The sequence below is a fragment of the Pyrococcus kukulkanii genome (assembly GCF_041647995.1).
Lineage (GTDB): Archaea > Methanobacteriota_B > Thermococci > Thermococcales > Thermococcaceae > Pyrococcus.
Map to the genome: position 1 here is coordinate 1 of NZ_JARRIB010000003.1, position 57671 is coordinate 57671.

General features: G+C 44.8%; 57 protein-coding genes, 1 tRNA gene and 1 pseudogene (1 of these 59 running past the window's edge). 15 read left to right on the plus strand and 44 right to left on the minus strand.

Annotation, left to right across the window (positions count from 1 at the left end; genetic code table 11):
- On the minus strand, positions 1 to 2500 hold a 2500-nt coding region (locus P8X24_RS06325), incomplete at its 3' end, for a hypothetical protein (protein ID WP_372914621.1).
- Between the two features lie 178 nt (positions 2501 to 2678).
- Between P8X24_RS06325 and P8X24_RS06330 the strand changes: the two genes are divergently transcribed.
- Genes P8X24_RS06330 through alaS form a run of 3 tightly spaced genes read left to right on the plus strand, consistent with a single transcriptional unit; the run spans position 2679 to position 5918 of the window.
- Positions 2679 to 2825, plus strand: a complete 147-nt coding sequence (locus tag P8X24_RS06330; protein ID WP_372914623.1) for a hypothetical protein — start codon at positions 2679 to 2681, stop codon at positions 2823 to 2825.
- A 42-nt stretch (positions 2826 to 2867) separates the two neighbouring features.
- Entirely contained in the window at positions 2868 to 3146 is a 279-nt protein-coding gene (locus P8X24_RS06335; protein ID WP_372914625.1) for a hypothetical protein, read from the plus strand.
- 33 nt (positions 3147 to 3179) lie between these two features.
- On the plus strand, positions 3180 to 5918 hold the full coding sequence (alaS, locus tag P8X24_RS06340) for an alanine--tRNA ligase (RefSeq protein WP_372914627.1): 2739 nt from the start codon (positions 3180 to 3182) through the stop codon (positions 5916 to 5918).
- A gap of 883 nt (positions 5919 to 6801) precedes the next feature.
- Here alaS and P8X24_RS06345 read toward each other — a convergent pair.
- The 19 genes from P8X24_RS06345 to P8X24_RS06435 all read right to left on the minus strand — a co-directional run bounded on the left by P8X24_RS06345 (position 6802) and on the right by P8X24_RS06435 (position 19592).
- Positions 6802 to 7368: a hypothetical protein gene (locus P8X24_RS06345; protein ID WP_372914629.1), complete on the minus strand. Its 567-nt coding sequence runs from the start codon at positions 7366 to 7368 to the stop codon at positions 6802 to 6804.
- Between the two features lie 139 nt (positions 7369 to 7507).
- Positions 7508 to 8014 (minus strand): hypothetical protein, encoded by a 507-nt coding sequence (locus P8X24_RS06350; RefSeq protein ID WP_372914631.1) that lies wholly within the window; start codon positions 8012 to 8014, stop codon positions 7508 to 7510.
- 214 nt (positions 8015 to 8228) lie between these two features.
- The gene (locus P8X24_RS06355; RefSeq protein WP_372914633.1) at positions 8229 to 8672 is read right to left on the minus strand and encodes a hypothetical protein; all 444 of its coding nucleotides are present in this window, start codon (positions 8670 to 8672) and stop codon (positions 8229 to 8231) included.
- 153 nt (positions 8673 to 8825) lie between these two features.
- On the minus strand, positions 8826 to 9452 hold the full coding sequence (locus P8X24_RS06360) for a hypothetical protein (RefSeq protein WP_372914635.1): 627 nt from the start codon (positions 9450 to 9452) through the stop codon (positions 8826 to 8828).
- Between the two features lie 4 nt (positions 9453 to 9456).
- Complete coding sequence (locus P8X24_RS06365; RefSeq protein ID WP_372914637.1) at positions 9457 to 9759, minus strand: hypothetical protein; 303 nt, start codon at positions 9757 to 9759, stop codon at positions 9457 to 9459.
- Positions 9747 to 10109 (minus strand): hypothetical protein, encoded by a 363-nt coding sequence (locus tag P8X24_RS06370; RefSeq protein ID WP_372914638.1) that lies wholly within the window; start codon positions 10107 to 10109, stop codon positions 9747 to 9749. Before P8X24_RS06370 ends, P8X24_RS06365 begins: the two co-directional genes overlap by 13 nt.
- A 24-nt stretch (positions 10110 to 10133) precedes the next feature.
- Positions 10134 to 10664, minus strand: coding sequence for a hypothetical protein (locus P8X24_RS06375; RefSeq protein WP_372914640.1), 531 nt, complete (start codon positions 10662 to 10664; stop codon positions 10134 to 10136).
- Between the two features lie 16 nt (positions 10665 to 10680).
- Positions 10681 to 10851 carry a glycine zipper domain-containing protein gene (locus P8X24_RS06380; RefSeq protein ID WP_372914642.1) on the minus strand — a complete coding sequence of 57 codons (171 nt, stop codon included), beginning with the start codon at positions 10849 to 10851 and terminating at the stop codon, positions 10681 to 10683.
- Positions 10835 to 11320, minus strand: coding sequence for a hypothetical protein (locus tag P8X24_RS06385; RefSeq protein ID WP_372914644.1), 486 nt, complete (start codon positions 11318 to 11320; stop codon positions 10835 to 10837). Before P8X24_RS06385 ends, P8X24_RS06380 begins: the two co-directional genes overlap by 17 nt.
- Positions 11321 to 11791: 471 nt before the next feature.
- Positions 11792 to 12433 carry a hypothetical protein gene (locus tag P8X24_RS06390; protein WP_372914646.1) on the minus strand — a complete coding sequence of 214 codons (642 nt, stop codon included), beginning with the start codon at positions 12431 to 12433 and terminating at the stop codon, positions 11792 to 11794.
- Between the two features lie 92 nt (positions 12434 to 12525).
- Positions 12526 to 13026 carry a hypothetical protein gene (locus P8X24_RS06395; RefSeq protein ID WP_372914648.1) on the minus strand — a complete coding sequence of 167 codons (501 nt, stop codon included), beginning with the start codon at positions 13024 to 13026 and terminating at the stop codon, positions 12526 to 12528.
- A 5-nt stretch (positions 13027 to 13031) separates the two neighbouring features.
- Positions 13032 to 13334, minus strand: a complete 303-nt coding sequence (locus P8X24_RS06400; protein WP_372914650.1) for a hypothetical protein — start codon at positions 13332 to 13334, stop codon at positions 13032 to 13034.
- Positions 13334 to 13756, minus strand: a complete 423-nt coding sequence (locus tag P8X24_RS06405; protein WP_372914652.1) for a hypothetical protein — start codon at positions 13754 to 13756, stop codon at positions 13334 to 13336. Before P8X24_RS06405 ends, P8X24_RS06400 begins: the two co-directional genes overlap by 1 nt.
- 198 nt (positions 13757 to 13954) lie before the next feature.
- Positions 13955 to 14314: a hypothetical protein gene (locus P8X24_RS06410; RefSeq protein ID WP_372914654.1), complete on the minus strand. Its 360-nt coding sequence runs from the start codon at positions 14312 to 14314 to the stop codon at positions 13955 to 13957.
- A gap of 71 nt (positions 14315 to 14385) precedes the next feature.
- Positions 14386 to 14799 (minus strand): hypothetical protein, encoded by a 414-nt coding sequence (locus P8X24_RS06415; protein ID WP_372914656.1) that lies wholly within the window; start codon positions 14797 to 14799, stop codon positions 14386 to 14388.
- Complete coding sequence (locus tag P8X24_RS06420) at positions 14796 to 15098, minus strand: hypothetical protein (RefSeq protein ID WP_372914658.1); 303 nt, start codon at positions 15096 to 15098, stop codon at positions 14796 to 14798. The genes P8X24_RS06415 and P8X24_RS06420 overlap by 4 nt, the downstream gene beginning before the upstream one ends.
- 204 nt (positions 15099 to 15302) lie before the next feature.
- Complete coding sequence (locus P8X24_RS06425; RefSeq protein WP_372914660.1) at positions 15303 to 15722, minus strand: hypothetical protein; 420 nt, start codon at positions 15720 to 15722, stop codon at positions 15303 to 15305.
- 12 nt (positions 15723 to 15734) lie between these two features.
- Positions 15735 to 18908, minus strand: a complete 3174-nt coding sequence (locus tag P8X24_RS06430) for a COG1470 family protein (RefSeq protein WP_372914662.1) — start codon at positions 18906 to 18908, stop codon at positions 15735 to 15737.
- 225 nt (positions 18909 to 19133) lie between these two features.
- Entirely contained in the window at positions 19134 to 19592 is a 459-nt protein-coding gene (locus P8X24_RS06435) for a hypothetical protein (protein ID WP_372914664.1), read from the minus strand.
- Positions 19593 to 19754: 162 nt separating this feature from the next.
- On the opposite strand from P8X24_RS06435, the gene P8X24_RS06440 reads away from it, so the two are divergent.
- Positions 19755 to 21683: an alpha-amylase/4-alpha-glucanotransferase domain-containing protein gene (locus P8X24_RS06440; protein WP_372914666.1), complete on the plus strand. Its 1929-nt coding sequence runs from the start codon at positions 19755 to 19757 to the stop codon at positions 21681 to 21683.
- Positions 21684 to 21706: 23 nt separating this feature from the next.
- Here the strand turns inward: P8X24_RS06440 and P8X24_RS06445 are convergent, their stop codons facing one another.
- Both P8X24_RS06445 and P8X24_RS06450 read right to left on the minus strand, forming a co-directional pair.
- Positions 21707 to 23989: a 6-pyruvoyl-tetrahydropterin synthase-related protein gene (locus tag P8X24_RS06445; protein ID WP_372914668.1), complete on the minus strand. Its 2283-nt coding sequence runs from the start codon at positions 23987 to 23989 to the stop codon at positions 21707 to 21709.
- Entirely contained in the window at positions 23911 to 24339 is a 429-nt protein-coding gene (locus P8X24_RS06450) for a hypothetical protein (RefSeq protein WP_372914670.1), read from the minus strand. The genes P8X24_RS06445 and P8X24_RS06450 overlap by 79 nt, the downstream gene beginning before the upstream one ends.
- A 45-nt stretch (positions 24340 to 24384) precedes the next feature.
- On the opposite strand from P8X24_RS06450, the gene P8X24_RS06455 reads away from it, so the two are divergent.
- Positions 24385 to 25722: a glycosyltransferase family 2 protein gene (locus P8X24_RS06455; RefSeq protein WP_372914672.1), complete on the plus strand. Its 1338-nt coding sequence runs from the start codon at positions 24385 to 24387 to the stop codon at positions 25720 to 25722.
- On the opposite strand, the gene P8X24_RS06460 is transcribed toward P8X24_RS06455, so the two are convergent.
- From P8X24_RS06460 to P8X24_RS06475, 4 genes are all read right to left on the minus strand, one after another.
- Positions 25715 to 26212 (minus strand): hypothetical protein, encoded by a 498-nt coding sequence (locus tag P8X24_RS06460; RefSeq protein ID WP_372914674.1) that lies wholly within the window; start codon positions 26210 to 26212, stop codon positions 25715 to 25717. The genes P8X24_RS06455 and P8X24_RS06460 overlap by 8 nt on opposite strands.
- Positions 26196 to 27119: a tRNA-5-methyluridine(54) 2-sulfurtransferase gene (ttuA, locus tag P8X24_RS06465; RefSeq protein ID WP_372914676.1), complete on the minus strand. Its 924-nt coding sequence runs from the start codon at positions 27117 to 27119 to the stop codon at positions 26196 to 26198. The genes P8X24_RS06460 and ttuA overlap by 17 nt, the downstream gene beginning before the upstream one ends.
- Positions 27120 to 27712: 593 nt before the next feature.
- Entirely contained in the window at positions 27713 to 29164 is a 1452-nt protein-coding gene (locus P8X24_RS06470; RefSeq protein WP_372915309.1) for an NAD(P)/FAD-dependent oxidoreductase, read from the minus strand.
- Positions 29165 to 29257: 93 nt separating this feature from the next.
- The gene (locus tag P8X24_RS06475) at positions 29258 to 29584 is read right to left on the minus strand and encodes a hypothetical protein (RefSeq protein WP_372914678.1); all 327 of its coding nucleotides are present in this window, start codon (positions 29582 to 29584) and stop codon (positions 29258 to 29260) included.
- Positions 29585 to 29663: 79 nt separating this feature from the next.
- On the opposite strand from P8X24_RS06475, the gene P8X24_RS06480 reads away from it, so the two are divergent.
- Together P8X24_RS06480 and P8X24_RS06485 are read left to right on the plus strand one after the other, a co-directional pair.
- Positions 29664 to 30302: a metallophosphoesterase gene (locus P8X24_RS06480; protein ID WP_372914680.1), complete on the plus strand. Its 639-nt coding sequence runs from the start codon at positions 29664 to 29666 to the stop codon at positions 30300 to 30302.
- A 32-nt stretch (positions 30303 to 30334) separates the two neighbouring features.
- Positions 30335 to 30610, plus strand: a complete 276-nt coding sequence (locus tag P8X24_RS06485; RefSeq protein ID WP_372914682.1) for an acylphosphatase — start codon at positions 30335 to 30337, stop codon at positions 30608 to 30610.
- Here P8X24_RS06485 and P8X24_RS06490 read toward each other — a convergent pair.
- Entirely contained in the window at positions 30594 to 31178 is a 585-nt protein-coding gene (locus P8X24_RS06490) for a regulator of amino acid metabolism, contains ACT domain protein (protein ID WP_372914683.1), read from the minus strand. The genes P8X24_RS06485 and P8X24_RS06490 overlap by 17 nt on opposite strands.
- 112 nt (positions 31179 to 31290) lie before the next feature.
- On the opposite strand from P8X24_RS06490, the gene guaB reads away from it, so the two are divergent.
- From guaB to P8X24_RS06505, 3 genes are all read left to right on the plus strand, one after another.
- Complete coding sequence (guaB, locus tag P8X24_RS06495) at positions 31291 to 32748, plus strand: IMP dehydrogenase (protein WP_372915311.1); 1458 nt, start codon at positions 31291 to 31293, stop codon at positions 32746 to 32748.
- Positions 32749 to 32831: 83 nt separating this feature from the next.
- Positions 32832 to 34019, plus strand: a complete 1188-nt coding sequence (locus P8X24_RS06500; protein ID WP_372914685.1) for a flippase — start codon at positions 32832 to 32834, stop codon at positions 34017 to 34019.
- A gap of 24 nt (positions 34020 to 34043) precedes the next feature.
- A complete protein-coding gene (locus tag P8X24_RS06505; protein WP_372914687.1) occupies positions 34044 to 34901 on the plus strand; it encodes an LAGLIDADG family homing endonuclease in 858 nt (285 codons plus the stop codon).
- A gap of 5 nt (positions 34902 to 34906) precedes the next feature.
- Here the strand turns inward: P8X24_RS06505 and P8X24_RS06510 are convergent.
- Positions 34907 to 34981 (minus strand) — tRNA-Met (locus P8X24_RS06510).
- A 134-nt stretch (positions 34982 to 35115) separates the two neighbouring features.
- Here P8X24_RS06510 and P8X24_RS06515 point away from each other — a divergent pair.
- A complete protein-coding gene (locus P8X24_RS06515; RefSeq protein WP_372915313.1) occupies positions 35116 to 36558 on the plus strand; it encodes an NAD(P)H-hydrate dehydratase in 1443 nt (480 codons plus the stop codon).
- On the opposite strand, the gene purL is transcribed toward P8X24_RS06515, so the two are convergent.
- The 10 genes and pseudogenes from purL to P8X24_RS06565 form a co-directional block, all read right to left on the minus strand.
- On the minus strand, positions 36555 to 38669 hold the full coding sequence (purL, locus tag P8X24_RS06520) for a phosphoribosylformylglycinamidine synthase subunit PurL (RefSeq protein ID WP_372914689.1): 2115 nt from the start codon (positions 38667 to 38669) through the stop codon (positions 36555 to 36557). The two genes, P8X24_RS06515 and purL, sit on opposite strands and share 4 nt — an antisense overlap.
- A 5-nt stretch (positions 38670 to 38674) precedes the next feature.
- On the minus strand, positions 38675 to 39346 hold the full coding sequence (gene purQ / locus P8X24_RS06525) for a phosphoribosylformylglycinamidine synthase I (RefSeq protein ID WP_372914691.1): 672 nt from the start codon (positions 39344 to 39346) through the stop codon (positions 38675 to 38677).
- 1 nt (position 39347) lies between these two features.
- Positions 39348 to 39590 (minus strand): phosphoribosylformylglycinamidine synthase subunit PurS, encoded by a 243-nt coding sequence (purS, locus tag P8X24_RS06530; protein WP_372823491.1) that lies wholly within the window; start codon positions 39588 to 39590, stop codon positions 39348 to 39350.
- Between the two features lie 133 nt (positions 39591 to 39723).
- Positions 39724 to 40293 carry a glucose-6-phosphate isomerase gene (pgiA, locus tag P8X24_RS06535; protein ID WP_372914693.1) on the minus strand — a complete coding sequence of 190 codons (570 nt, stop codon included), beginning with the start codon at positions 40291 to 40293 and terminating at the stop codon, positions 39724 to 39726.
- Positions 40256 to 40789 (minus strand): hypothetical protein, encoded by a 534-nt coding sequence (locus tag P8X24_RS06540; protein ID WP_372914695.1) that lies wholly within the window; start codon positions 40787 to 40789, stop codon positions 40256 to 40258. The genes pgiA and P8X24_RS06540 overlap by 38 nt, the downstream gene beginning before the upstream one ends.
- Before the next feature lie 10 nt (positions 40790 to 40799).
- Positions 40800 to 41807 (minus strand): ABC transporter ATP-binding protein, encoded by a 1008-nt coding sequence (locus tag P8X24_RS06545; protein ID WP_372914697.1) that lies wholly within the window; start codon positions 41805 to 41807, stop codon positions 40800 to 40802.
- A 9-nt stretch (positions 41808 to 41816) separates the two neighbouring features.
- On the minus strand, positions 41817 to 42776 hold the full coding sequence (locus P8X24_RS06550; RefSeq protein WP_372914699.1) for an ABC transporter ATP-binding protein: 960 nt from the start codon (positions 42774 to 42776) through the stop codon (positions 41817 to 41819).
- A 2-nt stretch (positions 42777 to 42778) separates the two neighbouring features.
- On the minus strand, positions 42779 to 44209 hold the full coding sequence (locus tag P8X24_RS06555) for an ABC transporter permease (RefSeq protein WP_372914701.1): 1431 nt from the start codon (positions 44207 to 44209) through the stop codon (positions 42779 to 42781).
- 10 nt (positions 44210 to 44219) lie between these two features.
- Positions 44220 to 45269 (minus strand): ABC transporter permease, encoded by a 1050-nt coding sequence (locus P8X24_RS06560; protein ID WP_372914703.1) that lies wholly within the window; start codon positions 45267 to 45269, stop codon positions 44220 to 44222.
- Between the two features lie 207 nt (positions 45270 to 45476).
- Positions 45477 to 47662, minus strand: a pseudogene (locus P8X24_RS06565) (ABC transporter substrate-binding protein).
- Between the two features lie 308 nt (positions 47663 to 47970).
- Here P8X24_RS06565 and P8X24_RS06570 point away from each other — a divergent pair.
- Genes P8X24_RS06570 through P8X24_RS06585 form a run of 4 tightly spaced genes read left to right on the plus strand, consistent with a single transcriptional unit; the run spans position 47971 to position 51642 of the window.
- Positions 47971 to 49215 carry a dihydroorotase gene (locus P8X24_RS06570; RefSeq protein WP_372914704.1) on the plus strand — a complete coding sequence of 415 codons (1245 nt, stop codon included), beginning with the start codon at positions 47971 to 47973 and terminating at the stop codon, positions 49213 to 49215.
- Positions 49163 to 49903: a dihydroorotate dehydrogenase electron transfer subunit gene (locus P8X24_RS06575; RefSeq protein ID WP_372914706.1), complete on the plus strand. Its 741-nt coding sequence runs from the start codon at positions 49163 to 49165 to the stop codon at positions 49901 to 49903. The genes P8X24_RS06570 and P8X24_RS06575 overlap by 53 nt, the downstream gene beginning before the upstream one ends.
- On the plus strand, positions 49900 to 50808 hold the full coding sequence (locus tag P8X24_RS06580) for a radical SAM protein (RefSeq protein ID WP_372914707.1): 909 nt from the start codon (positions 49900 to 49902) through the stop codon (positions 50806 to 50808). The genes P8X24_RS06575 and P8X24_RS06580 overlap by 4 nt, the downstream gene beginning before the upstream one ends.
- Before the next feature lie 9 nt (positions 50809 to 50817).
- Positions 50818 to 51642, plus strand: coding sequence for a 7-cyano-7-deazaguanine synthase (locus tag P8X24_RS06585; RefSeq protein WP_372914709.1), 825 nt, complete (start codon positions 50818 to 50820; stop codon positions 51640 to 51642).
- Here the strand turns inward: P8X24_RS06585 and P8X24_RS06590 are convergent.
- The 6 genes from P8X24_RS06590 to P8X24_RS06615 form a co-directional block, all read right to left on the minus strand.
- A complete protein-coding gene (locus P8X24_RS06590; protein ID WP_372914711.1) occupies positions 51619 to 52833 on the minus strand; it encodes an alanyl-tRNA editing protein in 1215 nt (404 codons plus the stop codon). The genes P8X24_RS06585 and P8X24_RS06590 overlap by 24 nt on opposite strands.
- The gene (locus P8X24_RS06595) at positions 52830 to 53594 is read right to left on the minus strand and encodes a methyl-accepting chemotaxis protein (protein ID WP_372914713.1); all 765 of its coding nucleotides are present in this window, start codon (positions 53592 to 53594) and stop codon (positions 52830 to 52832) included. The genes P8X24_RS06590 and P8X24_RS06595 overlap by 4 nt, the downstream gene beginning before the upstream one ends.
- 5 nt (positions 53595 to 53599) lie before the next feature.
- Positions 53600 to 54367, minus strand: coding sequence for an MBL fold metallo-hydrolase (locus tag P8X24_RS06600; RefSeq protein WP_372914715.1), 768 nt, complete (start codon positions 54365 to 54367; stop codon positions 53600 to 53602).
- Between the two features lie 72 nt (positions 54368 to 54439).
- The gene (locus P8X24_RS06605; protein ID WP_372914717.1) at positions 54440 to 55084 is read right to left on the minus strand and encodes a V-type ATP synthase subunit D; all 645 of its coding nucleotides are present in this window, start codon (positions 55082 to 55084) and stop codon (positions 54440 to 54442) included.
- Positions 55085 to 55106: 22 nt separating this feature from the next.
- A complete protein-coding gene (locus P8X24_RS06610; RefSeq protein ID WP_068324647.1) occupies positions 55107 to 56495 on the minus strand; it encodes an ATP synthase subunit B in 1389 nt (462 codons plus the stop codon).
- A gap of 5 nt (positions 56496 to 56500) precedes the next feature.
- Positions 56501 to 57671: the 3' portion of a V-type ATP synthase subunit A gene (locus tag P8X24_RS06615; RefSeq protein ID WP_372914719.1), read on the minus strand. Its footprint extends 1883 nt past the window's final position; the window shows 1171 of its 3054 coding nt (coding positions 1884-3054); its start codon lies off the right edge, out of view; it ends in the stop codon at positions 56501 to 56503.

Genomic DNA, 57671 nt, shown 5'->3' on the forward strand with positions numbered 1-57671 from the left:
CTGTCCCATTCATAGGCCTCACTTCCACCCTCACCTCGTCCCAGTGCTCCTCCCCTTTTCCGTTTGGCTGCCCATCGTAATTGTCGAGGAATAACTTGTACTTGTGTTCTCCTACTCCATAAACTGTTAGGGTGAATGTTGTCACCGTATAGTTTTGAGCGTTCCCTGGAACTCCAGTCCAGTCAATGTTCTTGACTATCGCCCCATCCCCATCACTCACAAAACCCTTAAGACTAATCCTATCATTGTTATAATTCCAAACCTTAACCAGGAACGTCACTTCCCCACCACCCTCAAGCTCAGTAGGATAGGCGTATAACCTTACGGAGAAAGGTGAGTTTATTCTCGTCACCTCAATCCTTCCGCTCTTACTATCTTTCTTTAAATATACATTGTTGGCAGATTTTTCATAAAGATAAACGACCCACCCATACTCTCCAGCCCCAGTTGGTGTCCAAGAAAGGATGAACTCCCTCTCTTTCCCTCCACTAACAACTCCATCCACTTGATTTACCGTTTTCCCATCAACCACAAGCTCTACCTTAACTGTCTTCTTGCTTGAGTAAGAGTTGCTTACCTTTACCCTAACTTTCACGTTATCCTGGACTTTCGGCAATGATGGTTCAAAGTTTACCTGCTTAATCTTCAAGCTCCCCGAGGATCCAGAGCTATCCTGGGAAACGGTAACGCTACCAGAAGCACTAACCTCAAACTGTCCAAACTTAAAGACACCACTGTACCCGTAAGTTCCGGGCTTACCGTAGCGAACCTCTGCTATTTCGAATGTTTTGGAGCTGCTGGCAGGTACAATCACGTCCTTCGAATACCTCCCAGTACCCTCCGGCAAAGCTATGTAGACGGTGCACTTACCGGAGATCTCTTTGTCGTTATCGTTAGTTATCGTGACGTAAAACGTGACATCTTGGAACGTTTTTGGATGCTCTGGAGAAGGATATATAGAGAGCTTAATTTTATCCGTATCTATCTCCTGTCTCTTGACTTCTACCTCTTTGGAATAATCACTAATGATAATTTTCTCTTTGTCGCAGGTAAGGGCAGGGAGAGTTAGATTGAAGTTGGACTTTATTACATCCCCACACAGGGATACATAGCTTATCTCCACTTTACCCTTCACCTTAACAATTCCATCATGGTTATCATCGTAAATGGCTTCGCTTATACCAGTCTCAACGATCTCACTACCATCTTCAGGATGAAGTATATCTACTGTCTCCGAATACTTTAAGCCATCCCCACTTACCTTAATCTTTAGATCCCTTACGGCATTATCCTTGGCCTTCAGCTTTATCTTGAGCTTGTATTTAACGTAAGACTCGGTAATTTTTACAGGGACTACCTCTACCGTGACGAGCAATTTGCCCTCGTTTTCCTCCAGCGCAAGAGTCTGGGAAAGTATTTGATTAATATCTAAACTCTGTATTCCCGTTTTTGTTGTTTCTGTTAAAGGCCACCTAAGCCCCTTGTACACAATATATTTTTTGCTCTCGCCCAATTTATAAACGACGAGTGAAGAGCGCAACTCGGAAACTTTTTCATTCAGAATTCCCTCAAGTCTCCTATCCCTATTACCCAAGCTCATTGCTAAGAGAATAGTTCTAATGTTACCGGCAAGCTCATAGGCTTTGAGGGCATTAGGCCAGTAGTAGAATTTTGTTACAATTGCTGTACGGGAGGATGACATTAACATAAAATTAACGCCACCTCCCTCTCTGTACACGGTACTTCTATTAAGGGGACCTAGGCCAACGGACATGCCTGTGATTATCTCCAGTATCTTATCCCTAAGCTTCGTTATCCAAGAAAGTTGGGTCTGTATATCTCCTTCAGCGTAGGCAGAGTAGAAGTTAACCCATTCAAAAGCAAGCGCTGGATTTATCTCTTTGTGCTTGGTAGGCTTAAGGGGTTCCCCCTTTACTTTCCATAGCCACTTCTCAAGAGCCCAACGCTCGTACTCATTGTACTTGAATCCCACGTCCACAAAGGCCCTGCTCATGTTCACCAAGAACTCTTCCATGTCAAAGTCTCCATTAATTTTATCAGCATTCTTGGCGATGTACGCTTCAAGCGCCTTAATATCAGCGTCGCTCCATCCTTGTTCTTTCAACGCCTTTACAGTTTCTTGGGGCAGGCCATTCTCTTTGATATCATAGGCCATTTTTCTAAGTTCTTCTTCCGTATAGTACAGTTTCACTCCCGACTTCTTAAGCTCTTGAATGCTTGTCCATATCAAAGCCGAAATATTGGCAGCGTTATCTGCCCCTAACCTAGAGTTCTCTACCAATTGCCTAGCTATTTTGCTATTCCCCGTTTTATTTAGCTCAACAACCAACTTTGCCTCCCTATCTAATATCTTCCAGAACTCATCGTAGGGAGTAGTGTACTCTGCCAAGATTAAGCTTTCACTAATCGCCTGATTTACACTCAATGTTAGTATTAACACTACAATATATATACATGCAAATTTCTTCACTCTAATCACCACTTTTTATAATGCCATTTAGTATTTATAATTTTCTTATGGATTTTTGTCTAATTGGAGAACTATATATAACATGAATTGACCACTGTTCAAAGCAAAATTCTACTTGGTGGAGTTTACTGATCTATAAGTTCGCAGATTTAACCACTCAAGTCAGACACAATATAGCTGACCCCCCATGAGAATCATAGAAACTTCTTACGACTTCAAGCTTTCTGGCAACCTGTTCAAACTTGACAGCTCTCTGGCTTTGAGCAACAGCTTCAAGGAGTTTTCAGGGGACCTCTCAACAATGAAAAATCTGAAAGCCAGAACAAAGACATAAGAGTGTTGAGGACGTAATGCTAAGTACACAAAGGGGATGTTTATGATTAAGGAAAGATTCTGCAGAGAGTACATAGCAGAGATAGAAAGACTCGAAAAGTCAATAGCCGAGTTAGAAGAAACTATAATCGAACTAAAGACTCAACTTAGAATGAAGAGTGAAGAGGCAACTTCCCTTGCAATTGAAAACAGAAATCTAAGGTATAAGCTCGAAAAGCTTGAGAAAAGATACAACCAACTGATTGAGCTCCTGAAGAAGATGAAAATCCCCTTCATAATAATTGATGAAGAGAATTTCGAGGAAGATCAAGAAAATATTTAACCCCTCCCTGCCTTGAAGTTTCAGGGGTGTGAAATGGAGTTCGTCATGAAAACAAAAATGTTCGAGGAAGAGGGATGGATAAGGAAGAAGTGCAAGGTCTGTGGAAAGCCCTTCTGGACCCTTGATCCCGACAGAGAGACCTGTGGTGATCCTCCCTGTGACGAGTATCAGTTCATAGGAAAGCCAGGAATACCCAAGAAGTACACGCTCGATGAGATGAGAGAAAAGTTCCTGAGCTTCTTCGAAAAGAAAGGCCATGGGAGAGTAAAGCGCTATCCAGTATTGCCGAGGTGGAGAGACGACGTTTTATTAGTCGGAGCCTCAATCATGGACTTCCAGCCCTGGGTTATTAGTGGAGAAGCAGACCCACCAGCTAATCCGCTAGCGATAAGCCAACCCTCAATACGTTTTACGGACATAGACAACGTTGGAATAACCGGTAGGCACTTCACGATCTTCGAGATGATGGCCCACCACGCATTCAACTACCCAGGAAAGCCAATTTACTGGATGGACGAGACGGTTGAACTAGCTTTCGAGTTCTTCACTAAGGAACTCAAGATGAAGCCCGAGGACATAACCTTCAAGGAGAACCCTTGGGCCGGCGGGGGAAACGCTGGACCTGCATTTGAAGTCCTCTACCGTGGCCTTGAGGTTGCTACCCTAGTTTTCATGCAGTACAAGAAAGCCCCTGAAAACGCTCCGCCTGAGCAGGTGGTGGAGATAAAGGGTGAGAAGTACGTTCCAATGGAAACCAAGGTCGTTGACACTGGTTATGGCCTTGAGAGGCTTGTCTGGATGAGCCAAGGAACTCCAACAGCGTACGATGCAGTCCTGGGTTACGTAGTAGAACCCCTAAAGAGGATGGCTGGCGTGGAAAAAATAGATGAGAGAATTCTTATGGAAAACTCCAGATTAGCAGGAATGTTTGACATTGAAGATATGGGTGACCTCAGGTACCTGAGAGAACAGGTCGCAAAGAGAGTTGACATAAGCGTTGAAGAGCTTGAGAAAATGATAAGACCATACGAGCTAATTTACGCAATAGCAGACCACACAAAAGCTCTAACCTTCATGCTTGCAGACGGAGTAATCCCCTCCAACGTAAAGGCTGGATACTTGGCGAGGCTTCTAATTAGAAAGAGCATAAGACACCTGAGAGAGCTCGGTCTTGAGATTCCTCTATCCGAAGTTGTTGCCATGCACATAAAGGAACTGCACAAAACGTTCCCTGAATTCAAGGAGATGGAAGATATAATCCTAGAAATGATAGACCTAGAAGAGAAGAAGTACGCTGAGACACTAAGAAGAGGATCAGACCTCGTAAAGAGGGAGATAAGCAAGTTGAAGAAGAGGGGAATAAATGAGCTTCCATTAGAGAGACTCATAACGTTCTATGAGAGTCACGGCTTAACGCCAGAGATAGTAAGGGAAATTGCAGAAAAAGAAGGGGTCAAGGTTAAGGTTCCGGACAATTTCTACAGTCTTGTAGCTAAGGAAGCAGAAAAAACTGTAGAGGAGAAGGGAGAAAGCATTGTGGACTTCGAGCTTGTCAAAGACCTCCCGGACACTAGGACGCTCTATTATGAGGATCCTTTCATGAAGGAGTTTGAAGCTGAAGTTCTAAAAGTGATAGACAACTGGGTAGTTTTGGATCAAACAGCGTTCTATCCAGAGGGAGGAGGTCAGCCCTACGACACAGGTATTTTCATAGTTGAGGGCGAGGAAGTTAAGGTAACTAACGTCCAAAAGGTTGGAAAAGTTATTCTCCACAGGGTAGAGAAGCCTGAAAAGTTCAGGGAAGGGATGAAGGTCAGGGGAAGAATAGACTGGGACAGAAGAATACAGCACATGCGCCACCACACAGGAACCCACGTCCTCATGGGGGCCTTGGTCAGGGTTCTAGGGAGGCACGTCTGGCAGGCTGGAAGCCAGCTAACCACGGATTGGGCTAGACTCGACATAAGCCACTACAAGAGAATAAGTGATGAAGAGCTGAAGAAGATTGAAGAGCTTGCGAACAGGATAGTCATGGAAAACAGGAAGGTCACCTGGGAATGGTTGCCAAGGACTGAGGCTGAACAAAAGTACGGGTTTAGGCTCTACCAAGGTGGCGTGGTTCCGGGGAGGGAGATTAGAATTGTAAAGATAGAAGACTGGGATGTTCAGGCCTGTGGTGGTACTCACTTACCCTACACAGGACTAGTTGGTCCGATAAAAATCCTCAGAACAGAGAGAATTCAAGATGGAGTTGAGAGAATAATATTTGCCTGTGGTGAGGCTGCAGTAAAAGAGTGGCAGAAAGAGAGAGACCTGCTCAAGAAAGCCAGCCAAGTCCTCAGAGTCCCACCTGAAAAGGTTCCCGAAACGGCTGAAAGGTTCTTCAACGAGTGGAAAGAGGCTAGGAAAGAAGTTGAGAAGCTTAGGAAGGAGCTAGCGAAGTTGATAGTTTATGAGCTTGAAGGTAAGGTTGAAAGAATCGGCGACTTTGAATTCATCGGAGAAATCGTAGAAGGAACAATGGACGACCTTAGAGAGGCTGCCAACAAGCTCAGGAAAGACAATAGAGTTGTCATGTTGATTAACAAAGAGGGCCACTTTGTAGTTGCAGTGGGAGATTCTGTTAACTTGAAGGCAGGAGATCTTGCAAAACTCATTACCTCAGTTGCAGGCGGTGGCGGTGGAGGAAGAAAGGAGCTAGCCCAGGGAAGAATTAAAGATATCAACAAGTCCAAGAAGGCAATAGAGAGGGTAAAAGAGGAGATAAAGTAACTTTACCTTTTTCTAGTGTTTGTTTAATCTCTTTTCCTTGATTTTTGGTAAATTATTAAGCAAGATATATCAACGCCCGGAGGTATACGAGGAGTGTAGTTACTGCGAAGGAGTGAGAAGAGCCTGACCTAACAGTTCCCCAAGTCTGTAATGAGATAAAACCAAAAGACATAGCAGAATGAAAACTAATTATTTCCATCCCACACTGTTTCCCCTCCAAACTTGATTTTTACTAGCTTTACATAATATGTCGAAATCCTTCAAGTTTTTTACATGAATATTACTTTGTATAATTCTACGGCATCCTCGCATTCCATCCATGCCTCTATGTTGCTGTCTGACTTCACGGTTATGGTTCTCTCGTCCCCGAGCTCTCCATTAACGTAGAGCGCAAAGTAATATTCCCTGGGATTTGCAAAGGTTATGATGAACCATTCTGTTTTAACATCAAGACTGTCAATCTGGCAAATACTAAAATTGTATCACTTAAGTCTCCGTCTGGATTTATATAATATAGAAGGCCCTAATGGGAACATTATAAGCTGGGTAATTGTTCTTGTTTCCACAACCACGTCAAAGTGAACTTCAGTGCCCGAAACTACTGTACTGGTAGCATTCGGCATGAGCCTGCCGATAAGATTGTCACTAGAAACTTTCAAGCTCCCACTCCTCGATGCCTCCAGCTGGTTATCTCCCCACACTTCAACCCTCCACGAATGACCTCCAGCCTGAGCACTCCACGTTAAACTCACCACTCCAGTATCCCCGGCACTAACGTTGATGCTTCTGCAATCCTTTATCAAGATCGAAATTCTTTTGTTGTTTCATCCATATAACAATATTTTCACGATCCCTGGAAGTATGAAGAGGGAATAATGAAAACCTAAACTTTATTATTTCTTCCACCTCCCGGTAACCAGTTTAATTCGAATATTACCAAAAATAAAACCAAATCCAAGACAAGAAACTGCCATCTCGCTCCACCAGCAAAAAACGCAATTACTAGAGCGTGGTACACCACTGGGGAAAGGAACCCAGCAACTGACGTTCTCATTGCTTTTCTTCGCATTGTTATTGCATCCTCATCGAAAAGTTCCTTTAGAAGTCCATAGAGAACTCCTCCGACTCCAACCGCAAAGGAAAGCCAGGTCCAGCCTCCAAACCTCAGCGTTAGCCCAAGCATGAACAGCAGTGCCGCTGTCATGTTGATAAACACTGTATATCCCCTGTATGATGAACAAGCAACCGTAAATAGACTGGTGTACAACAGCAGATAACCAAGGACAATTATTCCTACCTCCTTAGAGCCTCCAGTCCAGGGGGTAAGGGCCAAGAGAGGAGCTAAACTGATATAGCTGGAGAGTATTCTGAGCTTTAATATTTCAGACGGATATGAACGCTTGAAGAGGAGAGCCGCTAAAAGTGAGGGCACGAGCAATGCAAATGACATAATATAGCTCCTGATGTCCCAATAAATCTGCTCCTGGTAGTTATCCGCATATACAAAAATCCTGCTGATGTAACAAACAAGTAGCCTAAAATATAAAAAAGCATGGAAAAAGTATAATGATCACGATTTCCCATTTGTCTCACCCTCCTGTTACGTCGTTTCCGTCAGATCCATTGTCGGGTATCACACCTTCGCCATCTATGAATATCTTCTCAAACACTAGTTTGATCCAATTTAGAAACCCAGAGTCCACCAAAGTCTGTCCTGCAACGCCACTTGCTCCTCCGATGGCACCAGCAATGATTCCTCCACCCCCAAAGGTAGCAATGGCTGCTCCAATTAACGCTCCTGAGGTAAATGCAGTTCCATAATTATATACCGTCTGAACAATGGAATTTGCCTCGGTTATTTCCACTATATCACTTGCTGGTGGTAGGTTTGTGAAGTACACTTTAACCAGGTATGGGGAGTGCTCTGGAAGCTTGTAGTTAAAAAATGGATCCCCAAATAATAGAGTTGCTATCCCATTCACGGTAAAAGTCAGCGATACATTGTTAACCCCATGAGGAGGCACTGTTATTGAAACTTGGTCAATTGTTGCAACTACTGTACCTGTGCCATTCCAAATGACATTGTTTCCAAACACAACTTTTGTTATTCTCGTGGAAAAGGCGCTGTTTCCAGTATTCCAGACTCTTATTTTACACTGGGTCGGTCTTTCATCATTTGTGGCACACTTGAGGGATAATTTAATGTTGCATATGCTAAGGTTGTAGGTTTCACTTCCACGGTCACCCCGCTCCAGTGTTCTTCGCCCTTCCCGTTCGGCTTTCCATCGTAGTTGTCGAGGAAGAGCTATTTCATTGCTTCATGTTTGCCCCCCTGAGATCCAGCAGTTTTTTGATATCTCCATCAAGCCACCACAGCAAGACTCCATATGGGAGTGCTAGGAATGTGCGAAAGAGCATTGCCATCAATAGTGCGGGAAGATACATAAGAGCCATACGTGTTTTCTCATGCTCACATACATATTGCGTACGAAAGCCGTACCACATGGGGAACCATAATAGTACATCCATCAGGGCTATTATCCCATACTTCAAGAGTAGCACAGCAAATACGGGCAGGTAACCTAAAGATGCAAAGGAACACGCCGCTTCAACTTCCCTCCTGATTATCCCTCTCAGAGACCATGCGACGCTTAACAGCGATAGAGACAGCCAAAGCAGGAATATTGCCATGAAAGCCATGAGGTCATTGTTTGTTTGGCTCATCTTAAGGTACAGAAAAGATGCCAAGAGCACCCCCGCCCCTACCAATGCCCTGCGCTCTGAGATAAGAGCTCCTATGCCGATAATAATCCACAAAAAGATGGAAATAGCAAGGAAAACGTCCAACATTCATCCCCTACTACACAATTGTTGTCGTTTTCTTCGGAAAACCATGTTTCAACCTTTTCAATATCGCTCCCACCCATTCTCACCTAATCTTTTCTCTGTGAGGTGCATTAGGAGGAACATGCTAACTCCAAAAACAATTCCCATGCCCATTATGACGGGATCTGCCCTCTTCCAGTTTATCAGCCCCCATAGAATCACGTACGAAATCAGGAACAACGCTTTTGTTTTAAGCTTCACGTTTCTCTTCACAACGTAGTGCATCAACAGCAGCGACGCTAGACCTACTGCAGAGAGAGTCTTTGTTGGCAGTCCAAGACACACAATAACTGAAAGTGCCAGAATAGTGGCATCAACGTTGCCTTTTTGCATCTTAAGGTTCCTCACTGATAATGCAGGAATTAAAAGCACCAAACCTGCCAAAATCCACGAGGAGGGACTTTTCGTGGCGTATGCGAATGGATAGAATCCTAAGACAGGTAACACTGCATGCACGAACATTAAATCCTCCTTTTCTTTTGCAAAGAGGTAGCCAATGAAAAGGAACGGTAGAGATATCATCGCAAACAGAGCTCCAGCAGCTATCCCTTCTTCTCTACCGGAGACCGCTACTATTATCTGAAGCGTGGAGACCATTAAAAGTCCTGGAAAAATAAGAGGAAGGGAGACACGTATGCTTACTCTCATATCCTCACCCCCCAGCTACAGAGTTATTATCATTTTCTCCCGCCCCAGGATTACTGATTCCCCAAGCAATATTCCCCCATAAATCCCATATGAACGTGCCTAGTGGTTTTATTACATATTCCGTTGTTGCTGCTCCAGCAAGAAACGTTGCTACAAATGAGAGTGATATTGGATTTGTGCCTGCAATTACCGCAACTACTGCACCTCCTGCGAAGTCCGCAGCTAGACCAACCGCTACATCCTTCCAGTCCTTTTCATCTTCCACAATTGTTATAACATCGGAGATGGGGAACGTTAAGCCGGCCAAATGAACTTCAATTCAATCAGATATGAGGGAGTTTCAAGTAATCTGTGAGTATAACCCCAGTGGCCGAAGTAGTAGTTCGCCAGCTCGTCGTTTATGGTTATCGTTATTGTTAAGTCTTCTTGCATGTTTGTCGGAGTTAGAGTTACAGTTTGCTTGTTAACTGTGACACTACTCGGACCGTTAGGCCATACCTTCTTACCACCAAAGTCAACTTCTTGAAGACTCAGCGTAACCGTATCAGACCTCTTCAGCTCAAGGTGAACAGTACAAGTAGTTGAATCATCCAAAGGAACAACTGCAGGCTCACACTTCATGCTTGCAATCACGTTGCCCACAGACCCCACTTCCACCCCCACCTCGCTCCAGTCTATCACTCATTTAAATGGTTTCGAGATTTTAAGCTCGGCAGTTCCTGAGAAGACTAAGTACCCTCCAAGGAGTACTGGGATCAGTAGGAGTACTATGTCCTTGCCTACTTGAACAATAACATAGTAGTTGAGAGCCCACTGAATCAGCCAGAATACCTTCATGTCCCTGGGATCATATTTTACTTTTTTCCCAGTTCTCTCTATGGTGATTTTTAGATATGTCAATATCAAAGCAAACATCACGAGAGTTATGAATAGGAATATAAAGCCCACGGTTAAATTCCAGTCCCTGTACAGCACCCCCAGAAAGAGTGCAGAGAGGAGAGGTAACACTGAGGTTGCACCCAGTAATAGGTTAGCAGTCCTCTTAGGGGGCTTACCGTACCCACTAAGGGTAAGAACCAGCCACGGAAAAAGTACTGTTGAGTTTAATGCAAGGACATACAACCCTCTAACTGGGGAATAAGTAATGGACACTAAGAGGAATGTTATTAAATAAAGCAAAAATCCAATTGAAATTTTCAGCCTGTTATCCACTAGACTCACCTCCCACTCAGGGTATCCCTAAGTATTCATGGAGGATATAGCTAAGGATTATTCCTACTACTGCTCCACCAACAGCCCCAACTACAGCACCAACAGGCCCTCCTACCAAACCTCCAATTACGGCGCCAACTGCAGTAGTTGTAGCGACTATTGCTAACTCACTAGAGATCCATGACAATTTTATTCTCCTCAATAGAAATCTCTACCATTTTAATTGCCCTGTATTTTAGGCTCCATGTGTTTCCTTGGGAGTCTACAACGTACGTCTTACCATTGACTTCAAGTGTTAAGTCAACTTCAACTGGAACTGAAACCCCAGCCAAATCTCCTATCTTAACGCTTTTTCCAAGGAATCCGCTTGCTGGGAGAGTATCATGGAAGTTTACTTGTAGTCTTCCTGTTCCCTTCGCGGGGACTGTAGGAGTAAGTAGAGTGTCACTAAATTCTGGCGTGATTTCTTGAGTATACTGACCCTTAAGTATGCGCGCTTCAGTGACCACATCAGTGATCCTCCACTCAACATCGGTAGGATTCGTGAAGTATACTTCACAGGACATATCTAGTATAAGGTTCCCCCTCTCTGCGGATAACACTAAGTCGCTACAGTCCATGAATGCAGTCTGAACACTTGGAGGCTTCACTTCCATCGTCACCTCGCTCCAATGTTCTTCCCACTGTTCATTTTTAATCACAATATTAGGACGTTTCTTGACAATTTCTTACCATCCACTGGCGTGTAATCCCTGTCAGACCTATGGTCAGTAGAAATAGCGTTAGGAGAAATTTAGAGGATTCATCAACTAAAGGTAGGCTAAGTAAACCACTAATGGAAAAGTACAGTACAAAAAGGGAGAATGTCTGTCTGGTCCTGCCCTTTGCTCCAGAGATGTATGGATATCCCAGTAAATGCAATATTAGCCAATGCTTACAATTACGATGGTTCAAGCTCTTTCCAATTAGACAGATTCCAACTACAAACAGGAATGCCACTAAAGAACCAATTATAGTTTTAATGGCACTCCAGACTCCAAAATACCAAGCTTGATAAAATAAAGAAGAAAGAACCAAAAAATACACATGAAGCTGAGAACATTCCTTCCCACCATCTCCAATCCCTCTTATGTATGTTCTAGAATCCAAGGCTTAGCTAGGGTATTCCAAAATATGGCAAACGGATCCAGGCTTAACTTGAGACTAACACTCTTTTCAAAAATGTTAATACTTCCAATATTGAAGCTTATGACAGTATTAGGATCCAAGATTGCCGCTGCTCCGGTAAGTATATAGTCAGTTGTGATTGTTTTTGTGTCCATTTTTACTTGAATTGTATCATAGATTTCTCCGGAAAAGTGTGTCCAGGAGTTTCCATCGTAACTATATCCAAGCGTATAAGTAAACTTAACTGTTGTATATTCTCCGTTCTTCAACACGACTTCCGTAGCATCGACTCCACTTATCGGAAGCCACGAACCTATTTCTATTGGAAGGCTGAAGAGGATGCTTTGAGTTCCTTGGGATGAAATGGTGAATGTTTCTGGTTGGATGTTCCACTTACCCGTACTCAGACTGCCTACTAGAACATCCTCCAGATCACCCAGAGAGTAGTTATCTAGAACTCCAACATCCTTGACCATCACCTCCTCTCCATTAGGATTGTAGAGATAGACCCTGCATGATAGAGTTGCTCTGTAAGCATAGTCTCTGAAGTCAAAGTATAGATCATCACACTCAAAGCCCACCTGCTCTAGCGTCCCGTTCAACGGCTTCACCTTTACCCTCACCTCACCAAGCGCTCTCCCCCACTCCATCCAATTTCAGTCCGGTCTTTGAGAGGAACTTAACATTGAGCCTTTCATCCGGCATGGGCCACCAAACCGTGTTTCAGGGCCAAGTACGTCCACAAACCAAGGAGCGCAAATATCCCGGGTTCTAGAATGCCATGTGTGATTATAAAGATTGCAAGTGAAGATCCAAGGGACAATACCAGCACTCCCGATAATCTGTTGACCATTCTGGAAATCGGCACGTACATGAGAAATGCCACGACAATGTAAATCAGGAAGTTTCTGATAAAGGTCTCCTTCGTTGAATAGGCGAGGAGAGTGGGTAGCAGAAAGCCCAACGCAAACAGGTCATAAATCAAAAGAATCCTGACGAACCCTGGATCTCTATGCGCGCTCCATTTGTGGGTGTAGTGGTGAATTTCAAGTCTAATTGCCAGATAGGCTATCAAATACGCCGAGACATAAACCAGCGCCTTGGAGTTCCTGTTCAGGAACTCATAAACGAAACCGGCCAAAATCAAAAAGGGAAGGTAAAAGGTCAGGATGTTGTGAACTCTCATCTCGTCCATGACCATCACCCCACAAAACCGTCGTTGTCAAAATCCCTCGGTCGCTTCCATCCATAGAAATAAATCTCCTCAGCGATGTCAGTCAGGAGGAGCAGTAGCCCTACATATCCGAATAGCTTGGATCCAACAACTGCCACTTTTCCAAGCCCCGATGCTTCAGTTGTTATGTAGCCGGCCCTCTCAAGAATTTCTGTTGCGACAAAGGTTCCCGAGCCCCCGTATTCGACTACATCTTCCGGGTTAACGGCACCGTTCTTTAGAATCCTGAAAGTTGCGCTTATTGGAGGTGCGTTTTTAAAGTGCAGCACTATCTCCCACGGCCTGTCCGTGGCGAGTTTGTCGACATAGGAATGCCACGGAAAGAGCGGGTCAATCCCAAAGTAGAATTCCGCAAATTTTCATCTATTGTAAGTTCAATGTGCGTTTCATCGTCTGGATCATAGGGAGTCACTTTGAGAACTTCTTTAGACAGTGTGATTCCGTCAAAGTTACTTGGCCACACCTTTGCCCCTCCCACATATATTTTTGATATTTTGACCTGCACAGAGTCTTCTGGATTGGTTCTTAGCAAGTATAAAGTGCAGTCAAGGTCGTCAGCGTCATCTTCACTAAGTATGATTTTGTCATCGCACTCAAGTTTCAAACTTGCTTTCCAAGACTTCACCCTCACCCTCACCTCGTCCCAGTGCTCCTCCCCTTTTCCGTTCGGCTTTCCATCGTAGTTGTTCAAGGAGGGGCTTGGTAGTTAAGTCCCGCCATTACACTCACTTTTTTTACTTTTTATTTTTAGCATTTCTGGGTTTATTAAACTCTGGAAGAATAGCATAAACAACGTATATTGCCAACAGGGCAACTGCTTGTATTCCAAAAATTAGGTGGTACCACACCACAATGAGCAATGGCGGAACTAGTACTACCAGTAATACCTTTATTGGATTTTCTCGCAGTTTAGATCCTCCGTTAATTCCTTTAAGAAGCTAAGCACACTGTCAATCTTGAAGAGTGGTAGGAATAGCCATGCCAACCATAAAATTGCTGCAAGACCTTCCAAGAACTCCATTCCAGCCAATAATGCCGCTATTGACAACCATAGGGGAGCAAAGACCTTCATTTCAAATCCAAAACTCTCATCCTCAAACCATGGAAGCATTATGACCAGTGCCGTTAAATACAGATTCAGCTGAAGCAACGGATAGGCAGTCTCAGAGTAATTGTCTCCAATGGAAAATAAATAAACCAAAGAAAGCAGGCCGATAATAGCTGGAGTATATCTAAGTGGTCTTTTCACACATTATCCCCCACAATGTCGTTGTTATCATCCCCTTTGTCCGGATTCGACCCGAGGTACAATTTATAATCCTACCATGTAAGTACGTTTACAGGCCTTCCCCACCCATGGAAGCGTAATCCCAATGAACCCAACCGTAAGGAGAAACATCGAGAGGAAAACTCAACGGATCTATGGGCAAGGGAATAATTAGTGATTATACCAAAGCTAAAGTACCAGACGAACAGATCGAACAGCTGTCTAACAATCCCCTTAGCACCCGATGTGTAGTAATAACCCGTTACATGTAAAATAAGCCAGTGAGCACGGTTTTCAGGCCTCAACCTCCTCCCCACCGTGCATATAACCCATACCATCAGCACTCCCAAAGAGACCCCTATCACGGATTTAACAGCAGAAAGCACTCCAAAATAAATGCCCTGATACAGTAAAGGAAAGAATATCAAAAAGCCAAAGGGGAGTTTAAGACAGTATTTGCCTTTCATTTTTCTCCCCTCTTTGACCATGGTGCACAAGTTATCGCATACATTATCGCTAATGTTGTGGTAATATCAACTGGAATAACAACTCGCCAGAAGAACTCATTGGAAGAATGTGGATTAAACGCAAAGAGGGGAAGTAAAATCAGCATGAAAATTGAGACGAACTGCCTGACACTTCCACGCCTCTCCTTTAAAAAGTCGTACACGAGATCAAGACCAAGTCTCCAGTAGATGCCCTCGTAAACCCTGTCTGCAATTTTATCCAGGGATATCCACACCAGATAGACAATTAACACTCCCACTAAATCACCAATAACTGTTAACACTGCACTTTGAGGGCTGTAATATAAAGCACCAACGGAAATAAAAAGGAAAATCGTCGAGAGGGAAACCACGTACCCAAATTTCCTGCAAGTCATCACTCAGCCCTCACGTGTGTTCCTGTATATAGGGTTTTAGGAACCCCATTCAAAACTAAAAACCAGAGGAAATGCCATTCACCTCATTTACCCTGCTCTCCCACTGTCACGGCACTCCCTCTCCACCCATGGAAGCGTAATCCCGATTAATCCAATCGTGAGAGGAAACATCGTTAAGAAAAATCCAGTAGAGTCAGACATCAGCGGAAGATTAAAGATTCCGCCTATGCCAAAATACGCCACAAAAAGAGCGAAAAGCTGTTTGGATTTTCCCCGGGCACCTAAGAGGGCAGTGTAGCCGATGACGTACTGTATTACCCTATCCCCGAACCTCCCAGAATTCAGGCGCCTACCAGCCCAGCAAATAGCTGCTATGACCATAAACGCCACTGCAGAGCCCACTATCGTCCTGGTTGCAACCCATGTTCCAAAATACCCGAGTTGGAAGGATAAAGAAAAGAGAATCAGGGCCCCATAGAGGGTTTTGAGACTACGTGCATTTCCCATTTCCCTGCCCCCTTACGTGTGTTCCAAGATGTATGGTTTAATGAGGGTGTTCCATATTATTGCCCATATATCTACACTTACTCGGACATTGATGCTTTTGCCAAAGACTGTTACTGTTCCAATTTTATAGCTCACTGTGGTTCCAGGATCTATAACCGCCATTGCCCCGCTCAGCACGTAGTCTGCTGCAACGGTCTTTGTGTCCATTTTTACTTGAATTGTGTCGTGGATTTTGCCTGAAAAGTGAGTCCAAGTGTTCCCGTCGTAGCTGTACCCGAGGGTGTAGGGTATTTCGACAGTGATGAATTCTCCATCCTTAAGTACTATTTCGGTAGCATCTGCGCCGCTTATTGGAATCTTCGAGTTAATCTCTAATGGGAGACTGAACTGGACAATTTTAGTAGTTTGTGCTGGAATAGTGAATGAACTCGGGTTGATGCTCCATTCCCCCGTGTTCAGACTGCCCGCGGGCACACTCTCCAAATCACCTAAGGAGTAGCTGTTTAGCACTGCAATATCTCTGATTCTAACTTCATCCCTAGAATTGGAATTGTGTAAATAAACCCTGCATGACAACGTGGCCCTATATGCATGATCCTTAAAGTCAAAGTAAACATCATCACACTCAGAACTAATTTGCTTTAATCCTGTCCCATTCATAGGCCTCACTTCCACCCTCACCTCGTCCCAGTGCTCCTCCCCTTTTCCGTTTGGCTGCCCATCGTAATTGTCGAGGAATAACTTGTACTTGTGTTCTCCTACTCCATAAACTGTTAGGGTGAATGTTGTCACCGTATAGTTTTGAGCGTTCCCTGGAACTCCAGTCCAGTCAATGTTCTTGACTATCGCCCCATCCCCATCACTCACAAAACCCTTAAGACTAATCCTATCATTGTTATAATTCCAAACCTTAACCAGGAACGTCACTTCCCCACCACCCTCAAGCTCAGTAGGATAGGGAATTAACCTAGCATCAAACAATGTGGTTGGAGTCCCAGAAACTTCTAGGCTTCCACTTTTCGCTGCTTCCAACCTTCCATCCTCCCGAACCTCAATCCTCCACGAATGATCCCCTGCCTGAGCTGTCCATGGTAGGGATACTTTTCTAGTTTCCTCGGCACTAAGAGTGATGGTTTTGCTCGACTTTTCGATGCCGTCAATGAAGAGCTTTACCGTTGCAGTTCTGGAGCGAGAGGCTGGGTTTTTGAGAACCACGTTAAAAGTCACAGTATCTCCGTGCTTTGGAGTTTCTGGGGTTATATCAACACTTGTTATTAGCAACGTTCCCCTGGTCACAGTTACGCTTTTTTCAGTGCTTTTTGAGTGTCCGTTCCAGTATATTGAAGCCGTTGCAGTGTAAGTGCTTGGAGTGTCGTAAGCTACTGTCTTTGTTAGAACTACCTTAGTTTCACCGGGATTAAGGGTTATTGTCCCAGAATACGTCTGTGAGCTAGTCAGTGAGATTGGAATTGTTACGGTATATTTTACGTCTTCAAGCTGAAATTCTTGGTTGTTTTCAATGGTGAACTTATAAGTTACACTTTCACCCTCTGTAGCACTTTCCGGTGAAGCCTCTAACCTAATGTTTACCTTACTCCAATCTACTGGGGATTTTAAGTCAATTGTAGCCGAGTACTCTTCTCTAATAGTTCTCTCCTCACAGAAAGATTGCATTAATTCCCCATCAGAGGGAGGAGATTGCGGGATATCTCCACAGATAGGTGTGTAGGTTATCTCAACTTTTCCTGTGACAGTAAGTTCACCCTCTGAATTGTGGGTATACGTGAATCTTTTGCTGGTCCAAGTGTGGCTATCTCCAATATTAATCGCTGGGACTGAACCTGAGTCAGAATCCCCACTTGTATAGTCTTTGACATTTATTCTGATGTCTTTAACTTCATTGTTCTCGGCCTTAAGGGAAATCTCAATATGGTATTCAACTTTTCCAGGCTGGTTTGTGTCAATGACAACGTCTACCTTGTTTATTAGAAGAAGGCCTTCATTGTCGGTAATTGAGAGGGCTTTTTTTACGATAGTCTCGTTAAGTATGAGTTCTGTGTTTGTTTGAGATGAAAGGTTGGAATCTTGGGAAGAGGATCCTGTTAGTGCTCCCGTAGGCCTAGGTTTAGGGGGAAGCGGAATAATGGGCATGATAGGATATGGAGGCTCTGGGAGGTCATTTTCTTCATGCCAAATCAATGAAACTTTTAGTGCGTCTTTCAACTCAGCGACTTTCTGGTTGAGTATATTCTCTAACCTAGCGTCGGTATTGCCGTAATTTTTTGCCTTTATCAACGTATAAATGTTCCCTATAAGCTCGTACGCTTTAAGGGCTTTGGGCCAATAATATCTATCTTCCACTATATGTGACCCTATTCCCGTTGAAAAAGCAAATCCTCCATCTTTAACCCAGGTAAAGCCCCAAATGTCTCTTTCAATTCCCTTTTCAAGGGTGCTTATAGACTGAGCAGTCAGCAGGTTATAAGTAGCCTCTCTCAAGTTTTCAATGGCTTTTTCCATCCCCTGATAGTCTTTTTCGTAGTATTCTTTGTAAAATGCTACCCATAAATTGGCCAAAACTGGGTTTATTAGCTGTTCCGTCTCTTCAAACACTGGAGGATTACTAGGTAAAGCCCACTTCCACTTTTCTAGTCCCCATGCTTCATACTCGTTGTACTTGAAACCAATGTCGATGAATGCCATTGAGAGGTCTTCAAGGAATGCACTCATGTTAAAGTCTCCAGTTATTGAGTCAGCGTTCTGGATGATGTACTCTTCCAAAGCTTTAATCTGTTCATCAGTCCAGCCTTGAGCCTTTAGGGCTTCTACAGTCTCCTGAGGAAGTCCATTCTGCTTGATGTCTTCAGCCATCTTTAGGAGCTCTTCTTCGGTGTAGTACATTTTGACTCCGGATGCCTTCAGTTCCTCTAATGCCTGCCACACTAGGGCTGAGATATTGGCAGCATTTTTAGCTCCAAGGTGAGAATTCCAGACTAGCTCGGGAGCAAGGCTAAAGTTGCCATTTTCAATATTTGCAACAAGTTCTGATTCTCTGTACAGAATCTCCCAAAATGTTGCATATGGGTCGGCAGTTGTCGCCGCTATCACATAGTTGTTCTTAATTCCTGCACTTACTGTCCCACCGCAAACCAGTATTATTAACCATAACCCTACTATTTTTCTCATTATGATATCGCCAGAATAACAATAGATAATAATAACTTAAAAAATTTTTGATAAAAATAAAATAACACAAAACTGGAAGAGAAGTTAATTGACACTTTGGGTAAGTTATGTGAGATAACGTGATCTCCCCAGTAAAATCACTTCGAAAAAAGTTAGCATTAACTATAAGAAAGGTAAAAGAATTAAATGGTAATTAGAGTATTAAGAGGGACAAAAACGGGATTATTAGTATTTTCCTTCTTTTCTCGGCACTAACTTTATTTTATATTCGACACGCCATATAGGGAATTTTGTCGCTTTAATCGTTAAATAATATTCGCTTTCCCCTCTGTACAGATTTATAGTTTCTTCCTGGGGCAATTTAAAGTTCACTATAATTTCAGTATCTCTGTCCAGAGTCACCTTGAAGGTTGTTGTCCCTTTGTACTCTTTTCCGTTTACTTTTATCAGGTACTCGGTACCTTGAGGGAAGTCTATCTCAAAGGTAAACCCGGAAATTCTTGGCTTGACTTCAAGGGTAAACAATCCCCACCCATCCTTTTCTACTATTGTCACTGTTTCGTTGTTTATATAGAACACCTCCGCTGATGCTTGAATGTTCGCTGGAGGTATTTGAGCAGTTCTAAGGGCGTACCACAGGACGAACAGGAATATCACTAGGATCGCTACAAGCTTCTTATCCACGCGAATCCCTCCAAATCTTTATTATAAAAGGATCCCCATCTTAGGTAACTTTCAGTTCTTGGGGATATATAAACCTTTGTAGCTAGTTCTTAGTCGTATTTTGCGAGCAACAAATAATTTATAAGTGTTCACCACTCATAGTGACTATATGGTGGGGATAAAATGGTGAACTTCATATTTGGGATTCACAATCACCAACCCCTAGGAAACTTTGGCTGGGTCTTTGAGGAGGCCTATGAGAAAGCGTACAGACCATTTCTCGAGATTCTAGAGGAATATCCAAGTATGAAAGTTGCAATCCACATAAGTGGCCCTCTAATAGAGTGGTTACAGGAAAATAGACCAGAGTACATCGACCTTTTACAGTCGCTCGTAAGAAGAGGACAGGTGGAAATAGTTGTAGCAGGATTTTACGAGCCAGTCCTAGCTGCAATACCTAAGGAGGATAGGCTAGAGCAGATAAGGCTCATGAAAGAGTGGGCCAAAAACCTCGGGTTCGATGCTAAAGGGGTATGGCTAACAGAGAGAGTTTGGCAACCCGAACTCGTGAAAACGCTGAAAGAAAGTGGGATAGAGTACGTGATAGTGGATGATTACCACTTCATGAGTGCAGGCTTGTTAAAGGAACACTTATTTTGGCCCTACTATACTGAAGATGGTGGAGAAACGATAGTTGTGTTCCCTATAGATGAAAAGCTCCGATATCTAATTCCATTTAGGCCTGTTAAGCAGGTCCTTGATTACTTGCACTCGCTAGATGATGAAGACGAAAGTAAGGTTGCTGTATTTCACGATGATGGAGAGAAGTTCGGAATTTGGCCAGGAACGCACGAGTGGGTCTACAAGAAGGGATGGCTCAGGGAGTTCTTCGAGAAGGTGACTTCCGATGAGAGGATAAACCTCATGCTGTACACTGAATATTTGAAAAGGTTCAAGCCTAAGGGTTTAGTGTACCTCCCGATAGCTTCGTACTTTGAGATGAGCGAGTGGTCACTGCCAGCTGAGCAGGCGAAGCTTTTTGTCGAGTTCGTGAACGAGCTAAGGATAAAAGGCATGTTTGATAGGTACAGGGTCTTCGTAAGGGGAGGTATCTGGAAGAACTTCTTCCACAAGTATCCGGAGAGTAACTACATGCACAAGAGAATGCTAATGGTCAGTAGACTTGTAAGGGACATCCCGGAAGCGAGGAGGTACCTATTCAAGGCCCAGTGCAACGATGCGTACTGGCACGGTCTCTTCGGTGGAATATACCTGCCCCACTTAAGGAGGGCCGTGTGGAGCAACCTAATAAAAGCTAACACCTACGTTTCCCCAGGGAACTTTATTAGAGATATAGACTTTGATGGTAGGGAGGAAGTCTTCCTCGAGGGGAAAAACTTCTACGCCGTTTTTAAGCCCTCCTACGGAGGTTCCCTTATAGAATTCTCAAGTAAGAGGAGATTAGTTAATTATGTAGACATTCTAACCAGGAGATGGGAACATTATCATGGTGTAGAAGTTGCGTATGATGGAGCCGGTGTCCCAAGTATACATGAGCTCGAGAAAAGGCTTCCGGATAACCTCAGAGGAGAAGTCGCATACGATAAATACCAGCGGTTCATGCTTCAGGATCACCTTATTCCACAGGAAACCACTATAGACGATTTTAGGCTCTCAAGAAATGCGGAAATTTTAGAGTTACCTGCTAAGCCCTACCACTTCAACATGTTTGAAAATGGGATAAATCTGTGGTTTGAAGAAGGGGGCTTTAGAGTAGAAAAGTCATTTAGGCTACTAGATGACGGTTTCATCGTGGATTATTCCGCCTCCGGAAAGGATATAGTTCTCGCAATAGAGCTCAACTTAGCAGTTCAAAGCATAATGGAAAAACCTGAGGTTCTCAAGGTAAAAGAGTTGGAAGTTGATGACAAGTACGCAATAGGAAAGTTTGGGCTTGAGTTCGACAGGGAGGTTACCCTCTGGAAGTTCCCCATAAAAACCTTAAGCCAAAGTGAAAGCGGGTGGGACTTAATTCAGCAGGGTGTTAGCTACACGGTGGTGTTGCCCTTAGATGGAGAAGAGAGACTGAGGATAAGGTTCAGGGAAATTTAAAGCCTCGGTTAGGGAGGCCCTCATCACCTATCAGGGCCCGAAAGAGGCCTCATCGGCTTAATCTTTCCAGTTTTCTTTCTCTTTGTCAGGACGTATGCTCCAGCTAGCATCCATCCTAGTAATGAATAATATCGCAGGTTAATAAATGGATCCCTATACACTCCCTCTATTTTGTGGATACCCCCTGGAATGCTTACAACCATAAGCCCAGTTCTGTAGTCCCTCCAAACTTTCACCTCCTTGCCATCTATGTAGACCTTCCAATATGGGTAGTATGCTATTGAGACTATTATAGTTGCTCTGGACGTTGAAGTGATGGTTGCGCTAAACCTTGTATCACTGATCATGAAGTCCCTATACCCCAGGGAAACATTTTTGTTCTTTGCTAGGGAGAATATGCGGTTTAGTTCCTTACTCGAGTTCCAGTAAAGTGAGTGAAACAGTAGATTGCCGCCGATGAAATAGATATGACCCTTCCCTACGTCTCTAAATCCGATGAGCGTGTAATTGCCTACCTTGATAATGGGAGTTAAATTCCCTTGAAAGACAGGACCATACCATGTTTTTCCTTCATACACAAATGGTGCAAATCCTGTTACATTAGGCATCGCTATTAAAACGCTCTTAGTGCCCAGGAATTCTCCAGCCCTTTCCGGTATTACAATGAGGGTACCTCCTTCCTTCACGAACTCTAGCAGGGTTTTTTCTTCGCTCTTTTTAGGTTCTCCTAGGTACATTACGGTGCTAACTCCATGGGGTACGTCAGTAAGGGAGGGCATGTATATGTACCTGTAGGGAAAATCATAGAATTTCCCAACGATTAGCAGATCTACAGGTGTAAAGAAGCTCGTATTAGCTTCATATATTCTGAACTTTCCAATTTTCCCGACGTACTTATACGGTTCCGGAACTGGTGATTGAAGAGTCGTTATAAGGAATCTCGTGGCATAGGGTAAGAGGTAGTGTTCCGCAAGATGGTTATCTTGACCATAATTTACCTTACAAAGGATATGCATCATCCTAAAATATTCCCTGTCCGCGGGACTACCTTCATGGTACCAGCCGTTTAGGCTTAGCTTGCCTGTTAAAGCTGGGAGGTAAGAATAAGGGGCCACAGCTGGAACAACGTAAAACCTCCAGTCCCTACCTTTCTCGTCTTTCAGGAACTTAGCGAGTTCCAAATAGTCTTTAGGCATTCCTCCGATTGAGTAAGGAAGTGCCAGAGTTATCGCGATAATTAAGGCGACTGCGGTTATCTTTACAATTGACTTCCTCTTAACTTCCGAGCTCCCTAAGACTAAAACTAGAGGTAACACATCAAGCCATCTGTAGGGAAGCATCTTGGAGAGTAGTGGCAGGTTGTAGAAGCTTCTAACTGGCGAATAGTATCCCGTTGCTAGTAGCATGAGCGCGACAACTAATGCGAGGTGTCTGATAGTTTTCCTAACACTCAAGAATAGTGTAAGCAACAGCGGGATCATTAGGAAGAAGTACTTTGATAGGATGATCTCCCCTAGTTTTTTTGACGTATACTCAAATAGGTAAGGATATTTGGTTATCGTAAAGAAGTTGGAGTACCTGTAATCGAGAATAAATGGCACGTAGAAGAAAGCCGTCAGCACAAGAATTATTCCAATGGCTCTTACAATGTTATGTGCGCTGGGCATTTTTCTTAGATAAAGCACGCCTACTAGAACTACAAGAGGAAGGAGAGCTGAGTGGTGGGTTAGTAGCACTATCGAGACCAGCATTGAGCCGAGAGTTACCTCCTTAGCGTTTCCCTCTAATATCAGCTTTGCACCCAGGATAAAGGCTGGGGCCGCAAGAAGGGCACACAGCCTTGGATATGCACCTTCAATCGTTACTATTGGAGAGTGCGCAAGCAGTGTTGGATAGAGTAATGACAGTGGCACGTTTTTAGTCAGCTTATAAAGGGAAACCACTCCAATTAGCGAGAAGAGGGTTAATGTTATGGCTAGTCCTCGAATAGGCGTTCCTAAAATTTTCCCAAAGAAGGCAGCGACCAAGTATGAGAGTGGCGGGTAATACTTGAGAAATGGATATCCAGTGTACCAATCATTTATCCATGGCTTCCATCCATCCTGCATGAGTTTGTAAACCTTGAATAGATGGCCATTTCCGTCAACAGGAAGGGCTGGAATCTCGGGAGCTCTATAGAATGGCAGAAAGATAATAAACGACCAGATGATAAATATTCCGGCGATTGCTACATTTCTGCTAAGATCTCCCTTAACCCTCTTATCGTTGCTGAAAAGTAGCAACCATCTCCCCCTCTGGCTACCCACGCCTCCTCACCTACCCTAATGAATTTCACTGTCCCTCTATTCTTCCTGATTAGTATATATCCATCTCCTTCAGCCCCAAGTTTATGGGAAAAGCCAATTATTATCGAGTTTCGGAGGAATTTCTCGTGTTTTATGAGCTTTGACAATATTAGTTTCATATCTTCGTCAGGGGTCCAGATGATTATGTTCCCGGTGGAGAATTCATAGATCAGCTTAAATCGTGCTCCTTCCACCTTACCTTGAGCGACTATCCTTTCCTGGCTCGATGATTCCATGAACTCTCCTCCTTCTAGGAACTCCCGTATAAACGCCACTTGGTATGAAGGATTCACTATTTTTATCACGGCCACGCAAATCCTCTTAAAATATCCAATATAATAAACTATCGATAACTCATGAGATCTTCCTTGAGAATTCAGTCAACGTTCTATCTATACATCCTCTTAGTCCTCGGGTTATTGGAGATATTCCCTCTCTGGCTTGTTTTGCAAGGCATACTTGTTTTTCTGTTTTTCATGGTCTTTTCTGGTGCGATCTTTTACTCCCTTCTAATGCTGGCCACTAGAAGGAGCTATCCCTTTGAAGTACCTGATGATCCCTCTACTCCTCTCGATCCGCTCGTTTACGTGCTTATACCTGCTCACAATGAAGAGTCCGTAATTAGAGCTACGGTAACATCCGTATTAAATCAGGACTATAAGAACATGCGAGTGTTCCTGATAAACGACAACTCAACTGATGGAACCCTTGAAATCTTCAGGGAATTTGAGAAAAAGGATAAGAGGGTCGTCGTTATAAACGTACCGCCAGAAAGGGGAAGAAAAAAGCCTAAGGCATTGAACTATGCACTTGAGATAATAAGCATAGCCTTCCCGAAGCCTGAGTTCGTGTTCATACTCGATGCGGACTACATAATACCCCGGGACGCAATAAGAAAACTTGTGAGAATAATGGAAAAGGCTCCAAACTACGTTATTGGAATCCAGGGGAATGTGAGACCTAGAAACTGGAAGAAAAACTTCATAACCAAGTTCATAACACTTGAAAGGCTCGTTGGTTTTAACGTTGCCATAGAGGGAGATATGAAGTTCAATGAAAATGGTAAGAATGGGGGTACAGTGGTTCTTATTAGATATAAACACCTGTCAAGTCTGGGATTCTTCAATGAGGATGTTGTTACCGAGGATACAGAGCTCTGGGCTAGGGCTTTCATATCTGGATACAGGTTCTGGTACTATCATGGCGTTATAGGATGGGAGGAAGCTGTTGAAGATGTGAGACACTATATAAAGCAGAGATCAAGATGGGCTCAGGGTCACTTTCAGGTTATGGTAGACTACTACTGGCCTGTTATTAGAGGAGCCTCAAGCATCCCCGAGGCATTCATAGAACACTTTTACCTGTTGAGTTACTTAGTTCCAGTTTTCTGGTTCTCATCCATCGTGCTCAATTCCTACTTAATGCTCGTGGAACACCCACCTTCCTCAATAATCCCTCCCAAAGTTTCCCTGACGTTGGCTGCTCTCTCATTCCTTTTGTTTTGGCTTTCGGTAGCGTATTCTAACTGGATCGAAAAGAAGAGAACAGGATACTGTGTTAATTGGGGTTTTGTTCTCGCATATCCCCTATATTTCATTATATTTGTGGTATTTTCCGTTATTTACACTACGAGAGGGCTTATTAGGCTGATGATGGGAAAGTTGCAGTGGGAGAAAACCAAGAGATTTACTTAGAAAACGGGTCTACTATCACGAGAAGGTCTATGTTGCTCATAGTTAGTTCGAAGTGAAGGTATGAGAGAACCATAAGGGAGTGTATTTCGTCGTGTAATACTATTTCAAAAAGGCCCTTTACGGCAATTAAGGCCGCTAAAACTCCGTAGCCACCCTTTAGCACGTCTGCAATGGCAAGCACGAGGGAGATAATTATATGGAGGAATCCATACGATCCGAAAGGCGGCGAGTACCTTCTAAAGAACATCCAGTACGAATTAAAACGAGTCTTCTTCAGCTTATCCAGAAAGTCTAGGTGCATTAGATAGGTAGTCACGAAAAGGAAAGTTCCGACCAAATACAGTATTGATCTGTGCGGCTTTTCGCTGAATAGATAAAGCCCCACAAGCATTGAGCAAAGTATCGCAGAGGAGAGGGAGTACAGGGCGTAGAGCTTGACTATCCTAAGTAGTCTAACCCTTTCCCTAGGTACTTCAGAGATCACCCTCATCACGACCCACCTTAAAATTAAGGGGTTCTTTCAGCCCCCAGAACCTACAGAAGGCACAAATTTCCCCACTCGACGGCATTCCACAAACCTTGCATTCTCTTAACTCCTTTCTCTCTACTTCGATCTCGAACAGCTCTCTCTTTTTGAGGTAACCCCTCACGAACATGAACTTCGTTCCGGGCCTCTTCTCCTCGAGCTCATTGAGGATTGCTTTCATGTCAAGGGTGGTTGCCCCCTTTGCGTGGGGGCATTCCTCAACAATATACTCTAGGCCAACTGCAAGGGCATAGGCCACAACTTCCCTCTCCGTGAGCTCGTAGAGAGGTTTGACCTTTTTGACAAATTTGCCCTCTCCAGGAAGCAGGGGACCCCCTTTCGCTAGATACTCGGTGTTCCAGTGTAGTATGTTATTAAGGAGGAACGAAGCTTCATCATCTAGGTTGTGCCCTGTGGCTATTACATCAAAGCCGTTGTCGTAAGCAAACTTATTCATTATGTACCTCTTCGTTAACCCACAGTAAGAGCATGGGGGTCTCCTTGTTTTTACCTCCCCTATTCCATACCCCAAGATCTCTTTTATCCTAACTATATGGAGCGGAGCACCAATTAGATCGCACTGCTTCTTTGCGAACTCCTCACTCTTCTCCGAGTATTCTCCTATACCAAGGTTTATGTGGAGGCACTCAATATTGTAACCAAGCTTGTTAAGAACGTAAGCCGTAACCGCAGAATCTTTACCCCCACTTACCGCTACTAGGACATTTTCATCCTTTTGAAGGAGCCTGTATCTCTCTATCGTCCTCTCCACTTTCCTCTCAAAGTATTCAATGAAATGATCAATGCAAAGGTACATCTTGGGATAATGAAGCTTTATATAGGCCTCTTTTGAGCAAAATTTGCATTTCACAATTCTCACCTTCTTCAGATAAGAAGAAAGCTCTTAAAATTTATACTACCTAAAAATATGTCCAGACACCATGCTACAATAAGGAGGTATCTGTATGGACGTATTCCTCGAACTTACCCTGATCCTAATAATAGCAAAAATTTTGGTATCTCCCTTAAGCTCGGTTTTCCAGCTATCCTCGCCCAACTTATTGAAGGAATACTCATAGGATCATCGTTGCTTAATATTAACCACGCCTGTCTTAATGGAGATGAAAAAGCTTAGAACAAAAGTTAGAACCATGATTCTTGCCGTCACGGTGTTGATGATATTTTGGAGATCCTTATTGCAATGAACGTGAGGGAGAAGCGTTAGACTGCCCGATGTTACAATAATCTTGGCTGAGATTAGTCCTGTAATGCTTTGCCTGTCTATATTCACTGGTCGCAGTGATAGGTAAAGACGGGGTTGGAGTGTTGATGATGAAATTCAAACCAAAAGAATCCCTTCATGTGGAAACTGGATGATTCCAGAATGAAGGTAGCTTTAATCATTGCTTGCGGTTCCGGTAACGATGGTAGTTCTAACGACTTTAATGACTCCATAGGGCATTCTCAAGCTGATTCAGATTCTAAACTCTCTATTTTTTGCTTCCAGTTCCCAGGCTTCTTAAAGTCCTTGAGGTTGAAAAGACCTTCTTTCACCAATATGCCCCTCGCTGCCATGATTCCAGTTGCAGCGGCGTTTACGATGTCCCTACTTAATCCAGCCCCATCTCCCGCAGCGAATACGTTCTCTATGCTCGTCTCAAGCAACTCATTTACCTCAACTTTCATTGCATAGTACTTTATCTCTGGGGCGTAGAGGAGGGTATGGTCACTTGCAACCCCAGGAATTACCTTGTCGAGCTTCTCAAGCCCCTCAATTATATTAGTGACTACCCGGTGGGGGAGGGCCATTGCTATATCCCCTGGGGTCACGTGCTTGAGCGTTGGCTCTACATCGCTTTTTCTTATTCTTGACCACGTGCTCCTCCTTCCTCTCCTTAAATCCCCTAAACGCTGGATTATTGGCTTTCCTCCTCCTATTGTTGTTGCTAATTGGGCTATACTCCTCCCGTAGGCCGTTGTATCTTCCACAGGCTCCGTAAGCTCTATCCTAGTTAGAAAGGCGAAGTTCGTGTTGTTACTCTTCTTCTCCCTCATTGAATGGCCGTTTACACCAACGTAACTATCGTACCTTTCCTCAACCACGAAGCCGTACGGGTTAGTACAGAAAGTCCTCACGAAGTCATCGTAGGTGTCTGTGTAGATGTGGAACTTAGGATCATGGTTTATGCTCGTTATCGGCTCCATTATAATGGCCGGAACCTCGACCCTAACTCCAACGTCTATCGGTCCATGCCTCGCCTTCAGCCCGATCTTCTCAGCAACGTCATGGAACCACTCGGCACCTCCCCTTCCTGGGGCCACAATTATGTACTTAGCCTCTATCGTGAAGATATCTTTGCCCCTCTGAACCTTGACCCAGCCTTCATTGAACTCTAAAGCCCTTGTCCAGAGCATGAACTTTACTCCCTTGCTCTCCAAGTACTGCTTAATGCTCTTAATTACCCTGGGAGTGTGATCACTGCCGATGTGCCTCTGGATTATTGGGATGAACTTAACTCCAGCCTGAGCGGCCCTCCTTTCCCAGTACCTTATTTGGTCTGGATCTCCTTTGTACAGGTTCCTGGGGGCACCGTGCTTGAGGAGTATCTGATCAACTTCCCAAACGAGTTGCCAAGAATAATTCTCATCGTTCGTTAACTCCGTAAGATCCCCACCGATGTCCGGTCTTAGGTTCACTGTTCCATCACTTAGTCCCCCAGCCCCTCCAACGCCGCTCATTATGTGGCAGGGCTTGCACCCAACGCAGTAGCCGAGCTCGTACATTGGACAGACTCTCTGATCGACATCTCCACCTTCTTCGATAACTAGAATGCTTAGATCGCTCTTTTCGGCAAGTTCATAAGCCGCAAAAAGGCCTGCAGGACCCGCCCCTATTATAACAACATCATACTTCATTAGTTCCCTTACCGAGGTGCACATCTAATCCCCTTATAAATCTTTTGGCAAGTTTTAGTTTAATACTTTCAGTGTTATCTAATGATTTTAACATTAATCTGGCAATTTTTGAAGGGCTTTCCTTAATTTCGCTACGACCTTTGGTGGGGCAGGCCCATCAAGACCTACTATCTTGACCTCTTCATCCCTCCTAATTCTCTCGATAACTTCGATTGCCCAGTCGCAGGCCTCAGTGTAGTTGTTCGCCTGCGCTGTCTCATCAACTCTATACCACTCATCGTTCTTTTTATCGTATATAGCCAGGGCGGGGGGCATCGGCTCACAGGGACAGTTAATGTAAATCAGCTCGATTATGAAATCTCCCACATTCAGAAAACCCTCCTTTCTTAGCTCTTCTCTCCATCCCACCCCTACCACCATATTCATGAATAAAATTTCATCTTTTAAGCTTAAGTTAAGCTTAAGGCTTATAACATGCTTAGATTTTTAGGGTGATAAAATGAGAGTCCTTGCTATAACTGATATACACGGGAACTACCGAGAAGTTAAGACACTAGCGGGGGAGCTTGATGATTTTGATGTGATTTTAATAGCCGGTGATATCACCCACTTTGGCAACGGCAGGGAGGCTGAAAAAATATTATCCCCTCTCCTTGGAACTGGAAAGCCCCTCTTGGCTGTTATGGGAAACTGTGATGGAAGGGATGTCCTTAAAACATTGGAGAAACTGGGAATAAGCGTCCATAATAAGAGGGTCGAAGTTAGAGGCGTGGGAATAGTTGGATTCGGTGGCTCGAATGTAACTCCATTCTCAACAATATGGGAGTTTTCGGATGAGGAAATTTACGAGTCCCTAAGGAGGAACTATAAGGAGGGGGACATTATTCTAACCCACGCTCCTCCGTACGGTACGAAGCTTGACAAAACTTTTTCAGGAGTTCATACTGGGAGTAGGGGACTAAGGAAGTTTATCGAAGAAAATCAGCCACCTCTATGTATCTGCGGTCACATCCATGAAGGTAGGGGAGTAGAAAGAATTGGAAGGACAATAGCTGTTAATCCCGGTCCGCTTTCACGGGGATACTATGCCATGGTGGACTTGGAGAAGCTGGAGGTCGAGCTCAAGAAAATATCTTAAGCGTCCCAGGAGATATATGGGTGGGAGGAGCTATGGGAATCGTTAGGGCTCACTTGAGAATATACGGCAGGGTTCAGGGGGTCGGGTTCAGGTGGAGCATGCAGAGAGAAGCTAGGAAACTTGGTATAAATGGCTGGGTAAGGAATTTACCTGATGGAAGCGTTGAGGCCGTGCTTGAAGGGGAAGAGGAAAGGGTTGAGGCTTTAATAGGATGGGCTCACCAAGGGCCCCCGCTGGCCAGGGTTACCAGGGTGGAGATACAGTGGGAAGAACCCAAGGGAGAAAGGGGGTTTAGGATTCTGGGGTGAAGATAACTTTCCTAGGGCAATATTTGACTTCACACTTCGGACATATCATCCTCTCTTTATTCCTCTCGGGTGTGTGGATGACTATCTTCTCCAACGCCCCTTCACTTCTCATGGATGCTATGACATCAAAGGGAAGTACTCCCTCTATAACGAGATAGGCCTTACTTCTCTCTTCGTAAGGGTTGCTCCCAAATACCTCAACAACCCTTATCCCCCTCTCGGCCAGGATCTGGAGAACCTTAGCAAGGACTCTCTCATATGATTCTTTTTGTATCGTGAGCTCGAGCACTTCCCAGCCCATGAGAGGGGCTATTGAAATTAAGCTCGACCTAGGAGAGAGGTTCTCGAAGAGTATTCTCAACGCTGGTTTTGACTCTATGTACTCTATGGTGTGATAGACTATCTTTCTGTTTACTCCGGTGGCTTGAGCTATCCCCGTGATTGGAACTTCAACTCCCCTGATGTAGATCTTTCCATCCCTCACTGACAGTCCAGCATTCCAGAGAAACTCAACAACCTTCCTCCTTGCTGGATAATTCTTGAAGTACTCCTCAAGGATGTGTATCATTTTTGTCACCTCTTACTCAATATTGGGTAAAAATGAATATTTAAAGATTGCCCCCTAAAGATTTTTATATCAACAAATTATCTCCTCAAAAAGGGTGAGGAGGAGGGAAAAGATGGGAAAATTCGTTGAGAAGCTCGAGAATGCAATTAGGGGATACACGTTTGATGATGTTCTCCTAATTCCACAGGCTACAGAGGTTGAGCCGAAAGATGTCGACGTTTCTACGCAAATTACCCCCAACATAAAGCTGAACATCCCAATTCTAAGCGCGGCGATGGATACCGTGACTGAATGGGAAATGGCGGTAGCAATGGCTCGAGAGGGTGGCTTGGGAGTTATACACAGGAACATGAGCATAGAGGAGCAGGTTGAGCAGGTAAAAAGGGTGAAGAAAGCCGAGAGGTTCATAGTTGAGGACGTAATCACAATAAGCCCAGATGAAACCGTGGAATTTGCTCTCTTCTTAATGGAAAAGCATGACATCGATGGCCTGCCAGTGGTTGAGGATGGGAGGGTCGTTGGAATAATAAGCAAGACCGATATCGCCGCAAGGGAGGGAAGAACCGTTAGAGAGCTAATGACCAAGGACGTAATAACAGTCCCTGAGAACATCGATGTTGAGGAAGCGTTGAAGATAATGATGGAAAACAGAATAGAGCGGCTACCAGTTGTCAACGAAGAAGGGAAGCTCATCGGCCTCATAACGATGAGCGACTTAGTTGCAAGGAAGAAGTACAAGAACGCAGTGAGGGATGAAAACGGTGAGCTGCTAGTTGCTGCAGCCGTAAGCCCCTTTGACATAAAGAGGGCCATAGCCCTGGATAAGGCTGGAGTTGACGTTATAGTTGTTGATACAGCTCACGCTCACAATCTCAGGGCTATAAAAGCTATGAAAGAAATGAGGTCAAGGGTTGATGCAGACTTCATAGTCGGCAACATAGCTAATCCAAAGGCAGTAGATGACCTAACGTTTGCAGATGCAGTTAAAGTTGGAATTGGGCCCGGAAGCATATGCACAACCAGGGTCGTTGCCGGAGTCGGAGTGCCTCAGATAACGGCCATTGCAATGGTCGCTGACAGAGCCCAAGAGTACGGATTGTACGTTATAGCCGATGGAGGGATAAAGTATTCCGGAGATATAGTCAAGGCCATTGCTGCAGGAGCCGATGCCGTAATGCTCGGCAACCTGCTCGCTGGAACAAAGGAGGCCCCAGGTAAGGAAGTAATAATAAACGGGAGGAAGTACAAGCAGTACAGAGGGATGGGATCTCTAGGGGCAATGATGAAGGGAGGAGCGGAAAGGTACTACCAGGGAGGCTACATGAAGACGAGGAAGTTCGTTCCAGAAGGCGTTGAAGGGGTCGTCCCCTACAGAGGGACAGTCAGCGAGGTGCTGTATCAATTGGTAGGAGGTCTAAGGGCAGGAATGGGGTACGTCGGGGCAAGAAACATAAAAGAACTAAAGGAGAAGGGCGAGTTCGTGATAATAACTTCAGCAGGATTAAAAGAAAGCCATCCCCACGATATAATAATCACCAACGAAGCCCCAAACTATCCGCTGGAAAGGTAGCTTTTTTAACCCTCCCTCCTTTCTTTTAGCGATGGCCAAAAGCCTCAAGTGGAAGCTCATAGAAAACGCTGGTTGGCTTTTCATTGCTGAAGTACTCTCGGAAGTTTCTAGCCTATGGTATAATAGTTGTCATGGGAAGAACCTTGGGACCAGAGGGTCTTGGGCTATACTCTTTCATATTCTACTACGTTGGAATCCTGGGAGTATTTTCGGACTTTGGCGTTAACTTCTATGTAACGAAGGAAGTCTCCAAGGATAAAAATAGACTCCGCGATTTAGTTCCAGTAGCCCTTGGACTGAAGATTTCCTTAGCATTTATGAATTTCGTGATTCTAGCCGTAATAACTCTATTCCTTCCAAAGCCCCTCTGGGTGAAGCTCCTGATCTTGGGAGTTGGCGTAGAAGCTATTCTATACTGGGTAGCTACTTTCTTTACTGGACTTATGTACGCGCATGAGGTTACCAAGTATGAGGCTATAGCGAGAATCACAGAAAGGTGCTGGGCCTTTATAACGGGAGTTCCAATTCTGTACTACCTCAGATCACTGCGAACCTTTGTGGAAGCCTTAGTGGCTGGATACGTTATCAGAGATACCATGAGGATTTACTTCACAACCAAAATTGCCGGATTTGTGAGGCCTAAGTTTAAACTTAAAGAGTGGCTAGGGATTCTCAGAAGGTCATATCCCTTCTGGCTAATCAACCTATTCACCATGATATACTATCAGACCGATGTTGTCATGCTAAACCTGCTGAGGGGAAATTACGAGACGGGCCTTTATAGAGGGGCATATATGTTTATTCAAGTTGCCTTGCTTGTCCCTACGGTTGTGATTCCAACCATCTTACCTCCAATGGCAAGGCTATGGGAGAAGGATAGGAGAATAGTCAGAACGCTGTTCAATAAAGCCTATATGACCCTCTTAGGACTAGGAATCGTAGGTGCCGGTGGATTGATGGCATTCCCTAACCTCTTGATCAGCATTTTCTTGGGAAGTAAATTCCTACCCAGCATTCCAATTCTCAAAATCCTAGGGGTTGCAGTTCCTTTTATGTTCCTGAACTCCCTTATAGGAAGTCTAATGAACGCAACCGGTAAGGAGCTTGAGTTTACGAAGATAGTGGGCTTCACGGCCCTGCTAAATGTAGTGCTGAACTATATTCTCATATCCAAGTATGGAGCCTCTGGAGCGGCACTTGCAACTTTAGTTTCTCAGGTCTCTGTGACCATCATGGGAAGTTATAAAGCCTATCATCATCTAAAAATTTAAATACTTATATTGATAGTGCTGAGTATGCGATCCCTTAAGGATTTAAGTCCCCAAGAGGTCGAGAAGATTCGTGAAGAAGTGAGAAGGTTAAGAAAGAAGGGCTTGAGTTATTCCAAGATAAGCGAGATTATTAAGGAAAAGAAGGGAGTTAAGATTTCAAAGGCCACTGTTATGAGATGGTGCAAAGGGGAGAGTGATCCTCTGAGGAAAGTCAGGAGGATTAACTTTGAATCACCTTCTCTTGCCTATGTAGTTGGAGTACACCTCGGGGATGGGAGTGTGAGCCTTGACGATAGATACAGATACAGGATAAGGCTTAAGGTAGTTGACAGGGAGTTCGCTGAGGCCTTCGCTGAGGCCCTTAAAGATATAGGCTTGAGGCCAAGCCTCTACTGGGAGAACGATTCTTCAAGAGTTGGAAGGTGGGTTGTTGAAGCTGTAAGCAAGGAGCTTTACATGTTTTTGAGCGGGCCAAGGGAGAAGCTGTTCGAAGTTGCAGGAAGGTGGCCCGTAGAATTCCTAAGGGGATTCTTTGATAGCGAGGGGAGCGTTTCCATAAGCAAAAAGAACCCACGAAAAGCTAGTATAACTGCAGATAACTATGATAAAGACGTCCTTAAATTATGTAGGGATCTTCTTGAGGGTATGGGAATTCACTCCACGGTGTACTTGGCTAGAAAGAAAGGAACAAAAGTTGTAATTAGGGGACAGGAATACGAGTACACTAGCGACCTATACAGAATCAGTATTCACAGGAGGAGCAGTGTTGCAAGGTTCGCTGAAGTCATTGGGTTCACCATCTTACGAAAGCAAGAAAAGCTAGCAATGTTTCTTCAAGAATATTACTCACAATCCTCCGAAAATAATTACCACAGAAAATAAATGTATAGCGGGGGGAGGATTTGAACCTCCGACCTCCGGGTTATGAGCCCGGCGGGCACTCCTAGCTGCCCCACCCCGCTGCGAGACCCAATACTAACTCTCAGCATTGGCTTTATAAACTTTACGCACAAAAGTGGACATTTAAAAGTCCTAATTTAACTTAATAATCCAAAAACCCTAAAGTCCTCTTTGCCATCCTATCCTGGGGATGAGAATGAGGATCGAAGACGTTTACATATGGGACATAAACGCTAAGTGGCTTGGGATAACTCCTTTCCAGCTAATGGAAAATGCAGGGGCCGGGGTTGCTAGAGTTATAGAGGAGAGATTTGGGAAGGGCCTTAAGATAGCTGTCTTCTGTGGAACTGGGAATAACGGAGGGGATGGGTTCGTTGCTGCAAGACACCTAAGTTTTGAGAATGATGTTACGGTCTTCCTTGTGGGGGATGAAGCAAAGATAAGGAGCGAAGAGGCTAAGCTTAACTGGGGCATACTCAAGAACCTTGAATTTGTAAAGGTAAAGGTACTAAAAGATTCAAGTCAGATAAAAGATTTGGACTTATCTAGTTTTAATGTAATAGTTGACGCTCTCCTTGGAGCTGGAACGAAGGGTGAACCCAGGGAACCGATAAAGTCAGCGATAGAGAAGATAAACGAATACTCCGGGAAGGCTAAGATTGTAAGTATTGACTTACCAAGCGGATATCCTTCCGAGGTAAGGGTAGAGTGTGATTTAGCAATTACATTTCAGTGGGATAAGGAAGAGTTCAGGGACTTTGAGAGGATCATAGTGAAGATAGGATATCCCAGGGAGCTGTACCACTTGGTAGGGCCAGCCCACGTCAAATTTGCGTTCAAGAGGAAAGGCGAACATAAGGGCCAGAATGGGAAGTTGCTCATCATAGGAGGTAGCGAAAACTATTATGGAGCTCCATACTTAGCTGCTAAAGCCGCAAGTTATCTCGTTGATCTTGTGTTCCTCCTAACTCCAGAGAGGGTCGCAAAGAAAATTACCGACCCCAATCTAATCATTAGAGAAGTTAGGGGTGAAAACCTAACGGCAAGACATGTAGAAGAGGCGTTGAAACTTGCTGAGAAAGTTGATGCTATAGTCCTGGGGCCGGGGATAGGAATAAATGAGGCAACAAAGGCTTTCGTTTCTGAATTCCTGGAGAAAGTGAATAAGCCTATCGTGATAGATGCAGACGGCCTTAAGATAGTGGCCGAACATAAGGAGTCATTAAAGGGCAAGGCTTTCGTGTTAACACCTCACTCAGGAGAGTTCTACACTCTTTTTGGGGTCAAGCCCGAGGGTTCTCTTGAGGAAAGGGCTAAACTTGTAATGGAAAAAGCCAAAGAAATTGAAGGAACGATACTCCTAAAGGGGCCAATTGACATTATAAGCGATGGAAATGGATGGTACTACAATAAAACTGGAAACAAGGGCATGACAACTGGGGGAACTGGAGACGTTTTAGCTGGAACCGTTGGAGCGTTCTTGGCTTTAGGCAATAACCCTCTAAGAGCAGCTCAAGCTGCCGCATTTCTCGTTGGGTACGCTGGAGATCTTCTAAAAGAAGAGAAAGAAGAGGCGTATACGGCAATTGATGTTGCGGAAAAGATACCAAGGGCATTAAAAGATGTTATAGGGTTTTAGTCCATAAGCCTGTACAGTTCGTTCCAGTAGATATCCCGAAGCCATTGAACGTCCTTTGTAACTTTTTCATTGTTTATATCTAACTCAAATTCTTTCCCGCCGATACGTCCAACAACTTCAACTGGGAGAACTCTCCGAACTTTCTCTAAGCTCTCCTCTGGGAACGTTATAACATACCTCCCATGGCTTTCACTAAATGCGAAGTCTACTGGCTTTAAGTTAGTCTTAATTTTGACAGAAACCCCAACGTTGAACCACGTGCTAATCTCTGCCAAAGCCACTGCGATTCCACCCTTTGATACATCGTGAACAAAGGATACCAGCGAACTCTCGATGAGTTCAAGAACTCCGTAGGCGTTCCTTCTTTCTCTCTCAAGGTCAACCCTCGGTGCTACTCCCTTGCTGATTCCCAGAATCCTGTACAGCTCGGAACCACCAAGCTCCTTCTTAGTTTCTCCCACGACGGCGATGAGATCTCCTCTCCTGGGACCTTTAGGGATTACTTCAAGTTTAACCTTTCCAAGGCCAGCTACAACTGGAGTCGGTTTTATTGGCTTATCCACAACCTCATTGTAAAAGCTGACGTTCCCACTTATGTAAGCTAGGTTGAAAGCTTTAGCTGCATCAGCTAAACCCCTCACGGTCTCGGCAAAGGCCCAGTAAACTTCGGGTCTTTCGGGAGAGGCAAAGTTCAAGTTATCGATTAATGCCATGGGTCTAGCTCCAACACTAACGAGATTCCTCACGACTTCGGCAACCGCCCCCATGGCTCCGTGATAGGGGTTTAGATAGCTGTGCCTGGGATTGCCATCGGCAACAAAGGCTAGGCCATATTCATCGTTTATCTTCAAAACTGCGGCATCAAATCCAGGCTTTACAACGGTTCTTCCCTGAACTTCATGGTCATACTGCTCCCAAATCCACCTCTTTGCTATAATGTTCGGACTCCTCCAAACCCTATCGAAGGCTTCTTCCAAGGAAATTTGGGGAGTTTCAACGTCCTCCTCAATCTTATACTTTTTCAAGGGCCATTTAATCGTGGGGACGTCAGTGAGGAGATCAATGGGAAGATCTGCAACCTTCTCGCCCTTCCAGTAGACGATAAAGCGGGGCTCCTCTATAGTTTCTCCCACAACAGCCCACTCAAGCCCATATTTCTCAAATATCTTCCCCAGGATTTCAACGTCCTCAGGCCTTATCGCAAAGAGCATCCTCTCTTGGCTCTCGGAAATCATAACCTCAACGACATTCATTCCAGGCTCCCTCAAGGGAATCCTGTCGGCGTATATTATTGCCCCAAAGCCCTTCTTCCCGGCCATCTCGGAGGCGGCGCAGGTTAAGCCGCCACCACCCAAGTCCTTCAATGCCTTAACTTTACCCGTGTACACGACTTCAAGAGTTGCCTCTATCAACAATTTTTCAGTGAAGGGATCGGGGATCTGGACGGCGGAGCGATCCTCTTCCTCAGCATTTTCACTAAGTTCTTCGCTAGCGAACGTAACTCCGTGAATTCCATCCCTCCCAGTTCTATTACCTACCAACACGAGCTTTAATCCAGCCTCAGTAACGTAGCTGTGAACTAAGTGCTCTGGTCTCATTATTCCTATACAGGCCACATTTACGAGTGTGTAATTATCTAAGCTCTCATCAAACTCCGTCTCTCCTCCAACGGTCGGAACGCCAATTCTATTACCGTAATCAGCTATACCTTTAACCACGTACTCGAAAAGGTATCTGTTCCTGTCGTTCTCAAGGGGCCCAAATCTTATCGGGTCTAATAACGCTATGGGCCTAGCCCCCATACAAAGGACATCCCTGACAATCCCACCAACTCCAGTTGCGGCCCCACCGTAAGGTTCAACGGCGGAGGGATGATTGTGACTCTCTATTCCGGCAACTATCCAAGTTTCATCATCGAACTTTATTATCCCGGCATCTTCTCCTGGGCCAAGAATTACGTGCTCGTTCTTCGTGGGCAGAAGCTTGAGCCAAGGCCTACTTGATTTGTAAGATGCATGCTCGCTCCACATTACTTCAAGCATTGCCCACTCAAGTTCATTTGGTTCCCTACCTAGCCTCTCACGAATGTACTTTTCCTCGTGCGGGAACATAAAAATCACCTCTTAACCCACTCTACCATGCTTCTAAACACCCTAAGCCCGTCCTCGCTTCCCAGGAACCTGTCACTTGCCCTTTCAGGATGAGGCATCATTCCTAAAACGTTGCCCTTCTCATTGCTTATCCCGGCTATGTTCAAGACTGATCCATTGGGATTCGTATCTTCGGTTATGTTTCCCTTCTCATCACTATACTGGAAGACCACCCTAACCTTTGAGGGGTCATCAATGTAATAGTTACCCTCAGCGTGAGCTATCGGCATCCTGATGACCTCCTCCGGCTCGTAGAGCCGTGTAAATGCCGTGTTGGTATCAACTACCTTAAGGTAAACCCATCTGCAGATGAACCTCGGGATCTTGTTCGGTCTTAAGGCACCAGGCAAAATCCCCGATTCAGTTAGAACCTGAAAGCCATTGCATATTCCAAGGACGGGCCTTCCCTCCTCTACGAACTCCCTAACTTCCTCCATTATCCTCTGCCTTGCCGCGATTGCTCCGGCTCTTAAATAATCAGCGTAGCTGAAGCCTCCCGGAAGAACAACGCCATCATAGTCCTTTATTGACTCCTGATACCAAACTCTCTCAGCCTTTCCTCCCGCCTTCCTTATGGCCTCGACTGTTTCAAAGTCACAGTTCGTTCCTGGAAAGACTATAACTGCGAACCTGGGCATCTCATTTCACCGGCTCAATTGTGTACTCCCAAGTGTGGATCAGGGGATTTGCAAGTAACCTTTTGCACATCTCTTCTACTTCTTTCTCAGGCCTCTCGCTCTCTAGGGTAAACTCAAAGCACTTAGGAACCCTAAGATCCTCAACCTTGTAGCCAAGGTTCCTGAGTGCGTTGCCTATAACCCTCCCTTCTGGATCATTTAATCCCTCCTTCAGCCTGACGAGAACCCTAACCCTCCACTTCACCCATATCACCTTGGCATGAATATGTAAAAATTAGAAGTTTTTAAGGATTATTTACACATAGAAATGTCAATTCAGCACCTAAAGCTTCAAGTGCAAACAAACTCAAACATCAAAAATTAGTGAAGAAGAGATATCAGCTCTTCCACCTAGGATTGTCAACTACCTTAACTTCGCCGTCCTCTTCTATAACGATCTTGCTGAATCCTTTCTCTGCTATCGTCCCATAGTCATGTCCTGCATCGGCCGGGTAAATCGCGAGAAATATGAACGGTTCATCTCCAGTGTTAACTGTTCTATGAGCCCAGTAAGGGGGGACGTAGACTACAGTCCCAGGTTCCATTGGAATCCATCTCGCTTCTCCTTCTGGAGTTTGGAGGAGCATGCCTCCTTTACCCTTTAGTGCAACGTAAACTTCAGCCCTATCTTTTTTGGCATGAAAATGCCCCTTGGTGAAGAAGAACTCCTTACCGACTTTCCCTGGGTATAAAACAGTGGTTGCAAAGTTCAAGTCACCCTCCTTCTCCTCCTGCTCCACCGCATAAACTTCGTAAACCACAGGATCATCATCCTTGACCATTTCCTCCCAGGCTTTCTCATCCAAGAAGTATCCCTTCATGTCGCTTAATCTTCTCACGGACTTCTTGGCCCCAGGAATTATCCCAGTTTTAAAGTCTACCTTTACGCCAAGCGGCTCCTTGTACATCTTCACCACCATGGGTGTCTTCTCTCTTCGTCTTTTTCACCTTTTCCATTTCTCCCTGCATGTAACTAACAAAGCCTAGAAGGGAAAGCATGCTACCTGCTATCATTGTAATGAAGCCTATTGGAGACAGCCATGAATAGGGATATGAATACCCAAGGATTGCAAGCTTGTACGTTACCATTCCATCGGTAGTTATTGCCGGAAAGTCATGTAAACCGGTAATTGTCCTACTATTGTTCTTAAGTTCAAAGTTGTAGTACTTGCCTTCCCATGATACAGAAACGTTGGCGTTTGCTGAATAGAGGGTTAAATTGGCATCAATTATCTTTACTATCTGTTTGTCATAAAGAAAGTGCGTTCCTGGGCTTAAATCACCAGAAAGCTCTTTGCTAATAATTTTGCCTTGCAAGGCAATGAATGCTAAGCCTAATGAAAGAAATAGTAGAAGGAGACCGGCAAGTATAGTCGGATACCTTAGACCTTTAATGATCCCCATGGTCATTTCCTCATATCTTTCCAGCTAGGTGGCATTCGACCCAGTGGTTGTGGGAGTATTCTATCATTTGGGGTTCTTTCTTGTCGCACAAGCCCTTCTGGAAGTACACGCATCTTGGGTGGAACCTACAGCCTGGCGGTATGTTTACAGCACTTGGCACTTCACCCTTGATTGGGAGTTCCTTAATGACGTCCTTCCTTGAGGGGTCAGGTTCGGGGACTGCAGTGAGGAGAGCCCTAGTGTACGGGTGAATTGGATTGTCAATGACTTCCTTAGCCGGACCCATCTCAACAATCCTTCCGAGGTACATCACCGCAATCCAGTCAGCAAAGTACCTTGCAGTCGAGAGGTCGTGTGTAATGTAAAGGTACGTAACCCCCATCTTCTCCTTCAACTCCTTCATCAACTCAAGAATTTCCGCCCTAATTGAAACATCAAGCATTGACACTGGCTCATCCGCAACTATGAATGTTGGGTTAAGGATAAGGGCCCTAGCAATAGCAACCCTCTGCCTCTGACCTCCCGAGAGCATGTGGGGGAATCTATGCACGTACTCCTCTGGGGGAACTATCTTAACCATCTCAAGAGCCTTGTAAATCAACTCCTCCCTCTCAGCCCTCGTCTCACCAATACCATGAATTAGGAGGGGCTCCTCAAGAACATCATAGATCCTAAACCTAGGATTCATTGAGCTAAAGGGATCCTGGAATATCATCTGAACCTTTCTCCTATAAGCCTTTATCTCCTCCTTGGTTCTTAGTTCTGTAACATCCTGACCCTCAAGGTATATCTTTCCATCCGTGGGTTCCAACAGCTTCATTACCAGCTTTCCCGTCGTAGTCTTACCACAACCACTCTCCCCAACTAAGGCAAACACCTCCTGCTTGTGAACCTCAAAGCTTACCCCATCAACTGCCCTAACGAACTTTGGAGGTTCTCCCCTAAGCGAAGCCAGCAACCCCCTCCTAACCGGGAAGTACTTCTTAAGATTAACAACCTTTAGGACTGGCTCACTCATACGACCACCTCACAGGAGCCAACATGCGGCATAGTGATCCTTATCAACCTCAACAAGCTTTGGTTCCTCTTGTCTGCACCTATCCATGGCATAAGGACACCTTGGGTGGAACCTACAACCACTTGGAGGATTGAGCAAGTTTGGAGGACTTCCTGGGATAAATTCCAGCTTTTCAACATCCTCATGTAGCCTTGGGATTGCGGCCAAGAGCTTCTGCGTGTACGGGTGTGCTGGTTCATTGTATATCTTCTCGCTTGGCCCTATCTCCACGATCTTCCCCGCGTACATTATCGCAACCCTGTCACTAATCTCAGCCAAGATGCTGAGGTCATGAGTGATGAAGATCATTGAAAGGCCAAGCTTCTTCTTCAGCCTCTTCATCAGGTTTATTATCTGAGCCTGAACAACAACATCAAGGGCTGTAGTTGGTTCATCTGCAATTACAATGTCTGGTTCGAGTATTAGGGCGGTAGCAATGATGACTCTCTGCTTCATCCCGCCCGAGAGCTCGTGCGGATACCTGTAAACTATTTCAGGATCAAGACCAACGAGCTCCAAGTACTTCATCGCCTTCTCTAGTGCTTCCTCCCTCTCCATGCCTTTGTGATAAATTAAAGGCTCAATCATCTGATAACCAATAGTGTAAACGGGGTTGAGGGCATTCATAGCACCCTGGAATATCATTGAAATCTTCTGCCACCTAATCTCCCTCCTAAGAACATCCTCGGGTAAGCCAACTATCTCCCTGCCATCAATCTTAATACTACCACTAACGATCCTTCCTGGCGGTTGAGGCATTCCCATCAAGGTGAAGCCTATTGACGACTTCCCACAACCACTCTCCCCTGCAAGCCCAAGCACCTCACCCTTCTCAAGATCAAAAGTAACATCATCAACCGCCTTAACAGGACCCCTCGAAGTAAAATAATACATCTTAAGATTCCTAACCTCAAGTATCTTCCTCCCCATATTCACAACCTCCTGAGTCTTGGGTTCAACACCCTATCAAGTGCGGTACCCAGGAGAACGAACGTTAACGCCACTAAGGCAATTGCAAGCCCTGGAGGGATAACCCACCACCAGTAACCGTTTACTGCTGCACCTGCATTCTGTGCATCGTGTAATATCTGACCCCAAGTTACTTGGGTCGGATCTCCAAGACCTAAGAAACTAAGCGATGCTTCAGAGAGCACGGCACTTGGAACATTTAAAGCCATCTGAGCGAAGGCATAAGGCAAGAGCTGTGGAACCATGTGCTTGAAGATTATTCTACCAGTACCAGCTCCAAGGGCTATTGCCGCCTCTACGTACGTTTGCTCCTTAATCTGATATGCCATACTTCTTGCTACTCTAGCTATTCCGACCCAACCAAAGACCGTTAGCAGTAATACTATCTGCCAGAGCTGAATGTGCCCACCGAAGTACGTTCCCAGGAGTATCAGGATAGGGAGACTTGGAATTGAAGCCATGAACTCCTGGAATCTCATCATTATCTCATCGGTCCATCCTCCAAAGTAGGCAGCTGCAACGCCATAGAATATACCAACGAGAACCGTGAGGACTGCGGTTGCTATTCCTATGGTCAGGGACACTCTCGAACCCCAGACAATTCCTGCAAATAAGTCTCTTCCCTTGTCATCTGTTCCAAGATAACCGTAAGTCCTTCCAGTAAGGATGAGTTTGGTGTTTGATAAATCAACGGAGGTTCCCTTAGGCGTCTTAATCTCAAGTATTATGTGATATTCGCCCTTGAGGGCCTGTGGATTGTCAAGCATGTCTGGGGAAAGCTTTGCAAAAACGACCTTAAGTGTATCAAGGGTAGTTACAAGCTGAAATTCCTTAGTAGGATCTAGTTGAATTCCAGTTTTCTGTTTAACCCAATTTATAACTGTCTTCCTAACTGAACTATCCCTTGCAACCTGAATGTTGGTAGTTCCCTTGATTTTAAGCCCTGAAACTAGGGTTATTTCCTCTCCATCGGGCCTCAGGACTTTCAATGTGAGTGATGGTTTTAATCTTTTGTGCGTTGAATTACCTGAAATGCCCATTATAACGATATCCTGAGGAGGAACGTCGTACTTCATGTTATAGGGGATATCAACTATTATTTTAGTCCCTTCTACCCTCACGTACTTCTGTAATTCCTCCGGGGGCACTACGTACTGCGGCGCCTCACTAACACCACTGAATATGCCAACCCAAGTTGGAGGAACTGTTTTTGGGTATTCTATCCATATGCTCCTCCATTTTTCTGGGATATCCGGCTCAGTAATGTACGGGGCTCCTATTGCAACGAGAATCCAAAATATGAGGAGGAGAACTCCAAGTATTCCGGTCTTCTGCCTCTTGAACTCAAACCAAAAGTTTGATAATGAGTCTTTAAGGTCGACCCATCTAACCATCTCCCCCACCTCACATACTTGCTGAGGCACCAACTCTTACTCTTGGGTCGAGGAAACCGTATGATATATCAGCTATTATCACCCCAATTAGGTAGAGTGCCACACTTATGAACGTCAGTCCCATAACGAGGTTTATCTCATTAGTCTGGATCGCAATCCAATAGACTCTACCCATTCCAGGCCAATTGAACACACTCTCCGTGATTATTGCACCGCCTAATGAACCAAGGAGCGAGAATATCGTCATTGTAACGATTGGTGGAGCTGCTGCCCTTAAGGCGTGGCCATAAATTACCTTTCTCTCTGGAACACCCTTCGCCCTTGCAGCCATGATGAAGTCCTCTTGCATAGTTCCTATCATTATGTTCCTTGTAACCCAGGCCCATCCTCCAAATAAGACAAATACTATTGTGGTAACTGGGAGTACCAACCTCTTCGCCACGTCAAGTACGTGAGCAAGACCCGTCAAATTTGGATCAGGCATTGAGTTCGCTGGGAACCATCCAAGCTTGAAGGCAAAGATCAAGAGCATCATCATTCCGAACCACCACATTGGTATACTCGTGGTAATCAGCGCCAGAATCGACAGTGTTCTGTCAAATAGACTACCAACCTTCTGGGCAGCCTTAACTCCCAGGAGTAGTCCAATAATGATAACTATTATCTGAGCGGTTGTGAATAGAAGTATCGTTCTTGGAAGTGCGAGGGAGATTATGTTCTTTACGTTTCTCTCAGTTCCAAATATTGGGATTCTGGTATTACCGAAATCTAAGAGTATTGTCCTCTTGGCATAATACAGAACTCTCCACCAGTACGGCCTATCTAACTTAAACTGGTGCTTGTAGTAAGCTATTCTCTCTTCCCTCCATTTTTCAGGATCAGAAGGAGCTTTATTCTGTTGTAACAGGCTTTGATATTCAGAATTCACTAACTCCTGGATCCTGTTCTCTAAGTCCTTTTCGGCCATCTTGACGAATAGCGCCGAAACCACCAGGGTGACTATCGAGAGAACTATTAATGCATTTATTATCCTTATGAGCAGGTATTTACCCATCCCCATTTCTCACCCTCCTGCCCAAGCAAGTTTTGTAACGAACATTTTTGAACATCGTCTTTTTCAAGCTTGTAAAACTAGTTTAAATATCTTCTTTTCGATATTCATTTAAATGGGTACCCTAAAAAGCCATGAAATCTAAAATCTGAAGAACTCTCAGAAAGATTGCAAGGAAAATAGGCAGAAAAGGAACAAGAAAATAGGAAACTGAGATTAGAGCCTTCTCCTCAAGAGTAGTGGTACTGCCACTAGGGCCAAGATAGCTGCTGGACCACAAATGCCCCCCTCGGTTTCAGTGGTCTCAGTTGGTGATGCAGTCTGAGTAACCGTCTGGGTCACTGTCTGGGTTACGGTTTCAGTTGCAGTTGCCGTCTGGGTTGGTGTCTGGGTCTCAGTCTTTGTCTCGGTCTTGGTTTCAGTTTCAGTCTGGGTTGGTGTCTCTGGAGCTTCAGCAAGGTAGGCACTCTTCATGACAATGCTGTTACCAAGACCAACTGCTGGATCCATGACTCTGAACTTGATCTTCTTGTTGACTGGGAAGAACTCCCAGGTCTCTGCGGTGAATACTCTGAAACTCTCGTAGATACCAAGTGCTGCGCCAATCTTGCTCATGTCCCAGTACTTAGCCTCTGAGTCTAGGGTCAAGTTCTTGTAGTGGCTGGTGTAGATGAGCCATCCAACGTCATCAGCAGTCCAATCGAGGATTGGCTTAAGCTTGTCAACACTGGTGTAGTACTCAAGTCCAAGCATGTCAATTGCGCTCTGGATGTCACCCTCGCCAAGGAACTCGAGAACTTCCTTGACGGTTGCTCTGTAGGTGTTCTCCGGTGTGAACTTCCAGCCAACGAATCCTGGGCCGAACCATGCTGTGGTGTAGTACTGCAGGATCCTGCTTATTGAGAACTTAACGCTACCACTTGCAACCCAGCCCTCAGTGTAGTAGTTCCATTCGTAGTTAGCTGGATCACTAAGGTAGACTATCTTGTTTGCGGTCCTCCTGTCAACGATCTTAACTTGCACGTCAAATCCTGCCTTCTTGAGTATCTCTGCAATGTAGTAAGCCTCATCCTTTCTCTCGTCCTCCTGCCTTCCGATACCAACAATCTTGACGGGCTCTCCGTTGAAGTACCACTTGCCATCCTTCTTCTCAAGCTTGTAGCCCATCTTAGCGAGATCCTCTGCAGCCTTCTTCATGGCCTCGTCGATTAATTGTAGTGCGTACTCCTCGTCACCCTGGGCGTCAATTCCAAAGGCATCAAGAACTGGTTGTAGCTTCTCGATTGCGAGCTTGTCACCGCTCGTCCATGGGGTGTACATGGGCCCACCTGAACCTTGGAGGACGTTCTGGACGATATAGTTCCTGTTAATGAGGTACTCCATTGCAAACCTTATCTCCCTGATTGCGAACGGGTTGAAGTACTTCTTGTCACCAACGGTGATTAGGTATGGATTGTCCTTGTCGTGAACTGGATTCCAAACCATATCCCAGAATCCACCAATATTAACGTACATGTCAATGTTCTTCTTGTCCTCCTCGCTAAGTCCTGAGAACTTGAATGACGGGAATGAATATAATGATACGTCATAATCTCCCTTAGCAACACCAAGAATTATTGTATTCTCGTTCTGTATACCGTAAAGCTCGATAACGTCAAAGTACGGCTCAAAGTTGTACATTGGCTCTGCGTACTCAGGCTTAACCCACTTGTCAAACTTAACGTACCTAAGGTAGAGGTTCTCCGGTTTGTACACATCAACTATGTATGGACCGTTTGATATGAACATGTGGTTGTGCTGCTTGATAAAGTTGATTATGTCATCGTACTCCTTAATCTCATCCTGCTCATCATAAATGAACTGCTTGATTACATCTGGAATTGGCTTCTCCTTCTTGAGCTTCTCAAGCTCTGCTAAAACATCCTGGGTGTGGCTAGGAGTTAGCATATCAATCTGCTGAACTTCTTCGGTTGACTCACTGAAGGAGTACTTCTTGTTGTGAGCAACTACCTCACTGATTGCGTAGATAAGTTGCCATGGATATGGGGTGTATGGTGTGAAGTACCAGTACTGATACTTCTTGTATGGTGGGAACGTGTAGGTGTGGTAGATCGTAATTACGAAGTGGTTATCATCCTCGCTGACAACTTTCAGACCAAGTCACCATCAATACCCCAGACGCTTGCTCCCTCATCCTGGGCAAGGCTTGCTGCTCTAAGTGAGTACACATCTCTGAAACCTGCTGAACTTGGATTCCATGCACCCATGAAGAGTGAACCCGTTGCTGAGTACATTGCTATCTTAAGAACCTTCTGCTCTTCTGCAGCCACTGGCTTTAGAAGGGGCGTCACTACCATACCAAGAGCAATTAATATTGCCAATATGCCAAGCAATCTCTTCATTGCATATCACCCACCGTGTATCTCTAAAGACACAACAATGCCACCATTGAGGAAGTATGGCATAGTTTTATACATTAAATGCAGTATTTAAGGATTACGACAAATTTTGAAATCCGTTAGATTAATTAGTGGTTACAAGAAATTCTAGATCTCAAACCTTAACGTCAATGTAAAAGTTATTTATTTCCGGTTTTCCCAATTTAAAGGAAATATCGGTCGCTAATCAGGCTAAAACTTCAACAAAGAAGGTAAGAAATCCAGAAAAAGCTTAAGAACCCTAAAAATTTTGTTGTAGAGAGGTGTTCAATATGGAGATGGTCATCGCAGGTAAATTTCTTCTCAATGAAAGGATATTTGACGGTTATATAGGCATAGAGGATGGCAAAATATCAAAATTTTCTCTAGGAAAATTAAAAGGTGACAGCGAAATTAAGGCAGGGAAAGGCCAAATAATACTGCCCGGCCTAATAGATGTTCACGTTCATCTAAGGGATTTTGAAGAACATAGAAAGGAAACAATAGGAAGTGGGACAAAGGCATCGCTTCATGGGGGGATAACAACGGTATTTGATATGCCAAATACAAAACCTCCTGTAATGGACGAAAGAATCCTTAGAATGAGGGAGCTTTTATTTAAAAGAAAAAGCTATGCAGATTATGCCCTTGGCTTCTTACTAGCTGGAAACGAACCTAAGCCGGCTGATTTCTACAAGATATTTATGGGGGCATCAACTGGGGGAATATATTCCAAGAACTTTGAAGAAGATTTCAGGAAAGCCCCAGGGATTGTAAGCGTCCATGCCGAGGATCATGAATTAATTCAGAGACATCCAGAGAGGCCACCAATAGTTGAGGTGACCGCAATAAGAAAAGCTCTGTCAGCGGCTGAAAAGTTGAAGAAGCCCCTACACATATGTCACGTTTCAACAAAAGGAGGCCTTCAGGAGATACTAAGCAAAAAGTTACCCTGGGTCAGCTTTGAAGTAACCCCTCATCACTTATTTCTCACGGAGAAGGACTACGAGAGGAACAAGTTCCTGAAGGTTTACCCCCCATTAAGGAGCGAAGAGGAAAGAAGGTACCTCTGGTCAAGGATAAAAGATATCCCAATAATAGCAAGTGATCACGCCCCACATACACCTGAAGACAAGGAAGCTGGCTCTGCAGGGCTTCCAGGGCTAGAAACTGAAGTCCATTTACTCCTAAATGCAGTTAACAAAGGATTGATAACGTTATGGGACATCGTGAAAAAGATGAGCATAAACCCAGCAAGGATATTTGGGATAAAGAACAAAGGCTGGGGAGAAGGAAAAGATGCAGACATTATAATCGTTGACATGAAGAGGGAGTGGACTGTCAAAGCTGAGAACTTCTACACGAAAGCAGGATGGACCCCCTACGAGGGATGGAGGCTGAAGGGAAAAGTTATAATGACGATCCTAAGGGGAGAGATAGTGATGGAGGAGGATGAGGTAATAGGAAAACCAAGGGGGGAGAGGATTGTTAGAGCGGGTTCAGCTGAGGGAAGTGTGGGAAGTCGCGAGGAACATTAAGGCATTTAGATTTGACAAGAAGTTAGACTTCACCCCAGGACAGTTCATAATGACGTGGCTCCCAGGGAAGGGAGAGAAGCCATTCAGCTTAGCCGATAAAGATCTCATAGTCGTGAAGAAAGTCGGAAAGTTCACAACAGAACTCTTCAAGCTAGAAGAAGGAGATTACATATGGATTAGAGGCCCCTATGGGAATGGATTTTCTCCCGTTGAGGGAAGAGTTGCGCTAGTTGCCGGAGGGATTGGGATTCCTCCAATCTATGCCCTTGCCAAGCATGGTAACCTAGAAGAAAAAATCCTAATCTATGGCGCAAGAAGTAAGGATGAGCTAGCTCTCTTAGATATTGAGAATTACGTTAATGAAGTCATTGTAACGACGGACGACGGTTCTCAGGGGATTAAAGGGTTTCCCACTGACATTTTAGAAAAGAGAAAGGAAGAATTTACACAGGTGTACGCCTGCGGGCCCGAGATAATGCTGAAGAGGGTTCTGGAGATAATGAACTATAAAAGGGTTCAGATTTCAGCGGAGAGGTACATGAAGTGCGGGATTGGGGTGTGTGGGAGTTGCGCCCTTGGCCCCTACCTAGTCTGTAGGGATGGGCCGGTATTCACGGGAAAGCAACTTAAGAATACGGAATTTGGCCAGTACTCGAGGCTACCTGACGGCAGGAAGGTGAAAATATGAAGAAGTACTCATGGGAAGAGTTCGCGAGGCTCATGGGAGTTGAGCCCCAGGTTCTAGAGAACAAGGAAGCGAGACTATTAAAGAAGTTCGTTGACGAGGTAACATGGCCAACACACTGTAACTACTGTCAAGGGTTAGATTTAAGCAACCCAAATCCAGTCCATCATCCAAGTTACGAATTAACTCCAGCGTGCAACCACGACTGCATATTCTGCTATTCTAACGTTGCCGTAAAGCTAGGAAAGGCACCAAAACCGGGCTACTACGGCTGGGACAATCCCAAGGCCATAACCGTCTCCCAGTATGGAGAACCCCTCTTAAGCCCAAGGATAGTCGAAGTCAACAAGATGCTCAGGAAAAGGTTTCCAGACGCCAGACTGGACCTCCAAACAAACGGTTCCCTTCTCACAAGGGAACTTTGGGAGAAGCTTGATTTTGATGTTGTCATGATAAGCCTTGATGCAGCGACGAGGGAAAAACACAAGATGATAACAAATGCGGACACATTTGATGCCGTTGTTAACGCATTAAAGATAGTTGGTGAGGATAAGAGTGTTGTTTCGGCCGTACGAACGATATTCATGCCTGGGATAAACGACGAAGACATCCCAAAGATCGCGGAGCTGGCGGCATCTCTGGGGATTGACGAGATGTTCCTGCAACCGCTAACAATTCACGAGCTGAACGTTGAGAGACTTAGAAAAGCTGGGCTAGACTTCGAGAGAGCTGAGAGTATTAGGGAATTCCTAAAGGCAGCAATGGAGGCCAAAAAGTACATAGATGTAAGGATAGGTGGTTGCTTATTGGTTCAGCTGAAGCAGATGGATCCACTAACACTCTTCAGCGTTAGAAGGGTCGCTAGGGAAGTTGTCCCTTTAGTAAAGAGGAGCAAACTTGAGCTATAGGGTGATAAAATGCTCAAATGCTCAATCTGCATAAACGACGAGAGGGTAACGAGGATATTCATAATAGATGGAAAACCTATATGCAAAGAATGCAAGGCTTACCTTGAGCATCCGCCAAACAAAGAAAAGATAAGAAGAGAGCTGGAGGAGATAATGAAGAACGTTGACAGAGCAATCGTGGCATATTCTGGGGGCAAAGATTCAACGGTAGCATTGTACCTAGCAAAGGAGCACTACAAAATCTCAGAGCTCAAGGCCGTAATGGTTGATCACGGCTTCATAGCCAAGGAAGCCATCGAAAATGCCAGAAGAGTTGCAGAGTACCTGGGAGTGCCTTTTGAGGTTATAAAGAGGGACTATTCGGATATATTCAGGGATGCCCTGCTTAAGGCAAAGTCGCCTTGCAGAAAGTGCTCCAAAAGAACGATGGAAACCCTTCGAAAGTACGCCCTAAAGAATGGATACAAGTACATAATAACGGGGCACGAGATACCCTTCGGCCATCACCCCTACATGCTCATGAGCGGGGGAGTTATTCAGGTAAGGCTACTCTCTCTAATGACGGAGGAAGAAAGGCTCAAGATTCTCAAAAACCTGCCATTTAAGCTTCCAGAGCTTCCAGGGTACACGAGCAACTGTTTGATCCTGGGGCCAGCATTGGAGAAGTTCTGGGAGAAGCATGGTTATTCCTTCGAGCACAGGAGAATAGCTGCGCTAGTGAGATATGGCCTTTTGGATGAGGAGAAGGCCCTAAAGAAAGTGCAAAGGCCAGAGGTTCCAAAAGAACAAAAGGAATACGTGTACAAGAGACTAGGCCTCGAGCATCTCCTTTAGCTTTTCGAGGGCGACATCTATTACATCCTCAGGCTCTGCCTCTATTTTGCCCCTCGCTAAGTTGTCCGTTCCGCCACCTTTTCCACCAAGTTCCTCCATGACCTTCTTAAGCAATTCCTTCATTGAAACTGGAACCTCCTCGTTTCTCGCAAAGATTACATAGTCATCACTTGCCAAGATAACTATCGTCCCAGGATTATTCTTAACGAAGTCCACCGCGAACGCCTGAGCATCCTTCATGTCCCAGCTCTCAACAAATGTTACAACGTTATAGTGACCAACTTCCCAGCTCCTGCTAAGCAACGCCTGTTCCTTCCACTTCCAGAGCTCCCTCCTCTGAGCATTAAACTCATCTTCAAGCTTATCAATTGACTTAAGAACTTCTTTAACTCTCTCGGAAAGGGACGGGTTCTTATTTGGCATTAGGTCAAGGGCCTCCCAGTAATCTTTGAGGATCTCATTGAGCTTCTTTATTGCCCTCTCGCCCGCAACGAACTCAATCCTCCAGACACCTTTTGACTTCTTGTAGAAGCGGATAACCTTAAGGAAGCCAACTTCCCTAGTAGACTTAACGTGGGTTCCACCGCATGGGGTTACATCAATATCTCCTATCTTTACTATCCTTATCTTATCCTTGATCTTTGTCACGTGCTTCCTCAAAATTTTGGCGATGTCCTCAGGGAGATACTTGTATTCTTTAATAGTAACGAGCAGATCCTCCTGAATTATCTTGTTAGTTTCAAGTTCGGCTCTTTCTATCATGTCCCAGGTGACCTCTCCATTCACCTCTATCTTCGCATAGTCCTCGAAAATGTGGAAGCCTGAAGTGTCAAGGCCATACAGCTTCTTTAGGACTGCAGAAAGTATGTGCTGGCCAGTATGGATCTTCATATTCTCGTATCTCCAGTGCCAGTCGAGGTCAAGCTTAACTCTATCCCCTTTTTTAGGTGTTGAACCCTTCAAAGTTCCAAGGTGCCATATCCCGTCCGGCTTCTCGACGGTGTTTTCTACCAAAACTTCAAACTCCTTACCCTTTATCTTTCCCCTATCCCCAGGTTGGCCACCGCCTTCTGGATAAAATATTGTCTTGTCAAGCCTTATTGCAACTCTATCCCCCTCAACCCTTACGTCTTCAACTATCGCCTCAGCCTCCCTCAGATAGGGATCCTCATAATACAGCCTTTCCGTCATAATATACCACCCTCTTCAAGTTGCTCCTTTGAATATTCACTAACCATTAACCTAAGAAGGGTAGCCAGTTCCTTATTGTATTTGTCCTGCATATCAGCGAACTTCCCCAATGCTAAAGCTATACCCTTGAGCCTTTTTATGTCATTTATAAACTGCTCCTGTTCCTTGGAAATTTCGCTTAGCACGTTGCTTATCTCAACTATAACCTCAATATCCCTCCCCAAGATTTCAGTCCCCTCTTTTATTCTGTCCATGACCTCCAAGGCATCCCTCAATGCATCAAGCTGGGACATGACCCTCGAGTTAAAGTCCTTTATCTCTTTAGCTAAATTCATTGTCTGAACTGCCATCCTCCTAATTTCGTCGGCAACTACAGCAAAACCCCTTCCAGCCTCTCCAGCCCTCGCCGCCTCTATTGATGCATTTAAAGCAACAAGGTTAGTCTGCTTAGCAACGCTCGCAATGGAGTCGCTAATCTTAGAAACGTACTCAAGGTTCTGAACTAGGGTATTAAACTCTTTAGCAAACACTTCAAACCTTTGGAAGAATGGTAAGAATTCTTTCCTGAACTTATCCAGCTCAACCATCACTTGGGACAGCCTTTCAATGTTCTCAAGTATCATTGTATTGTTCTCCATGAACTTTCCGCTTATCTCCTCAGCGAGCTCTTCAACTATCTTGCTCGCTTCCTTGCTTGAAGTCTTTATCCTTAATGATTGAGCTAGAGCATTTGACGCCTTCTCTATGTTCTTAATGTTCATTAGTATCACCTCATAAGATCAACACCAACCTTTAAGTTCTCTAACCAGTCAAAGAACTTCTTAACATGTCTCCTTGGGATTATGGCACCATGCTGGGGGAGAATTGCCTCTATATCGAGATACCTAACCTTATTTATCCAAATTTTCAGAGCCTTATTACTTGCCATGAGTCTTTCATGAAGGGGCTTCATGTATTGGACGTGCTTTTCAAAGTTTTCAACAACAAGGTAACCTTCCTTAGGAAATGCTATCCCGATGTCACCCGTGAATAGGAACTTACTTCTGTGGTCATAAATCGTGAAGTGTCCAGGGCTATGGAGGAAGTGAGCTGGGATGAATTCTAATGTTGTAGCTCCAAAATCCAGAGCCTCTCCCTCATCTTGTAACTCATGAGCATACCCCCCTATACTTTCAAATCCGAAATGAGGTAAAAACCTCACCCACAACCAGTGAACTATGACCTTTGCATCGCTTATTTCTCTCCATAGGGGGATACTCCCAGCAACGTCTGGATCCTGGTGGCACATGTAGATGTAATCAATGTTCCTTGGGTCTATGTACTTTGATATGTTAGCCAAAACTTTTGAAAAAATCTTGTACCCTCCAGGGTCTATTAAAATTCCCCTTCCCCTACTGACTATGAGGTAACTATTCACGTCAACGTCCTGGCCTCCTTCTTGGGTTCCCAAATAGATAACCATGTGCTCATCGTCCTTGTAAAGGACATGATCCTTTCTGGGATCCAAGTCCGGTGTGATAAAATACTCTCCCACCTTTTCCCACCAAAAGAGGGATAGAAAAGGGAATATTTAAGTGGTTTGCCTACACAACAACCTACATAAACGCTATCTCTGGGATCTGGCCTCAATTAATGCCTTAACCCTCTTGAGCCTGAAGAAGTTCTCCCTTTCCATCTCGTCCAAGTGCTGCTCAATGAACTTTATCGTGTTCTTCATCCTCGGAATAATAATGTATTCGAGGGCATTAACTCTTCTCTTAGTCTTCTCTATTTCTTTTCCTAGTCTCTTAAGGGCCTCTTCAACCTCGGCTAACCTTACGGCGAGCTCGAGAACTTCCTCAAACTTTTCCGCTGCAACATCTACCGTGGAGGTCGTCGCTATAAACGAATAACCCCTTTCTCCAGTCTTCCTCTTCATTTCGGGTACCTCAATAAGGGGAACCCTAACACCCATTATGTTCCTCGTTCTCACTTTGATCTCCTTGTTTGAATTGACTCCTATAGCAATCTCCTTGAGCCTTAATGAACCAACGTCAATCTGAGCCTTCCTTAGAGCCTCAAAAGCTTCTTCCATCTTCTGGATAAGCTCCTTTCTGAGATTCAGGGCCTCGTCATATATCGTAAAGAACTCCATTATGAGTGCATCCTGCTTCTCCTTGAGTAACTTATGGCCCCTCTCAGCTAGCTTAACCCTTCTCTTGAGCTTGAGTAACTCCATTCTTGTTGGTTTGACCTTAAGGATCTCTGGCATTCCCTGTCACCCTAAAAAGTAGTTAGGAGGAGCGCTTCCTGTACTTTGGATGATACTTCATGATCATTTCCTTCTTTACCCTCTTCAGCTCACTCTCCGGCAATATTGAGAGGAGCTCCCAACCGAGATCCAGAGTCTCCTCAATGCTCCTGTCCTCATCATAGCCCTGTGCAACGAACTCCCTCTCGAACCTATCAGCAAACTCTAGGTACTTCTTGTCAGTCTCGCTCAGAGCCTCCTCACCAACCACCGCAACTAAATCTCTCAAGCTCCTGCCCTCAGCATAAGCAGCGTATAGTTGCTGAGCAAGCTGTGGGTGATCCTCCCTCGTCCTGCCCTTCCCTATACCGTCCTTCATCAGTCTTGAGAGCGAAGGTAGGACGTCAATTGGTGGGTAGATACCCTTCCTGTGAAGCTCTCTGCTCAGGACTATCTGGCCCTCGGTGATGTAACCTGTCAAGTCCGGAATTGGATGGGTTATGTCATCGTCCGGCATCGTAAGGATCGGCATCTGAGTTATCGATCCCTTCCTTCCTCTTACACGGCCGGCACGCTCGTAGATAGTAGCTAGGTCTGTGTACATGTAACCTGGGTAGCCTCTTCTTCCTGGAACTTCTTCTCTTGCCGCAGAGATCTCTCTCAAGGCCTCACAGTAGTTCGTCATGTCTGTGAGAATTACGAGAACCTGCATGTCATAGTCAAAAGCTAGGTACTCCGCAACGGTCAGAGCCATTCTTGGAGTTATTATTCTCTCAATCGCTGGATCATCAGCCAAGTTTAAGAACAACACAGCCCTCTCAATTGCCCCAGTCTCCTCAAAGCTCTTCTTGAAAAAGTTTGCCTCCTCGTAAGTGATACCCATTGCCGCGAAGACTACAGCAAAGCTCTCTTCCTCTCCGAGAACTTTTGCCTGTCTAGCTATTTGAGCAGCTAACTTATTGTGGGGCAGACCCGAGCCACTAAATATTGGAAGCTTCTGTCCCCTAACGAGGGTGTTCATTCCATCGATTGCCGAGATTCCAGTCTGGATGAAGTCCCTGGGATAAGCCCTTGCCACAGGATTAAGGGGAGCCCCGTGAACGTCCCTCCTGTCCTCCGGGATTATTTCAGGTCCGCCATCGATGGGCTTACCAATACCATTAAATATCCTTCCAAGCATGTCCATTGAAACTGGAACCTTTAACGTCTCTCCAGTAAAGCGAACGCTTGTAGTTTTAATATCGAGATCTCTCGTTCCCTCAAAGACCTGAACTATAGCCAGGTTTTCCCTAGCATCCAAAACTTGGCCTTTCCTCTTCTCACCGGTCTCAGTCTCTATCTCAACTACCTCACCGTAGGCTACTCCCTTTACACCTTCAACTATCATTAAGGGCCCATAGATCTTGCTTATCGTTGAGTACTCCTTGCTCATGATCATCACTCCCCATACTTCTTGAAGAGCTCCTCAAACTGCTCATTGGTCTTATCAATTAGGGCCTTAATCTTCTCAACATCACGCTCAAACTTCATTCTACCGATCTCTTCCCTGACTGGCAACTTTGCTATCTCCTCAAGTGGGACTCCCCTGCTTATTGCCTCCATCGTCTTCTCGTAGAAGTTGAGGAGAACCCTCATCATCGTTACCTGCTTCTGGGGTGGACAGTAGGTATCGACTTCATCGAAGGCGTCCTGCTGCAGGTAGTCCTCTCTGAGCATCCTTGCAACTAGCAGGATAGCCCTCTCCCTCTCTGGAAGGGCATCAGGACCCACAATTCTAACGATCTCCTGTAGCTCAGCTTCCTTCTGCAGTAGCTCCATTGCCTTGTCCCTCATCTTCCTCCACTCTGGGTCAACGTTCTTATGCCACCAGCCCTGAATTGCATCTACGTAAAGGGAGTAGCTTGTCAGCCAGTTAATAGCTGGGAAGTGTCTTCTTCTTGCTAGGTCCGCATCAAGGGCCCAGAAGACCTTCACAACTCTCAGGGTGTTCTGAACTACGGGCTCGGAGAAGTCACCGCCCGGAGGCGAAACTGCTCCAATTACACTAACGCTACCCACCCTATAGTCGCTACCCAGGGTTACAACTCTCCCCGCTCTCTCATAGAATTCAGCGAGCTTTGAAGCAAGGTACGCAGGATAACCTTCCTCACCAGGCATTTCCTCAAGTCTTCCTGAAATCTCTCTCAACGCCTCAGCCCATCTTGACGTTGAATCTGCCATCAAAGCAACGTCATAACCCATATCTCTAAAGTACTCAGCAATTGTAATTCCAGTGTAAATTGAGGCCTCTCTCGCTGCGACAGGCATGTTGGAGGTGTTTGCAATTAAAACTGTTCTCTCCATAAGTGGCTTGCCCGTGTTGGGGTCTTTAAGCTTTGGAAACTCCTCGAGAACATCGGTCATCTCATTTCCTCTCTCACCGCATCCAATGTAAACTACTACCTGGGCATCGCTCCATTTCGCCAATTGGTGCTGGGTGACCGTGTTATGGAGTAAAGTTGGCATATTGCCCCCAACGAAATTGTGGGTCTCAGTCGTTACATCGTAAACTTCCTGGGGCTCATCTATGTACCTTATCTCAACGATCTCATCGAAGAGAACGTGGCTA

What these genes read in the sequence shown, in the direction of transcription:
- P8X24_RS06330 (WP_372914623.1), top strand. Translation starts at nt 2,679, where the DNA reads ATGAGAATCATAGAAACTTCTTACGACTTCAAGCTTTCTGGCAACCTG.
- P8X24_RS06335 (WP_372914625.1), top strand. Translation starts at nt 2,868, where the DNA reads ATGATTAAGGAAAGATTCTGCAGAGAGTACATAGCAGAGATAGAAAGA.
- alaS (WP_372914627.1), top strand. Translation starts at nt 3,180, where the DNA reads ATGGAGTTCGTCATGAAAACAAAAATGTTCGAGGAAGAGGGATGGATA.
- P8X24_RS06345 (WP_372914629.1), bottom strand. Translation starts at nt 7,368, where the DNA reads ATGTCATTTGCATTGCTCGTGCCCTCACTTTTAGCGGCTCTCCTCTTC.
- P8X24_RS06360 (WP_372914635.1), bottom strand. Translation starts at nt 9,452, where the DNA reads ATGAGAGTAAGCATACGTGTCTCCCTTCCTCTTATTTTTCCAGGACTT.
- P8X24_RS06385 (WP_372914644.1), bottom strand. Translation starts at nt 11,320, where the DNA reads ATGGAAGTGAAGCCTCCAAGTGTTCAGACTGCATTCATGGACTGTAGC.
- P8X24_RS06395 (WP_372914648.1), bottom strand. Translation starts at nt 13,026, where the DNA reads ATGGACGAGATGAGAGTTCACAACATCCTGACCTTTTACCTTCCCTTT.
- P8X24_RS06415 (WP_372914656.1), bottom strand. Translation starts at nt 14,799, where the DNA reads ATGAAAGGCAAATACTGTCTTAAACTCCCCTTTGGCTTTTTGATATTC.
- P8X24_RS06425 (WP_372914660.1), bottom strand. Translation starts at nt 15,722, where the DNA reads ATGGGAAATGCACGTAGTCTCAAAACCCTCTATGGGGCCCTGATTCTC.
- P8X24_RS06430 (WP_372914662.1), bottom strand. Translation starts at nt 18,908, where the DNA reads ATGAGAAAAATAGTAGGGTTATGGTTAATAATACTGGTTTGCGGTGGG.
- P8X24_RS06440 (WP_372914666.1), top strand. Translation starts at nt 19,755, where the DNA reads ATGGTGAACTTCATATTTGGGATTCACAATCACCAACCCCTAGGAAAC.
- P8X24_RS06455 (WP_372914672.1), top strand. Translation starts at nt 24,385, where the DNA reads ATGAGATCTTCCTTGAGAATTCAGTCAACGTTCTATCTATACATCCTC.
- P8X24_RS06460 (WP_372914674.1), bottom strand. Translation starts at nt 26,212, where the DNA reads ATGAGGGTGATCTCTGAAGTACCTAGGGAAAGGGTTAGACTACTTAGG.
- P8X24_RS06470 (WP_372915309.1), bottom strand. Translation starts at nt 29,164, where the DNA reads ATGAAGTATGATGTTGTTATAATAGGGGCGGGTCCTGCAGGCCTTTTT.
- P8X24_RS06475 (WP_372914678.1), bottom strand. Translation starts at nt 29,584, where the DNA reads ATGGTGGTAGGGGTGGGATGGAGAGAAGAGCTAAGAAAGGAGGGTTTT.
- P8X24_RS06480 (WP_372914680.1), top strand. Translation starts at nt 29,664, where the DNA reads ATGAGAGTCCTTGCTATAACTGATATACACGGGAACTACCGAGAAGTT.
- P8X24_RS06485 (WP_372914682.1), top strand. Translation starts at nt 30,335, where the DNA reads ATGGGAATCGTTAGGGCTCACTTGAGAATATACGGCAGGGTTCAGGGG.
- P8X24_RS06490 (WP_372914683.1), bottom strand. Translation starts at nt 31,178, where the DNA reads ATGATACACATCCTTGAGGAGTACTTCAAGAATTATCCAGCAAGGAGG.
- guaB (WP_372915311.1), top strand. Translation starts at nt 31,291, where the DNA reads ATGGGAAAATTCGTTGAGAAGCTCGAGAATGCAATTAGGGGATACACG.
- P8X24_RS06505 (WP_372914687.1), top strand. Translation starts at nt 34,044, where the DNA reads ATGCGATCCCTTAAGGATTTAAGTCCCCAAGAGGTCGAGAAGATTCGT.
- P8X24_RS06515 (WP_372915313.1), top strand. Translation starts at nt 35,116, where the DNA reads ATGAGGATCGAAGACGTTTACATATGGGACATAAACGCTAAGTGGCTT.
- purL (WP_372914689.1), bottom strand. Translation starts at nt 38,669, where the DNA reads ATGTTCCCGCACGAGGAAAAGTACATTCGTGAGAGGCTAGGTAGGGAA.
- purQ (WP_372914691.1), bottom strand. Translation starts at nt 39,346, where the DNA reads ATGCCCAGGTTCGCAGTTATAGTCTTTCCAGGAACGAACTGTGACTTT.
- pgiA (WP_372914693.1), bottom strand. Translation starts at nt 40,293, where the DNA reads ATGTACAAGGAGCCGCTTGGCGTAAAGGTAGACTTTAAAACTGGGATA.
- P8X24_RS06540 (WP_372914695.1), bottom strand. Translation starts at nt 40,789, where the DNA reads ATGGGGATCATTAAAGGTCTAAGGTATCCGACTATACTTGCCGGTCTC.
- P8X24_RS06545 (WP_372914697.1), bottom strand. Translation starts at nt 41,807, where the DNA reads ATGAGTGAGCCAGTCCTAAAGGTTGTTAATCTTAAGAAGTACTTCCCG.
- P8X24_RS06550 (WP_372914699.1), bottom strand. Translation starts at nt 42,776, where the DNA reads ATGGGGAGGAAGATACTTGAGGTTAGGAATCTTAAGATGTATTATTTT.
- P8X24_RS06555 (WP_372914701.1), bottom strand. Translation starts at nt 44,209, where the DNA reads ATGGTTAGATGGGTCGACCTTAAAGACTCATTATCAAACTTTTGGTTT.
- P8X24_RS06560 (WP_372914703.1), bottom strand. Translation starts at nt 45,269, where the DNA reads ATGGGGATGGGTAAATACCTGCTCATAAGGATAATAAATGCATTAATA.
- P8X24_RS06570 (WP_372914704.1), top strand. Translation starts at nt 47,971, where the DNA reads ATGGAGATGGTCATCGCAGGTAAATTTCTTCTCAATGAAAGGATATTT.
- P8X24_RS06580 (WP_372914707.1), top strand. Translation starts at nt 49,900, where the DNA reads ATGAAGAAGTACTCATGGGAAGAGTTCGCGAGGCTCATGGGAGTTGAG.
- P8X24_RS06585 (WP_372914709.1), top strand. Translation starts at nt 50,818, where the DNA reads ATGCTCAAATGCTCAATCTGCATAAACGACGAGAGGGTAACGAGGATA.
- P8X24_RS06590 (WP_372914711.1), bottom strand. Translation starts at nt 52,833, where the DNA reads ATGACGGAAAGGCTGTATTATGAGGATCCCTATCTGAGGGAGGCTGAG.
- P8X24_RS06595 (WP_372914713.1), bottom strand. Translation starts at nt 53,594, where the DNA reads ATGAACATTAAGAACATAGAGAAGGCGTCAAATGCTCTAGCTCAATCA.
- P8X24_RS06605 (WP_372914717.1), bottom strand. Translation starts at nt 55,084, where the DNA reads ATGCCAGAGATCCTTAAGGTCAAACCAACAAGAATGGAGTTACTCAAG.
- P8X24_RS06610 (WP_068324647.1), bottom strand. Translation starts at nt 56,495, where the DNA reads ATGAGCAAGGAGTACTCAACGATAAGCAAGATCTATGGGCCCTTAATG.